This is a genomic window from Thiomonas sp. X19 (assembly GCF_900089495.1).
Classification (GTDB): domain Bacteria; phylum Pseudomonadota; class Gammaproteobacteria; order Burkholderiales; family Burkholderiaceae_C; genus Thiomonas_A.
The window spans coordinates 3,681,108-3,733,560 of sequence record NZ_LT605203.1 but is presented as its reverse complement, the minus strand read 5'-3'; the positions used below and the strand labels follow the sequence as shown (position 1 = coordinate 3,733,560).

63 protein-coding genes, 2 tRNA genes, 7 pseudogenes and 1 other annotated feature (1 of these 73 running past the window's edge) are annotated in these 52,453 nt (G+C 62.4%); of the genes and pseudogenes, 48 read left to right on the top strand and 24 right to left on the bottom strand.

Annotation, left to right across the window (positions count from 1 at the left end; genetic code table 11):
- From THIX_RS18115 to THIX_RS18090, 6 genes are all read left to right on the top strand, one after another.
- Positions 1–697, top strand: partial view of a type IV secretion system DNA-binding domain-containing protein gene (locus tag THIX_RS18115; protein ID WP_158540947.1) — the 3' end only. The gene continues 992 nt to the left of window position 1, outside the view; the window shows 697 of its 1,689 coding nt (coding positions 993–1,689); its start codon lies off the left edge, out of view; it ends in the stop codon at positions 695–697.
- On the top strand, positions 694–1,296 hold the full coding sequence (locus tag THIX_RS18110; protein ID WP_112487301.1) for a hypothetical protein: 603 nt from the start codon (positions 694–696) through the stop codon (positions 1,294–1,296). The genes THIX_RS18115 and THIX_RS18110 overlap by 4 nt, the downstream gene beginning before the upstream one ends.
- Before the next feature lie 209 nt (positions 1,297–1,505).
- Complete coding sequence (locus tag THIX_RS18105) at positions 1,506–2,015, top strand: hypothetical protein (RefSeq protein WP_112487300.1); 510 nt, start codon at positions 1,506–1,508, stop codon at positions 2,013–2,015.
- Between the two features lie 66 nt (positions 2,016–2,081).
- The gene (locus THIX_RS18100; RefSeq protein ID WP_112487299.1) at positions 2,082–2,324 is read left to right on the top strand and encodes a hypothetical protein; all 243 of its coding nucleotides are present in this window, start codon (positions 2,082–2,084) and stop codon (positions 2,322–2,324) included.
- A gap of 3 nt (positions 2,325–2,327) precedes the next feature.
- Positions 2,328–5,732, top strand: coding sequence for a MobF family relaxase (mobF, locus tag THIX_RS18095; protein ID WP_112487298.1), 3,405 nt, complete (start codon positions 2,328–2,330; stop codon positions 5,730–5,732).
- A 58-nt stretch (positions 5,733–5,790) separates the two neighbouring features.
- A complete protein-coding gene (locus THIX_RS18090; RefSeq protein WP_112487297.1) occupies positions 5,791–6,036 on the top strand; it encodes a hypothetical protein in 246 nt (81 codons plus the stop codon).
- 59 nt (positions 6,037–6,095) lie between these two features.
- Here THIX_RS18090 and THIX_RS18085 read toward each other — a convergent pair whose 3' ends face one another.
- Entirely contained in the window at positions 6,096–6,377 is a 282-nt protein-coding gene (locus THIX_RS18085; protein WP_112487296.1) for a helix-turn-helix domain-containing protein, read from the bottom strand.
- Entirely contained in the window at positions 6,374–6,712 is a 339-nt protein-coding gene (locus THIX_RS18080) for a type II toxin-antitoxin system RelE/ParE family toxin (protein ID WP_112487295.1), read from the bottom strand. The genes THIX_RS18085 and THIX_RS18080 overlap by 4 nt, the downstream gene beginning before the upstream one ends.
- Positions 6,713–7,083: 371 nt before the next feature.
- On the opposite strand from THIX_RS18080, the gene THIX_RS18075 reads away from it, so the two are divergent.
- A complete protein-coding gene (locus THIX_RS18075; RefSeq protein ID WP_112487294.1) occupies positions 7,084–7,578 on the top strand; it encodes a hypothetical protein in 495 nt (164 codons plus the stop codon).
- A gap of 53 nt (positions 7,579–7,631) precedes the next feature.
- On the opposite strand, the gene THIX_RS23580 is transcribed toward THIX_RS18075, so the two are convergent.
- Positions 7,632–7,811, bottom strand: coding sequence for a hypothetical protein (locus tag THIX_RS23580; protein WP_112487293.1), 180 nt, complete (start codon positions 7,809–7,811; stop codon positions 7,632–7,634).
- Here THIX_RS23580 and THIX_RS23575 point away from each other — a divergent pair.
- Positions 7,810–8,067: a hypothetical protein gene (locus THIX_RS23575; RefSeq protein WP_112487292.1), complete on the top strand. Its 258-nt coding sequence runs from the start codon at positions 7,810–7,812 to the stop codon at positions 8,065–8,067. The genes THIX_RS23580 and THIX_RS23575 overlap by 2 nt on opposite strands.
- Before the next feature lie 172 nt (positions 8,068–8,239).
- Complete coding sequence (locus tag THIX_RS18060; RefSeq protein ID WP_112487291.1) at positions 8,240–8,503, top strand: hypothetical protein; 264 nt, start codon at positions 8,240–8,242, stop codon at positions 8,501–8,503.
- 260 nt (positions 8,504–8,763) lie between these two features.
- Here THIX_RS18060 and THIX_RS18055 read toward each other — a convergent pair whose 3' ends face one another.
- The 6 genes from THIX_RS18055 to THIX_RS18035 form a co-directional block, all read right to left on the bottom strand.
- Positions 8,764–9,015, bottom strand: coding sequence for a hypothetical protein (locus THIX_RS18055; RefSeq protein ID WP_112487290.1), 252 nt, complete (start codon positions 9,013–9,015; stop codon positions 8,764–8,766).
- Positions 9,016–9,074: 59 nt separating this feature from the next.
- The gene (locus tag THIX_RS18050; RefSeq protein WP_112487289.1) at positions 9,075–9,665 is read right to left on the bottom strand and encodes a hypothetical protein; all 591 of its coding nucleotides are present in this window, start codon (positions 9,663–9,665) and stop codon (positions 9,075–9,077) included.
- 38 nt (positions 9,666–9,703) lie between these two features.
- Positions 9,704–10,720, bottom strand: coding sequence for a S49 family peptidase (locus THIX_RS18045; RefSeq protein ID WP_112487288.1), 1,017 nt, complete (start codon positions 10,718–10,720; stop codon positions 9,704–9,706).
- Positions 10,713–10,895, bottom strand: coding sequence for a hypothetical protein (locus THIX_RS18040; protein ID WP_112487287.1), 183 nt, complete (start codon positions 10,893–10,895; stop codon positions 10,713–10,715). The genes THIX_RS18045 and THIX_RS18040 overlap by 8 nt, the downstream gene beginning before the upstream one ends.
- 77 nt (positions 10,896–10,972) lie before the next feature.
- The gene (locus THIX_RS23185; RefSeq protein ID WP_146748615.1) at positions 10,973–11,221 is read right to left on the bottom strand and encodes a hypothetical protein; all 249 of its coding nucleotides are present in this window, start codon (positions 11,219–11,221) and stop codon (positions 10,973–10,975) included.
- Positions 11,218–11,706: a hypothetical protein gene (locus THIX_RS18035; RefSeq protein WP_112487286.1), complete on the bottom strand. Its 489-nt coding sequence runs from the start codon at positions 11,704–11,706 to the stop codon at positions 11,218–11,220. The genes THIX_RS23185 and THIX_RS18035 overlap by 4 nt, the downstream gene beginning before the upstream one ends.
- 100 nt (positions 11,707–11,806) lie before the next feature.
- Here THIX_RS18035 and THIX_RS23180 point away from each other — a divergent pair, with 100 nt between their 5' ends.
- From THIX_RS23180 to THIX_RS23565, 12 genes are all read left to right on the top strand, one after another.
- Positions 11,807–12,088 carry a hypothetical protein gene (locus THIX_RS23180; RefSeq protein ID WP_158540946.1) on the top strand — a complete coding sequence of 94 codons (282 nt, stop codon included), beginning with the start codon at positions 11,807–11,809 and terminating at the stop codon, positions 12,086–12,088.
- A 787-nt stretch (positions 12,089–12,875) separates the two neighbouring features.
- Positions 12,876–13,064, top strand: a complete 189-nt coding sequence (locus tag THIX_RS18030; protein WP_112487285.1) for a hypothetical protein — start codon at positions 12,876–12,878, stop codon at positions 13,062–13,064.
- Positions 13,065–13,135: 71 nt separating this feature from the next.
- On the top strand, positions 13,136–13,333 hold the full coding sequence (locus THIX_RS18025) for a hypothetical protein (protein WP_112487284.1): 198 nt from the start codon (positions 13,136–13,138) through the stop codon (positions 13,331–13,333).
- 61 nt (positions 13,334–13,394) lie between these two features.
- A complete protein-coding gene (locus THIX_RS18020; protein ID WP_112487283.1) occupies positions 13,395–13,841 on the top strand; it encodes a DUF6573 family protein in 447 nt (148 codons plus the stop codon).
- A gap of 69 nt (positions 13,842–13,910) precedes the next feature.
- Positions 13,911–14,078, top strand: a complete 168-nt coding sequence (locus tag THIX_RS23570; RefSeq protein ID WP_158540945.1) for a hypothetical protein — start codon at positions 13,911–13,913, stop codon at positions 14,076–14,078.
- A gap of 78 nt (positions 14,079–14,156) precedes the next feature.
- Complete coding sequence (gene parA, locus THIX_RS18015) at positions 14,157–14,792, top strand: ParA family partition ATPase (RefSeq protein ID WP_112487282.1); 636 nt, start codon at positions 14,157–14,159, stop codon at positions 14,790–14,792.
- Between the two features lie 30 nt (positions 14,793–14,822).
- Complete coding sequence (locus THIX_RS18010) at positions 14,823–15,062, top strand: hypothetical protein (protein ID WP_112487281.1); 240 nt, start codon at positions 14,823–14,825, stop codon at positions 15,060–15,062.
- Positions 15,063–15,092: 30 nt separating this feature from the next.
- Complete coding sequence (locus tag THIX_RS23175) at positions 15,093–15,500, top strand: hypothetical protein (protein ID WP_146748613.1); 408 nt, start codon at positions 15,093–15,095, stop codon at positions 15,498–15,500.
- A 61-nt stretch (positions 15,501–15,561) separates the two neighbouring features.
- A complete protein-coding gene (locus THIX_RS18000) occupies positions 15,562–15,783 on the top strand; it encodes a DUF433 domain-containing protein (RefSeq protein WP_112487279.1) in 222 nt (73 codons plus the stop codon).
- Positions 15,780–16,112, top strand: coding sequence for a DUF5615 family PIN-like protein (locus THIX_RS17995; RefSeq protein ID WP_112487278.1), 333 nt, complete (start codon positions 15,780–15,782; stop codon positions 16,110–16,112). Before THIX_RS18000 ends, THIX_RS17995 begins: the two co-directional genes overlap by 4 nt.
- Positions 16,113–16,530: 418 nt before the next feature.
- Positions 16,531–16,848, top strand: coding sequence for a hypothetical protein (locus THIX_RS17990; protein WP_146748612.1), 318 nt, complete (start codon positions 16,531–16,533; stop codon positions 16,846–16,848).
- Positions 16,849–16,850: 2 nt separating this feature from the next.
- The gene (locus tag THIX_RS23565) at positions 16,851–17,003 is read left to right on the top strand and encodes a hypothetical protein (RefSeq protein WP_158540944.1); all 153 of its coding nucleotides are present in this window, start codon (positions 16,851–16,853) and stop codon (positions 17,001–17,003) included.
- A 194-nt stretch (positions 17,004–17,197) separates the two neighbouring features.
- Here THIX_RS23565 and THIX_RS17985 read toward each other — a convergent pair.
- The 3 genes and pseudogenes from THIX_RS17985 to THIX_RS17975 all read right to left on the bottom strand — a co-directional run.
- Positions 17,198–17,342, bottom strand: a pseudogene (locus THIX_RS17985) (toxin-antitoxin system HicB family antitoxin); the annotation flags it as partial.
- Positions 17,343–17,401: 59 nt separating this feature from the next.
- Positions 17,402–18,310, bottom strand: coding sequence for a site-specific integrase (locus tag THIX_RS17980; protein ID WP_158540943.1), 909 nt, complete (start codon positions 18,308–18,310; stop codon positions 17,402–17,404).
- 65 nt (positions 18,311–18,375) lie between these two features.
- A complete protein-coding gene (locus THIX_RS17975) occupies positions 18,376–18,828 on the bottom strand; it encodes a hypothetical protein (RefSeq protein WP_199195331.1) in 453 nt (150 codons plus the stop codon).
- Between the two features lie 509 nt (positions 18,829–19,337).
- On the opposite strand from THIX_RS17975, the pseudogene THIX_RS17970 reads away from it, so the two are divergent.
- Positions 19,338–19,478 (top strand): annotated as a pseudogene (locus THIX_RS17970) (type I restriction-modification system subunit M N-terminal domain-containing protein); the annotation flags it as partial.
- A gap of 46 nt (positions 19,479–19,524) precedes the next feature.
- Here the strand turns inward: THIX_RS17970 and THIX_RS17965 are convergent.
- The 4 genes and pseudogenes from THIX_RS17965 to THIX_RS17950 all read right to left on the bottom strand — a co-directional run.
- Positions 19,525–20,750 (bottom strand): annotated as a pseudogene (locus THIX_RS17965) (IS3 family transposase).
- Positions 20,356–20,472 (bottom strand) — a sequence feature (AL1L pseudoknot). It overlaps the preceding pseudogene by 117 nt.
- Positions 20,751–20,844: 94 nt before the next feature.
- Positions 20,845–21,783: pseudogene (locus THIX_RS17960) on the bottom strand (hydrolase or metal-binding protein).
- 11 nt (positions 21,784–21,794) lie between these two features.
- The gene (locus THIX_RS17955) at positions 21,795–22,784 is read right to left on the bottom strand and encodes a YqaJ viral recombinase family protein (protein WP_112487274.1); all 990 of its coding nucleotides are present in this window, start codon (positions 22,782–22,784) and stop codon (positions 21,795–21,797) included.
- Positions 22,785–22,937: 153 nt separating this feature from the next.
- Positions 22,938–23,534, bottom strand: a pseudogene (locus THIX_RS17950) (DUF932 domain-containing protein); the annotation flags it as partial.
- 66 nt (positions 23,535–23,600) lie between these two features.
- Between THIX_RS17950 and THIX_RS17945 the strand changes: the two are divergent.
- Complete coding sequence (locus tag THIX_RS17945; RefSeq protein WP_112487273.1) at positions 23,601–24,611, top strand: IS5 family transposase; 1,011 nt, start codon at positions 23,601–23,603, stop codon at positions 24,609–24,611.
- 156 nt (positions 24,612–24,767) lie between these two features.
- Here THIX_RS17945 and THIX_RS17940 read toward each other — a convergent pair.
- The 6 genes and pseudogenes from THIX_RS17940 to THIX_RS17915 form a co-directional block, all read right to left on the bottom strand.
- Positions 24,768–25,034, bottom strand: a pseudogene (locus THIX_RS17940) (hypothetical protein); the annotation flags it as partial.
- A 28-nt stretch (positions 25,035–25,062) separates the two neighbouring features.
- Positions 25,063–26,068 (bottom strand): annotated as a pseudogene (locus THIX_RS17935) (IS3 family transposase).
- 570 nt (positions 26,069–26,638) lie between these two features.
- A complete protein-coding gene (locus THIX_RS17930; RefSeq protein WP_112487272.1) occupies positions 26,639–27,445 on the bottom strand; it encodes a transcriptional initiation protein Tat in 807 nt (268 codons plus the stop codon).
- Positions 27,446–27,535: 90 nt separating this feature from the next.
- Positions 27,536–28,540, bottom strand: a complete 1,005-nt coding sequence (locus THIX_RS17925) for an LLM class flavin-dependent oxidoreductase (protein WP_233224619.1) — start codon at positions 28,538–28,540, stop codon at positions 27,536–27,538.
- A 14-nt stretch (positions 28,541–28,554) separates the two neighbouring features.
- Positions 28,555–29,061, bottom strand: a complete 507-nt coding sequence (locus THIX_RS17920) for a disulfide bond formation protein B (RefSeq protein ID WP_112487271.1) — start codon at positions 29,059–29,061, stop codon at positions 28,555–28,557.
- On the bottom strand, positions 29,058–30,077 hold the full coding sequence (locus THIX_RS17915) for a 2-oxoadipate dioxygenase/decarboxylase family protein (protein WP_112487270.1): 1,020 nt from the start codon (positions 30,075–30,077) through the stop codon (positions 29,058–29,060). Before THIX_RS17915 ends, THIX_RS17920 begins: the two co-directional genes overlap by 4 nt.
- A gap of 153 nt (positions 30,078–30,230) precedes the next feature.
- Between THIX_RS17915 and THIX_RS17910 the strand changes: the two genes are divergently transcribed.
- A tRNA-Pro gene (locus THIX_RS17910) sits at positions 30,231–30,307 on the top strand.
- A gap of 131 nt (positions 30,308–30,438) precedes the next feature.
- The gene (locus tag THIX_RS17905; protein WP_112484377.1) at positions 30,439–31,794 is read left to right on the top strand and encodes an IS1182-like element ISThsp16 family transposase; all 1,356 of its coding nucleotides are present in this window, start codon (positions 30,439–30,441) and stop codon (positions 31,792–31,794) included.
- A gap of 343 nt (positions 31,795–32,137) precedes the next feature.
- On the opposite strand, the gene THIX_RS17900 is transcribed toward THIX_RS17905, so the two are convergent.
- Entirely contained in the window at positions 32,138–32,452 is a 315-nt protein-coding gene (locus tag THIX_RS17900) for a HigA family addiction module antitoxin (protein WP_112487269.1), read from the bottom strand.
- 685 nt (positions 32,453–33,137) lie between these two features.
- On the opposite strand from THIX_RS17900, the gene THIX_RS24375 reads away from it, so the two are divergent.
- Positions 33,138–33,422, top strand: a complete 285-nt coding sequence (locus THIX_RS24375) for a cupin domain-containing protein (RefSeq protein WP_233224618.1) — start codon at positions 33,138–33,140, stop codon at positions 33,420–33,422.
- Between the two features lie 113 nt (positions 33,423–33,535).
- Here THIX_RS24375 and THIX_RS17890 read toward each other — a convergent pair whose 3' ends face one another.
- Entirely contained in the window at positions 33,536–34,180 is a 645-nt protein-coding gene (locus tag THIX_RS17890; RefSeq protein WP_112488454.1) for a LysE family translocator, read from the bottom strand.
- Between the two features lie 168 nt (positions 34,181–34,348).
- On the opposite strand from THIX_RS17890, the gene THIX_RS17885 reads away from it, so the two are divergent.
- The 22 genes from THIX_RS17885 (at position 34,349) to THIX_RS17785 (ending at position 52,240) form a co-directional block, all read left to right on the top strand.
- Positions 34,349–34,612: a DUF4404 family protein gene (locus THIX_RS17885; RefSeq protein ID WP_112487268.1), complete on the top strand. Its 264-nt coding sequence runs from the start codon at positions 34,349–34,351 to the stop codon at positions 34,610–34,612.
- 75 nt (positions 34,613–34,687) lie between these two features.
- Complete coding sequence (locus tag THIX_RS17880; RefSeq protein WP_112487267.1) at positions 34,688–35,803, top strand: MBL fold metallo-hydrolase; 1,116 nt, start codon at positions 34,688–34,690, stop codon at positions 35,801–35,803.
- A gap of 250 nt (positions 35,804–36,053) precedes the next feature.
- Positions 36,054–36,464 (top strand): heavy metal-responsive transcriptional regulator, encoded by a 411-nt coding sequence (locus THIX_RS17875; protein ID WP_112487266.1) that lies wholly within the window; start codon positions 36,054–36,056, stop codon positions 36,462–36,464.
- 103 nt (positions 36,465–36,567) lie between these two features.
- The gene (locus tag THIX_RS17870) at positions 36,568–39,183 is read left to right on the top strand and encodes a heavy metal translocating P-type ATPase (RefSeq protein WP_112488453.1); all 2,616 of its coding nucleotides are present in this window, start codon (positions 36,568–36,570) and stop codon (positions 39,181–39,183) included.
- A 42-nt stretch (positions 39,184–39,225) separates the two neighbouring features.
- Complete coding sequence (locus THIX_RS17865; protein WP_112487265.1) at positions 39,226–39,432, top strand: heavy-metal-associated domain-containing protein; 207 nt, start codon at positions 39,226–39,228, stop codon at positions 39,430–39,432.
- Between the two features lie 91 nt (positions 39,433–39,523).
- Positions 39,524–39,600, top strand: a tRNA-Arg gene (locus THIX_RS17860).
- A 551-nt stretch (positions 39,601–40,151) separates the two neighbouring features.
- Complete coding sequence (locus THIX_RS24980; protein ID WP_112487264.1) at positions 40,152–40,493, top strand: helix-turn-helix domain-containing protein; 342 nt, start codon at positions 40,152–40,154, stop codon at positions 40,491–40,493.
- Complete coding sequence (locus THIX_RS17850; protein WP_112487263.1) at positions 40,490–40,699, top strand: hypothetical protein; 210 nt, start codon at positions 40,490–40,492, stop codon at positions 40,697–40,699. Before THIX_RS24980 ends, THIX_RS17850 begins: the two co-directional genes overlap by 4 nt.
- A 35-nt stretch (positions 40,700–40,734) precedes the next feature.
- Positions 40,735–41,157 (top strand): hypothetical protein, encoded by a 423-nt coding sequence (locus tag THIX_RS17845; RefSeq protein ID WP_112487262.1) that lies wholly within the window; start codon positions 40,735–40,737, stop codon positions 41,155–41,157.
- A 2-nt stretch (positions 41,158–41,159) separates the two neighbouring features.
- Complete coding sequence (locus tag THIX_RS17840; RefSeq protein ID WP_112487261.1) at positions 41,160–42,662, top strand: phage/plasmid primase, P4 family; 1,503 nt, start codon at positions 41,160–41,162, stop codon at positions 42,660–42,662.
- 156 nt (positions 42,663–42,818) lie between these two features.
- On the top strand, positions 42,819–43,811 hold the full coding sequence (locus THIX_RS17835) for an ABC transporter substrate-binding protein (RefSeq protein ID WP_158540942.1): 993 nt from the start codon (positions 42,819–42,821) through the stop codon (positions 43,809–43,811).
- A gap of 103 nt (positions 43,812–43,914) precedes the next feature.
- A complete protein-coding gene (locus THIX_RS17830; RefSeq protein WP_146748611.1) occupies positions 43,915–44,367 on the top strand; it encodes a hypothetical protein in 453 nt (150 codons plus the stop codon).
- A gap of 16 nt (positions 44,368–44,383) precedes the next feature.
- Complete coding sequence (locus THIX_RS23560; RefSeq protein WP_158540941.1) at positions 44,384–44,530, top strand: hypothetical protein; 147 nt, start codon at positions 44,384–44,386, stop codon at positions 44,528–44,530.
- Positions 44,531–44,532: 2 nt separating this feature from the next.
- A complete protein-coding gene (locus THIX_RS17825) occupies positions 44,533–44,757 on the top strand; it encodes a hypothetical protein (RefSeq protein ID WP_112487258.1) in 225 nt (74 codons plus the stop codon).
- Between the two features lie 2 nt (positions 44,758–44,759).
- On the top strand, positions 44,760–45,116 hold the full coding sequence (locus tag THIX_RS17820) for a hypothetical protein (protein WP_112487257.1): 357 nt from the start codon (positions 44,760–44,762) through the stop codon (positions 45,114–45,116).
- A complete protein-coding gene (locus tag THIX_RS17815; protein ID WP_112487256.1) occupies positions 45,109–46,677 on the top strand; it encodes a type IV secretory system conjugative DNA transfer family protein in 1,569 nt (522 codons plus the stop codon). The genes THIX_RS17820 and THIX_RS17815 overlap by 8 nt, the downstream gene beginning before the upstream one ends.
- A 46-nt stretch (positions 46,678–46,723) precedes the next feature.
- Positions 46,724–47,467: a helix-turn-helix transcriptional regulator gene (mobC, locus tag THIX_RS17810; protein ID WP_112487255.1), complete on the top strand. Its 744-nt coding sequence runs from the start codon at positions 46,724–46,726 to the stop codon at positions 47,465–47,467.
- Positions 47,468–47,489: 22 nt separating this feature from the next.
- Positions 47,490–47,729, top strand: coding sequence for a hypothetical protein (locus THIX_RS17805; protein WP_112487254.1), 240 nt, complete (start codon positions 47,490–47,492; stop codon positions 47,727–47,729).
- Positions 47,730–48,808: 1,079 nt separating this feature from the next.
- Complete coding sequence (locus tag THIX_RS17800) at positions 48,809–49,654, top strand: hypothetical protein (RefSeq protein WP_112487253.1); 846 nt, start codon at positions 48,809–48,811, stop codon at positions 49,652–49,654.
- Positions 49,655–49,664: 10 nt separating this feature from the next.
- Positions 49,665–49,964 (top strand): hypothetical protein, encoded by a 300-nt coding sequence (locus tag THIX_RS17795; RefSeq protein ID WP_112487252.1) that lies wholly within the window; start codon positions 49,665–49,667, stop codon positions 49,962–49,964.
- Positions 49,965–50,155: 191 nt separating this feature from the next.
- Complete coding sequence (locus THIX_RS17790; protein ID WP_112487251.1) at positions 50,156–50,677, top strand: hypothetical protein; 522 nt, start codon at positions 50,156–50,158, stop codon at positions 50,675–50,677.
- A gap of 78 nt (positions 50,678–50,755) precedes the next feature.
- The gene (locus THIX_RS17785; protein WP_158540940.1) at positions 50,756–52,240 is read left to right on the top strand and encodes a hypothetical protein; all 1,485 of its coding nucleotides are present in this window, start codon (positions 50,756–50,758) and stop codon (positions 52,238–52,240) included.
- The last annotated feature ends 213 nt before the right edge of the window (positions 52,241–52,453 follow it).

Sequence of the window (52,453 nt, the reverse complement as noted above, 5' to 3'; positions counted from 1 at the left end):
CCAGACCGCCGCAGAAGCTCTCTTTGGATCGATCCTGGCGCTTGCAGCCAGCGTCGTTGCAAGCGCCGATCTGCCTGAAGTCTCGCCGGACGAATCCGGGACGTGGTTCGTCCTCGATGAGTTTCCCCAGTTGGGCAAGGACAGCTTTCCCCACATCCAGAAGATCGAAGAGCTTGGGCGAAGCCGCGGCGTCCGGGTCGTGAAAGCCCTGCAGGATGAATCGCAACTAACCGCACTGGTCGGTCGCGAAAAGGCCGCGCCCATCCTATCGATGCAGTCCACCAAGATTTACTGCCGGGTCTCTGACACGACAGCCGAGGCGGTGGCCAAGCGCATCGGCGAGCGCGAAATCCGTCGCTACCAATCCACCGCGGACGGTGGCGCATTGCCTGGAAAGTCGGCCATGCCCGACCGCCAGCAGGTGATCAATCCGTCCGATTTGCTGGGCTTGCAGGAAACGCGCGAAGGCATCGAAATCGTGGTGCACATCGAGGACACGATGGGCAAGGCCATTCAGCCGTTTGGCCCGAGGGCGCCTGCCATCGCCGAGGCGTTCGTTGAGTCCGCAGCGTGGCGCGATGGTCCGCAATTTTCGCTGCCAGAGCCAGCGCCGGAAATTTCGCATCCGCGCGAATCAGTGCAGGTGGATGAGGATGACGCCGCCGTCGACGAAGACCATGAAGGAGTGTTCCCGTGATCGCCTTTCTCCATGCATTTTTCAGGCTTGCTTTCGCCTTGCTGATCGGTGCGGCGGCCTACAAATATTTCGGCCTGGTGCTGCCGCCCGCCGCTGCCGCGGCGGTCGCCATCACCTTGGCCGTTCTCGAATTGCTCTCACCCTTGTTTCTGGGGGCGCGTCGTGGCAGCACCGGCGGGGCCGGTGCCAGCCTGCGCCTGCTGGGCCTGTTTCTGAAATCGGCTGCGCCGGCCTTGCTGTGGCCTGCCGCCGCATGGGCGGTTTTGCAGATTGCACCGGACCAGCGCGAGGCGGCAATCGCCGCAGGCGCGGGCTTTGCCGCGCTCTCCGCACTGTTCGCTGCTGGGCACGGCCAGGGCCGCGAGGGCGCCCGCCTGTTGGCTGTTCTGGTGGCTCTCATCGTTGTGGCCTACGGCATGCTCCAGGCGATCCCGGCAGGGCACCTTGCCGGAGCTGCGGCAGCGATGGCCGCAGCCCTTGGCCTCGTCGCCGTGCGCAGCGGAATTGTTCTGCCGAAAGCGCAAGCACGAGCCCTGGATTTTGCGATTTTCGCTTCAGCCGGGGCCATGACGATCAGCATGATTCTGAGCCTCGCATGAGCCACCAAACGGCAAAGGCAATTAATCACAGACCTGACGCACCTAGCGATGCAAGCGCCAACACCAAAACACCACGAAACCCGCGTCGTTGCTTGCTCGCCGTGGACTACCGCCTGTAGTCCATGTGTAGTCCAAATTTCTGCGAAATCGTCTGCAAACCCATACGCCGCAAGGCTTTCCACTGTAGTCCAGCATTTTGGAGCACCGCCATGAGCAAAACCATGCCATTCCGCATCCGTCTGTCACCCGTTGAAAAGCAGGAAATCGAGCGCATCGCCAAATCTCTTGGCATGACCATAAGCGCCTATGGGCGTATCGCCATGCTGGGCCGTGATGTCTCGCAAAACCCGCCGCCATCGACCGGCGGGTCGGGTAGCGAATCGATGGATCGCGCCGCCATGCAGACCGCTGAACTGGTTGATCGTGTGGGCATGCTGGAATCTCGTTTAGCCGAGCAGGAAGAGGCTTTTCTGAGCCTTATCGAGCACCTGCGGGAGCAGGTCCGTATCCCGAGTTTTTCCGAATTCCGTGCCCGCTACTTGGCTGATCTGCCGCTCGACCAAGACATACCAGGAAGCTCGGACGCAGAGCAACTTTTGCACGTTGCCCGTGCGTATTGGAAGACCTACGGCCAGTGGCCGCAGGCAACGCCGATGCGCCAGTTTGGACGCCTGCCAAAGGGCATGCCTCCCGAATCCTGGCCGACCAACCCTGTCTGAGATTTCGCACCCGTGTGAATACACATGCGAGGGCCGTCCTCGCGAATCGTCCAGAAAGGATCAGCCATGACCGAAGCCACCGCAATTCAGAAACTACAGGCCAAGCGCTCCAGCCTCGCCGAGCAAATCCGCAAGATCGACGCCCGCATCGCCGCTTTGCAACGCGCCGACAAGGACGCGCAGGATCGCGCCTTGCTGGCATTGATTCGCTCGCAAAACCTCACGCCCGAGCGCCTGCGTGCCATCCTGGAAGCGCCACAGAAGTCGGCAACACAGACCACCGGTTTCACCGCCGACGGCCAGGAGTAAGCCATGCTCAGCTTCCACAGCATCGACGCCGGGGCGGACGCCGCCGGAGCCGCGCAGTATTACGAAGACCTCGCCCGTGAGGACTATTACACCGCAGGCGGTGAGCCGCCTGGCAAGTGGGTTGGCAAGTTCGCCCAAGCTCTGAATCTGGACGGCCAGCAAGTCCAAAAGGGGCAATTGATCGAAGCGTTTTCCGGCTTCGACCCCGCCACTGGCAAACCCATTGCGCACAATGCAGGGCCTGCGCACAAGCCGGGCTATGACCTCACGTTCTCTGCGCCGAAGTCGGTCTCCATCATCTGGGCAACAGCCGACCAAGCAACACGCCAGGCCATTAGCTCCGCGCAGCAAAAAGCCGTCGAGGCCGCCATCGCGCACGCCGAAAAAATCGGCGCGTTTGTGCAACGTGCAGGCCATGGGGGCATTGAGAAAATCCCCCATGGCGAGCTGCTTGTGGCAACGTTCGAGCACAGCACATCGCGCAATGGCGATGCGCAGCTCCACACCCATGCGATCACCCCCAACCTTGCCGCGAACGGCAAAACCGTGGATTTTGATTCGCGCCACAAAATGGAGCTGGGCGCTTATTACCGCGCCCACCTTGCCTCAACCCTGCGAGAGATGGGATACAGCATCGAGCGCGACCGGGCATCCTTCAGGATTACGGGCGTGCCTGATGCTTTGACCCGCGAGCAATCCGGCCGCTCGCAGGAAATCGCCGAGTACCTGTCCAAGATGGGAATCGACCCAAACAGCAAGGCGGGCGCCGCCTTCAAAATGGACACGCGGCAGGCTAAGGGCGAGGTTGACCGCGCCGAGATTTTCAGCCGCGCCCGTGAAGCCGCCGGGCGCCACGACTTCGATCCGGCTGCGATCCGCAGCGGCCAGGAGGAATTGAAACTCTGGAATGATCAGGAATTCACCGTTGAAGCCTTCGGTCAGGCATCGACCCTGACCGCGACCCAGCTCCGCGCCGCCGGATTTGTCTACAGCCAAGACAAGGACGCCAACCCCGAAACGCACATCCAGCGGATGGTCGAATCCGGCGAACTGGTCGAGTTGATCGACACCAAAACCGGCGACCCTCGCTGGACCTCCCGCGAGATGCTGGAAATTGAGCGCGGGCTGGGCGACGCCGCGAAGAGACTCTCGGCGGTGCGCCTGGAGCAGGATGACGAGCGTCTTGCCGAACTCAGCCAACGCCACAAACTGAGCACAGAACAAGCGGATGCTTTCCGCCACCTGACCGCCAGAAGCTATGCCGCCGTCCAGGGCGTCGCTGGCGCGGGCAAGTCCCGCATGGTCGGCGCAGCTCGTGAACTGTGGGAATCCCAAGGCAAGCGCGTGATCGCCACGGCGATCGCGGCCAAGGCCGCGCGTGGCTTGGCTGATGGCGCGGGGATCAAGGAATCCTCGACCCTCGATGGGCTGCTGCTGAAGCTGGAAAACGAGGCGGAGAAGCTGGACAAGAACACCATCATCGTCTTGGACGAGGCTGGCATGGTCGGCTCGCGAAAAATGGCCCGCCTACTGTTGGCCGTGGAGCAATCTGGAGCGCAACTCAAGCTGATCGGCGATCCACGACAACTGCAGCCGATCGACGCCGGAGGCGCATTCCGCACCATGATCAGCGAGGCCGGGGCGGCGCAGATCAACACCGTCCAGCGGCAGCAGTCCGCCGCGGACCGCAGGATCGTGTCCGACCTCGCGGAGGGCCGCACCGCGCAAGCCCTCGATTCCATGCGCGAGGCGAACATGATCCACGCGCACGAGGACGCGGAAGCTGCGAGGCGTGAAGTAGCGGCGCAAACCATCGCAGACCTGGCCACCGGCAAATCGGCGATCGTCATGACTGGCACGCGGCGCGAAGCCTTCCAGGTCAATCAGCTTGCCCGCGGCATGGCCCGCACCACAGGTCAAATCACTGGCCCCGATGTTTCCTTCAAGAATGCTGCAGGCGACTGGCGCCACATGGCTCAGGGTGAGCGCGCGATGTTCACCCAGAACGATAAGCGCCTGCACATCGATAACGGCATGACGGGGACGATCCAGAAGATCGAGGACGGCAAGATGACCGTCGCGCTCGATGAAAAGGGCATGGGCGACGGGCGCGTGGTGGAGATCAACTTGGCTGACTATGCGCACATCGAGCATGGCTACGCCTACACGACCCACAAATCCCAAGGCGTGACCGTGGACCGCGCTCGTGCGCTCGTCGATGAAAAAATGCTCGACATGGCCATGGGCTATGTCCAGGCCAGTCGGCACCGGGAAAAATTCGATCTGCACGGCACGCGCGAGCAGATCGAAGACCTGGACAAACTCATGGCCCGCGAGCGCCTGAAAGATACTTCCGCGGATCACACCCTGAAGAACGAACCGCCGAAGCCCGGTCTTTTGGCCAAGGCCGCCGCCGGCGCAAGGCTCGCCGCGCAGAACGTGGCGCAGGCTATGACCGCAGAGCCTGCGGCCACACGCCTGCAGCCCGTGTCACGCACGGTGCAGCACGATGCCGACCTCGCCCGCCAGGCACTCACCAGCCACCGCATGGGCGCACGTCTGCCGACCCGCGAGAAGATCGATGAGGCGCTGCGCCAAGGCCGTGCCAGCTTCGATCGCGACAGCAAGGGCCGCACCTACCTCAAGATGGGAAGCTGGACCCTTGCCTATGACCTCAACAAGTCAACCAAGGTCCGCAATCGCTTCACCACCCTGACAGGCGAGCACGTCGCCGTGGTGCCCCGCAAGGGCCTCGCCGGCAAGTTCGGCGCGACCGTCGTGCTGCAAGGCAGGCCCACGATCAGCGGCAAGCTCAAGGGCATGCTGGATGGGAAGCAACATCTGGAATGGCGCAAGGCTGGCGTCGTGCGTACCGCAGTCACGCGCCTGCGGCAAGCGGCAGGCTGGGGCATGGGTGTGGTACTGCAACAGAAGGCTCTTGCCGATCTGCGCGCGCAGGCCAGGGGAGAGCGGGCGGGGCGGCAACCGGCTCGCTCGCCTCGCCAGGCCGTTACCGAGTTGCAGCAGAGCAAGCCCGTTCAGCAACCGTCGCGCGACCTCAGCCTGCAGGAAATCCATGCCGTCATGCGCGCAGGCCAGAAACTCGCCGGGCGCAGCCCCGGCTTGCATGGCAGCGTGGCAGACGGCCACGCCAGGCACATCCAGGCACTGCTGGATGAAGCTGCGACCTTGCGCGAGCGCGGGATGAGCGGCCACGAGGAATTGACCAAGCAAGCAGGGAACGAGGCCCGCGAGCTGCTGGAAATCCCCGGCGTGCGCGACCAGTACCGTCGCGAACTACTCGCCCAGATGGGGGCACCTGAACGTCTGGAAATCGAGGTGAATCTTCCGCAGCCCAAGCCAGCCGCTCCCAGTCGCAAGCGTGGCGGGATGGAGATGGGCGGCTGAATTTCGCGCCTGTCTGAATACAGGATGCGGAGTTGCCCCCGCATCCATCCAGGAAACTGTGGATGTCGCCCCCGGGGACGGCGCGGTGCTCCAGGTTTTGGTGAGTGCAACGCTCGCCAACGACACGACAGAGATGAGGGCCGAGCGTGCCCAACACCTGAAGTTCTGGGTGACTGAATATCACATGACAGCGTTTTGGCTCCTCGAATGTGACCATATCGACGAGTTTGATCACATCGAGTTTCTTGCCAACGCCGCACAAAAGGCAATTTTCAGCCTCGGTGGACTGGCCGCTGCGTGGTGAGCCTCACCGTTACCACAGCAAGCTGCCCACCGGCGAGCCTTGACCAGGGCAGGGCCGGGTCATGCTGCTTCGAGGACCCGCATTTCGATATGAAGCCCGGCAGCCGTAGCCATGTTCACCAGCGCATCGAGGCCGAATAGGTTGATCTTGCCGCGCATCAGGTCAGAGATGCGCGGCTGAGTCACACCCAATAGCGTTGCTGCTTGCGCCTGGCTCATTTCGGTGCGGGCAAGGTGGTTCTTCAGTGCCATCATCAAGGCGGAACGCAACTTCATGTTTTCCGCTTCTTCCGGGGTGTCCTCAATGGCATCCCAGACGCTGGCAAATCGTTGCTTGCTCATGGCTCTAGCTCCTTCAATAAGTTGCGGTAACGCTTCGCGGCCAAGTCAAAATCGGGTTTGCCGGTCTTCTCTGTTTTCTTCTGGAAGCAGTGAAGCACATAGACGGCATCGACGAACTTGGCTACATAGATGACCCGGAACGCTCCGGCCGCATCCCGAATCCGAATTTCTTTCACGCCTTGACCCACGGTGTTCATAGGCTTCCAGTCGTCCGGTTCCTGGCCGTTCTGCACCAGATCGAGCTGATGACCGGCCTCGCGCTTGGCCGCGAGCGGGAAGGCTCGAAGGTCATCCAGAGAGCTGCCCAGGAATTCGACTGGCTTGGGATCATCCATGCGCGAACTATACAGAATTTTGTATGTCCTGGCAACCAGCTTCCCGGCCTTCGTGCCGGGTTTTTTTGCCCCGCGTGAGCCGATTGCAAGTCTCCCCGAGCGGGCAAGCGCGGCCTGTGCAGGTTGCCCCGACTTTCCCGGTGCCCAAGCTCTGGCACGCGCCGCGCCAGGGCAAGCCTGGCACGCCCCCTGCCGCTCAAAACCGGCCCCGAGAAAGCTCGTTTTGTGAGGGCAACCACAGAAATCTGTAAATCCGCCCGTTGACAAGTGACGCGCAAGCCAAGGGGTTGCTCACTTACCCACCGGTCACCCTCCGCGCCGATTTCGCACCCGAGTGAATACATGCAAGACCAACTCTTCGGAGCACTTGCATGCACCCCCTCAAGACCCTCACCACCGGCTTGCTGGTGGCCGTCAGCCTCGCCACCGCCCACGCCGCCGACACCCCGCCGTCGCCCTGGTCGCTCGACATCAATGTCACGAGCGTCCACACCGAAGCCTGGGCCCGCCGCCAGCTCAATCAGGACAACCCGGGCTTGGGCATCGAGGTCAAGTTCAGCCCTGACTGGAATGCAGCGGGCGGGTTTTACAAGAACAGCTACCGCCGCGAAACCGCCTACCTGCTGGGCATCTGGACACCCCTGCATTGGCATTGGGGCTTGCCCTGTGGTCTGACGGCCAGCGCGGGCCTTGCGGCCGGGCTGGTCTCGGGCTATCGCCGCACCGAGGTGCCGACCGCACCGCTCGCCGCAGGCGCAGTGCTGCGCCTGCGCACGGCGCAGGGGTTCGGGATCAATCTGCTGGCGGTCCCGAACACCCAATCGGGGTCCGGCTTTATCGGCCTGCAACTCGTCGCCCCGCTCTGAATTTCGCACCCGCGTGAATAGCAACAGCGGGGACGTGTTGTCCCCGCACAACCTCAAGAAAGAACATCCATGTCCATGAAAAAACACCTCCACACCATCCTTGCCGCAGCGTGCAGCTCGCCGTGGGCGAGCGCGTGCAGGTACTTGCCGCTTTGACCGGGCGGCCCGGCCGTGCCGGGCCTGCCTGTCTTGGATGAATTACGGAAATACAGAAATGCGGAAATCTGCAACATGATCATGAAGAACGACGATGGTTTTTCCTTGCTGGCCTTGATGCACGCGGCTGAGGCAATTGATAGCGGGCATTGGCTGATGAAGTGCCCAGCGCACCAGGGAGCCTCTTCTGCGTCGCTGGAGGTGAGGCTTTGCGAGGGGAGATACGACCTGCGGTGCGTCTGCGGCTGCAAGCCCGATCTGGTGATTGCCGCTGCGCTCGCTTTGGTGCAGGCCAAGGTGGATGGGCGTGAGGAAGTGCGATGCGCGGCATGAAGAAACCCCTGCGCCAGGTGCTGCGGGAGTTCCCCGCAGCACGCGCCCGGCTGTTGCCGGGCGGGCATTGGCTCATCGAGACGCCACGAGGGGCTGTGATCGTCTCCGCGACGGCATCGGATTGGCGGGCGTTGCGCAACATTCGCGCAGAGCTACGGCGGAGATTCGGGCGATGAATCCCCGCGCTGCGTTCCGCTTGGTTTTGGCGGGTCGAATCCTTCGGCTGCGCGGGCATGTCATCGAGTGCAAGCGTGGCGAGTCCTATCCCTTGGCCGTGCTGCGGGTGCTGCTTACCCTGCCTGATGACATGCGCGAGGTGTTGCGCAGTGAGGTGGATTTTCTGGAGTCGCTGGGGCCATATGGGGCACCCAGCGAGACGATCCGCGAGCGCTGGGCCGAGCGAATGCCCGACCCGTTGCAGACCGGGGACGGGTAGAGTCGACTTCAAGCTGCCTGTTGGACCAGCGGCAAGCGCAGATCGATTCATGTCCAACGCATGGCTGAAGGCGCAGGGGCTGCTGAGCACCAAGGACTGTGGTGCAAGGCCCAGAGGCGGCCCCGCTGGGGCTTGAAAATCGGTCGTCAGCGCGAGCCGATTTGTTGAACCGTCCACTGCGGAACTGGGTGGTGTGGGGGCTGGGAGCTAGAAACTCCTGTCTACCCGATTAGGTTGCGCTTTTTAAGGTCGAAGGGGGCTCATTCGGCACCTAACGCGACCTTAGCCTGCTCTACTAGCGAGTCGGGCCCGGAAAGTTGCACTGAGAGATTGTGCAAATCCGGGCCAACAATTTCAATAATCAGCCTTTCGCCATCTAGTTCGTGTGGCACGCCGCTCAATTGCTCGCGAATGTGCTCTTTGACGGATTCAAGAGCAGCCTTCTCAAGCTCGTCTTTAAGGCTATTTGCTGTCAAAGGCCGGCCATTTATGGTCATAGTAATTTCGATCATCTCTCGGCTCCGTGAGTAATTTGGTATGCAACCTAACGTTCAAATTAGCCGCAGGGCGCTCACTGTTGCCCGTTCGGCGGAATGACCTTTGCTTCAACTTCGCTAAGTGGCGGCAGTTGAATTGCCTCGAACATGACACTGGGGAACCTTGTGATTAGCTTCCAGTTCTCTGTGATGATCTTCGAGTCTGCGTGCGCCTGAACGTATGCATGATGCGAGTGCGCAGCTGAGTAGGCCGCTGAAAATGCCTCACGAACTTTGGGCTCAAGGTAAAGACAGTTTTTTTCCCACCAGTCTTGACACTTCATAACTACCTTACCAATCGTGTCAGTGTGCGTGCCGCCTAATAGTTCCCGCCAAAGAGTAAAGGCTTCCTGATGCGCCTGAAGACGGCGATCAAGCGCAGCCATACGAAGCTGGTGTTTTGCCTTGCTTTCTTCTATCAGCACAGCGTACTGAGTTCTGACGCCTTCAATCTCGTGAGTAATGGCTGCGATGTCTTCCCGCGTGGCGAGATTTTCGGCCTTCTTTGATAGGTAGCTCGACAAGTACGACTTCAGGAACAGCCAGCCGATTCCGAGAGAGACGATACCGCCGAGACCGAACGCTCCGGCATAACGTTGTAACTCACGCAATTCTTCAATGGTCATGGCTGATGTAGGCGGCTAACGTCGGCTGGAACGTCTTGTTAGCCCTGTTCCAGTTCTTCATTCACAGGTTCCATAGGAACTGGTGCATCCATGCTTTGCTGTTCGGGAGGAGGAGCGGGCTGTCCGGCAACTTGAGGGCGCTGCGGCATCTGGCCTACAACTATTTGCTGCTGCGCTTGCAAAATGAACGTTGCCCCGTTGTGGTTCTGAATGATCTTGAAGGAGGGCGTGCTGGATAAGGTATGGAAATATATGTGGTGAATAGAAAGAACGATGTCTTGTAATTTTTGATCAGACTCAAGCGTTTTAATGGTGAGGCCAATCTCACTGCATTTCTTCATCGAAAGATGACGATTATGCGCAAAATTTACTGAATGATCTCCGAGTTCACGAAGAACGGTTTCAATTGTTTCTTTAGATCCTTCTATGTCTTTAAGCATATTTCGGCCAAGCCAGTCCGCCACCAACGAATTAGACCAGTCTAGCGCCTTTTTGCATTCTCCAATAAATGCTGGCGGGTACTTTGCAAGGATGGGCTGCCAGACCGGAATTGTTCGCGGGTCGTCAACAATCTCTCGATAGGCGCGCTCAAACTCTTCTATGACTCCGTGAGCCGGGATGTTTCCGAATTGAGGGTCGACTGGGCCAAGAGAAGAATGCTTACCCATCCAAATTTCTTTGCAAGAGCAGGCAATCATTGTGCCCGCAGACATCGCCATCTGTGGAACGAAACAACGAATGTCGCCTTTGAATTTTTCCCAAAGGTAGTCAACAATGGATTCCGTGGCCGCAGTGTCACCGCCGGGTGTATGCAAGATTAGGTCTAAACCTTTTGCAACATCCAACCCGTTAATGGCGGTCATTAAGCCATTCTTGTCTGTATCATTTACAGCACACAACGCTCCAAGCTCAGGTTTTTGCAGCCACCCACTATAATAGCAAATGACGTTCCGCTTGGTGTAGTTGGAAAGCCTCTTGGTATATTTTCGCCTTAGCACATCATAGCTACTACCGAGCTGGCCGAGTTCGCGAACTAATTGAGACCAGTCAGACATTGTGAACTTCCTTAGAAATTACCTTCGCTTCTCCGTTGTGGACAACCACTGTTTCAACGGTATAAGTCGCTGGCCCCTTATGCTCGTCATTGGCTAGGTCAATGGCATGCATGACGCTCTTGATGGACTGATCGGCTAAGCGGAATAAGGCGAGCTTTTCCTCAATATCTTTCATAGTTCCCCCTGTGGGCTAACGTTTGAATTCACCGGCGCTGCGCGGCTTTATCGCGCAGCGTCCGGTGGAATGATGGGTTAGCCATTGATGATGCTAAGAACCACAATGTCATTTTCTCTTCTTGTAAAAAATACCCGAAGCCCTCGCTCCCGAAGCACGTAGATTTCTTGTTCGGCATCCCGGACGCGGTGAACGTTGACCGAAGACTCAGGGTTTTTGGGGTCGAGCTTTTCTAAGAGAGAAACGATATGGACAAGAGTAAGGGGTCCAAGAGCTTGGCGGCCACTGACTTCTTCTTGTGCGGGTTTGGCAAGGAGAATGCTCATTTGGTCTTGACCTCCAAATTCTTCAGTACTGTCTTGACATCGACCAGAGATGCCTTTTCTGGATCGGTCTTTACCAGTGCGGCCAATCCCTCCAGTTTCGTTTTTCTGATGTGGGCAATGCAATGCTGATCGTCAGCGAACACCAGGACGCTTTCATCGTAGTTGAGAAACGCAAGATGGACGCCAAGCCAACAGACTGCGCTACCCACGAGCCACCAGAACGAAGAAACCTTTAGTGTAAGTGACCAATCAAGGACGCCACCCGGGGTGACTTGCGTAGCAAATATGCTAGACATGACACCAATAATGATGGTCAGTAGTAGCGTGGCTGTGAGGCGTAGCCTGGGGGAACTAGCAATATCTTTCACTTTGATTGAGTGTCCCAAGGTTGAAATGGCTAACGTAATGTAGACCGTCGGATAAGCCTGGCATCCCAGGATATCCGACGGGATAAAAACAAAGATCGGCTGGGCGTGCGTTGGCACCGTGAGCCTGCAACCCGCATGGCGACGCGCTTTCCAAGGCCATTGTTGTGCCGTTCGGTGTTCATGATGGCGCGCAAACGCTGTCGCCTATCCTGGATCGATGCGTGAACAGACTTGCATCTCAAACAAACAAGGTGCTTTGCGGCAAACTGTCTCATCGCTCGGATTCGGGGTCTTGCTGGGCGGAATTGCCGCTGAGCTTACTGGTATTTCTGCACGCCGAGAAGGCATTGATGGCGTATTCGGCACTGCCTCAATGGCGGCCGATGATCGCGCGTCCGGCGTGTGCTGGCGGCCCAACTGGCCGGCAACCGGCGAAGAGATCAGCTACAGGCTGGGCATCGCCAAACTGGTGGCGATCCTGGGGACGGGCGCGATCTGAGTCTCACCAACAATATCGTTGCCGCGATCGTCGGGCGCACTTCCGGCTTTCACCCACACAATTTTGCGAAGTCCCGGGCTTTGCAGGCCATGATCGGGAACGGCGGTAGCCGTGGGGCTTGGGCAGGCTGGAGCCGCTGGCAGGCGGCGGGTTTGGTGATGCGGTTGCCGGGGGCCGGTTGTCCACAGATTCTGTGGGTAAGGCTGGGGATGTTGTGCCGCAGTTTCGTTGTGTGGCAAGGGTTTGCGGGGTCGTGGATCGGGGTGGTGATTTTGTGGGCGATGGCCGGGCTGTCGGGCTGCGCCCCGAGCCCCTGCGGGTCTCGGCCTACCGGCCTCCATCCCTATCGCAAAGGCTACTGCAGCACTCGTGCGCAAGCGCACCAGTGCCTACCCCAAGGCCAGGCGCAAGCGCCAGGCCCACAGTCCAAGGCATGCCTGCCGTGCAGGCACGTAGGACCGGCATGCGCCCGGCGGACCGGGCGGGGAATACGGCGGGGCTGCGAGCCCCACCGTTAGCTCGCTTCACTGCTGGATTGCTCGGGCCGGGTGGACGTGCTCGACCTCCTGGGCTGATAAGCCAGCTATGGAGCCGCCGGACTTTTTCCCCGGCCAAGCGCTGGCAAGTGTCGCGCCAGTGCCGAGCATAAAAGGGGCCCCCTCGCTGCGCTCGACCCCATTTATCCCTCTGCCCTGTCACGCCCCGTGCCGCTTAAAGACGCCGGGGAAAAAGGTCTTTTGGTGAGGCGGCTCCATACCCGGCAGGACATCAACCCAGGAGGTCAACCATGAGCACATCCACCCTATACAACCCCGAGCAATCCACCAGTTCCACTCGCATCAACGTTGAGGCTCTCCACCCCAGCAGGGGGCAAAAGGCGGGGGCGGATGAGTTGATCGTTCGATTGGTGGCTGAGGAATTCAAGGTGTCGCAGGACTGCGTGCTGAAGTTCATTGCGCATGGCTATCGGCCTTGACTTTCCCGGCCCGGCTCGATGGCCGGGCCTGCATCGACAACCCAACCAGAAGTTACTTCCAGGAGCGTTAGATGAAGACCCAAGCAAACACCACCCCGTCCGCCGACAGCGCACAGAACAAAGCCCCCGCCCAGACCGTCCAGATGACCCGCGAGGAATGGAAGGCAATCCCGCGTGATTACAAGATTTACAGCCGCAAGACCGGGCGCTTTGTGATGCGCCACAGCCCGAAGGGCGTCGGCCTGTTCCCCGTCACCCTCATCGATTGAACCTACCCGCCCGGCTCGTTGGCCGGGCCAATCCCAGAAGTCACTTCCAGGAGCAACCACCATGCAAATCACCACGACCGACACCATGCGTGAATTCTTCGGGGAACCGATCAGCACGTACACCCGCGCCCAGGCCATTGAAGACGGGCAACTGATTGACTTGTCCACCACCGCCCGCGAGGCGGGCATTGTCTGGCCCGTGGCGCTCACCAGCGCTGCATGGGGCGATTGCGTGGAATGGACGGATGCCACCGAGGCCCGCAAGGGTTACACCGGGCAGAGCGAGAGCGGCAGGCTGTGGGATGTGGTGTGGATGCTGAGCCTTGCAATTCGCTCGGCGCTGCGCCGGGGGCTGGATGCCAGCCAGCAGCCCCTCTATTACTCGCTGCACCGCACGCCCACGGCTGGCCGTGGCGTCATGCCTCGCCTCGTGCAACTGAAGTTTGTCATCGGGCCGGGCGATGACGGGCGGCCTGTCATCACTGTGATGCTGCCGGGCGAGGACTGATCCGAAGAAATTTCGCCCCTGTGTGAATGCATACAGGGGCACCCTTCACTGCACCAAAGGACTATCACCATGCAAATCAACAACCAGCAACAACCCGACAACCTGCCGGTTTATTTGACCATCGTTGGCGCAGCCATCGTCTGGATTCTCGCCGTGAATTTCTTCCCGTTCTGGACCCTCACCCTGACCGCTGCCATCGCCGCCGCCGTCCGCACGGTCCTGTGGCTGCGCCGTTAACCGATCGAGGCCGTCCCGAGCCCAGCGGCCGGGGCTTTCTTTTGCCTGTATTTCTGTAAATCTGCAATTGGGGAAAACATGAAAATCGCAATCCTGAATCAAAAAGGCGGGGTCGGAAAAACTACCCTGAGTGTCAATCTTGCCGCTAGTCTCTCTCGCGCGTGTTCGCGCGTGCTGCTGATCGATGCTGACCCGCAAGGCTCGGCCTTGGACTGGGCCGCCGCTCGCCAGGCCGAACCCCTGTTTTCCGCGGTCGGCCTGCCCAAGCCGACCCTGCACCGCGATATTGAGCAGATCGGGCAGGGGTATGACCACATCATCATCGATGGCCCGCCACGCGTCACCGAGCTGGCCAGATCGGCCATCATGGCCGCCGACCTGGTGATCATTCCCGTTCAGCCGTCGCCTCTCGACGTGTGGGCGGCCGATGAGGTGGTGAAGCAGATCGACGAAGCCCGCATCTACAAGCCTGCCCTGAATTCTGTATTTGCGATAAATCGCAAAATCGTAAATACTGCGCTCGGCCGCGATGTTCGCGAAGCGCTAGCCAGCTATAGCGTGTCTGCGCTCGATGCATCGGTCTGTCAGCGCATCGTATTTGCCGAATCAGCCGCGCAGGGCTTGGCCGTTTTCGAGACCGAGCCGGACGGCCCCGCCGCCCGCGAGATCGAGGCGCTGCGCGAAGAAATCATGCAGAAATACGGCAACCCGTAAATCTGCATTTCTGTATTTCAGGAGAACGCTATGAGCAAAAAAATTTCCATCGCCCCCCGCCCCAGTGCCCGCCAGGCTGATGAATGGGTGAGCGCTCCGGTCAAGGGTAAACCCGCAAAAGCCCATGCGGATGGCGAGGACATGAAGCGGTTGACAATTGACATTCCCGCTGCGCTGCACCGTAGGGTTAAATCGGAATGCGCTGCGCAGGGGGAAAAAATGGCTGATGTTGTCCGGGACTTGCTGATACAGAAATACGGAAAATCGTAATTCTGTAACTCTGTAGTTCAGAGGGTTGACATGAACCACAAAAAATGTCCGCGCCCAATTTCTGCGGCTCATCACGAAGCCGCGCATGCGGTTATCGCGAGGCGCCTTGGCGCGTCGATTGACCGCATTTTTCTTGACGGCGATGGGGGTCAATGCGACTTCATCACGCCACTGGGCTGGTCAGTTCGAGACGATGCACTGGTTTTACTGGCCGGGCCTATCGCCAGTATGCGAATACTGAAACGATCAGGGTTCGCAGTCATCGGGTGCTCGCAGGACTACACCATCGCGCGCGGACTTTTTGATGAGCGTTCAGAGTTTGGCGAGGCCATGGACGCTGCTCGCGAGCTTGTGCGCAAGCACTGGGAAGAAATCAAAGAGCTGGCGCGTGGGCTGTTGGAATCAGATGATTTAATGATCACCGTGGCCGAAATGTGAAATCCGCCCACCACATCTCCGAGTCCTGACAGAGCCGGCGACGCCGCCTAGAATCGGATGCATGAACTTTGACCGCATCACGATCGAGCCTGGCAAGCGCAGTGGGCAGCCCTGCATTCGGGGTCTGCGCATCACTGTGTACGACGTGCTAGCGCAATTCGCGTCCGGCGCGACCGAACAGGACGTTCTCCAGGATTTCCCCGAGCTGCAGCACGAGGACATCCTGGCTTGTTTCGCCTATGCCGCTGAGCGGGAACATCACAGCGCCAGGGTCGCGGCTTGAAACTGCTGCTCGATGAAAACCTCTCGCGGCGGCTCGTTCCGCTGCTGCAGCCGCACTATCCTGAAACCACCCATGTCTGTTTTGCCGGCCTTGAGCGGGCAACGGACGCCGAAATCCGAGTCTTCGCGGCCCATCAAGGGTATGTGATCGTCACGCGCGACAGCGACTTCAACGACCTGGCCGTGTTGCGTGGCGCTCCACCCCAGGTCATCCGGCTGCGTATCGCCAATTGTCGCAATGACCACGTCGCACGCCTGCTGATCGACCAGCAGGACGAGCTGCGAAGGCGTCTGGAAGACCCGGCAATCGCCCTGGTGGAACTGACCTGAGGCCCCGTGCAGACCACTTCGCCGAGCTGCGGTAGCAGCGGGGCATGCACCCCACGCAGCCGCCGGTAGGCGGCGTGTCAAGCGTGGCCTGCGTACACTTTTTTATACGATACAAAAAAGTGTACGCAGAACGGCGTGTAAATCTTCACTCGCCGCGCACACATCTCCCTCAGTAGAAGATGACAACAAGGGCGCTCTGCGTCCAGCGCGTACCCTGCTCAACTCCCAGAAGGGCGCGCTGGACACATCACCTTGCGAGCGGCCCGTGAGGGCTGCTTGAGCAGGCCGGGGACTTCAGACACCCCCGTCCTGCGCCCCCGCCCATGGCAACCAGAGTTGTCAGCGTTGCCGTTTCATTCCAAAATGTCTTCAGCACAATCCCGAGGTCTAAAAAATGTTCCCTCACCCTGGCGCCCCCTTGGATTTTCTTGTCGCCCACGTGCTCGGAGCGACGGCCGTTCTAGCAGCCATCTCCGCTGGTTTTTTCCTGTCCCTTTGGCTGGCCGCTGAAATCGATGCGAGCCTCACGGGCCGCATTGGCCTGCGAATTGCGCTACGCGAGCTGTGGGGAGCCTTCTGGGAAGCCGGCAAGGAAACCACTGTGCTCATGTACGGCATCCCATGGCTGTCCATCACCCGCTGGCAGTCCCTGTCCAGGTCCGAAACACAGCTTCGTGAGTGGATGGACCGCAAGGGTTGGGTCAAACGCCATGAGGCGGAAGGGGAAGGGGCTTGACCATGTTTCTTTTGCAGAACATCTACTCAGCCCTCGGAACGGTGCTGTCGCTCACCCTGATCCTGCTATCAAGCTGGGTCGTCATTGACACAACAAGGGGATGGCAGCGGATCAAATCGGTGGCGGCAGTCCACGAGAAGTCGGGGGACGCATGAGCCTACTGGCAGGATTGCTCTGGGGAGGGGCCATCATCGCCGCGCTCGGTTTCACATCGATTGCGTTGACAGTACTCTGGAAGGAGCGCGGTTGAGGCCGCGCAAGTGGCACTCCGCCGGCTAACCACTGCGGCGCTTCATGGCCAGTGGCTGCAGAATGTCCTCGCCAGCATTGCGCATGTCCTCGAGGCTTTGCGCAACGACACGCCGAATTCCCTTGAGGGCGGCATCGGGGGTGGCGGCCAGCCAGGACAGCGAGGGAAACTCGGCGCAAAGCCCCACATGCTCGCCGTCTTCGGGCGACCAGGTGACACGATAGGTGTAATGATCAGCGTTCATTGCAAATGCCTTTCAGTTTCTAGATGACCACCATCACCAGGCAGTGGCGTTCTCGTCAATCATCCCAGCTTCTTCGCCAGCTTCTCGGCCTCGATATGGGTGTACCGCTTGAGCATGGACAGGGACTTGTGGCCGCTGATTGCAGCGAGTTCCAGCACATTGAAGTCCCCACGCTCGGCGAGCCTGGACATGGCCTCATGCCGCAGATCGTGAAAACGCAGACCAGCAATGCCTACACGCTTGCAGGTCCTCGAAAACATCGCCGTGGCAGATCGCGAGGCAATTCCGAAGACTGGGCCGCGTAGCGCAGAGGGCAGGGCCTGGATTGCAGCGACGGCAGCGCTCGACAACGGCACATCACGCGCAGCGCCGTTCTTGCTGTCCAGCAATCTTGCGACACGACGCTTGAGATCGACATGCTGGCGCTCGATGACGCAGAGTTCGCCAAGGCGCATGCCAGTTTCCAGCGCCACGATGACCAGGGCGCGCATCCCGGGCGAGCAGGCGTCCAGCAGGGTCTGTTCCTCACCGCCCTGCAATCTCCGCTCACGGCCACGGCCGGGGCTTGGCTTTTTGACTGCGCGCACCGGATTTTCGACCGTGAAAGACAAATCGCTTCGCGCCCATTCAAAAACGGCGGAAAGTGTGTTCAGGTCATTGCGCACTGTATTGGCGCTTGCGCCGTCTTTGGTCCGTAGGTTGCGAAACTCGGCTACGTCTGCACTGCGCACGCGCGAGACCGCAAGGCCCGCGAGCTTGGCACGCAACAGTACGCGCAACCGGAACACCTCGCGATCTGCACCCTTCTTCGTAGGTGTGACTTCGGCCTGATAGCGGCCGATCAATTCCTTGACCGTCATGCCGTCAGCTTGGCGAGTATCGCGCCACTCGCCAGTGTCCATCTCGCGTTCGATCTTACGGGCCCAACGCTCGGCATCTGCCTTCAGCTCGAAGGTCTTCGTCAGCATGGGATAGCCCTTGCGACGTATCTTGGCCTGCCATTGGAGTGGCCCACGTTGCACGAAAGTCGCCATCAGGAGATTCCTACGGCCTTGAGGATTGTTTGCATGGCGACATGGCCCTGTGCCAGTCCGATGTCGACAAGCTTCAGGGTGAGGTGTTTGGTGACTTCAGCCGGCAATGCTCGCACCGCACTCGCCAGTCTCGATTTCTCGGTCTGAGGAAGGTCGCTTTCCCTGATCTTCGTTTCGACCAAGGATTTGATCGTGTCGTCATGCAGTCGTATCGTTACGACGCCGAGAATCGCAGACAGCCCGCCATCGTCCTGCAGGAAGTCCATGCCTTGAGCAGTGATTTGCGGAAGTGAGAATGCCAAATGTCCGTCCACACCAATCAGAAGCCCCGACTTGGCAAGTCCATGTTCGTCGAGGTACTGAAGGTTTGCGGCCAGCTTTTGTTCATCGCACTCCGGAACGTTTTTCAAGTAGTGGTGAAAATCCCACGCTCTGGGGTAGTGCTCCGCCATGCTGATAAGGAGTTCCCGCTGTAGCTCTCGGTCAAGCATGCAATCGCCCTCTGCCGTTGAGTTTCCATCAAAGTACGCAGTGTACCCGTGGTGTCCCAAAAATTCCAGTTAGCGTGATAAGTTGTTGAAAAACAAAGAGTAGTTTGCGGTCTTGAAAACCGGCAACGGGCAACCGTTCGTGAGTTCGAATCTCACCGCTTCCGCCAGTTAGAAGATCTAAGTTATTGTTTTTAATAACTTATTTTTCATATAGCTAAATAAGATCTTACGTCAGATCTTACGGCTAGGTTTTGAGCAATCCAGCTGGGCACAGCCAGCAAGATCGACCTACCAATCACTGTTGGCCTTGCGTGGTCGCAGCACCGTCGCGAGCTGACTCAGGTCATTGAACCTGCAGTGCAGGTGAGTCCAGGCCGTGCCCACGGTCCATCTCGTTTCAGCTCATTCCCACCCCCCAGCCTCGCCCCCTATCATCCCCAGCACCCTCCTGAACTCCTGGAACGTGCGGCATGGCGATCAAAAAATCCGAGCTTTACAGCTCCCTGTGGAAGAGCTGTGACGAGCTGCGCGGGGGCATGGACGCCTCCCAGTACAAGGACTACGTGCTGGTCCTGCTGTTCGTCAAATATGTCTCCGACAAATATGCAGGGCTGGCCCTGAACCGCCCCGGGTTTCGTGGAGGCTGGTTGGTTTAAGTCATGCCGGAATGGCGTGGTGACTGGCTTGTTGCCGCCAGTAGTTTGCCTCAGCTTCTGCCGGAGGGATACCCCCAATTGGTTTGAGCAGTCGGGTGTGGTTGAACCAGTGCACCCATTGCAGGGTGGCAAGTTCTACGGCTTGCCTGGTTTTCCAGGGTCCGCGGCGGTGAATCAATTCGGCCTTGTACAGCCCGTTGATGGTCTCGGCCAGGGCGTTGTCATAGGAGTCTCCTTTGCTGCCCACTGAGGGCTGGATGCCTGCCTGCGCCAAGCGTTCGGTGTACTTGACGCTGACGTATTGCACTCCTCTGTCCGAATGGTGGACCAAGGCATTGGCAGCGGGCCGACGCGCGTACAAAGCCTGCTCCAGCGCGTCCATCACGAAATCGGTCTGCATGGATGTGCTCACCCGCCAGCCAACGATGCGTCGGGCAAACACGTCGATGACGAAGGCCACGTACAGCCAGCCTTGCCAGGTGCTCACATAGGTGAAGTCCGACACCCAGAGCTGGTTGGGCCGCTCGGCTTTGAACACCCGGTTGACGTGGTCCTGTGGACATGGCGCGCAAGTGTCGGGTACCGTGGTTCGCACCTTCTTGCCCCGCCGGGCACCCTGCAGCCCCAGGCGTTTCATCAGCCGCTCGACCGTGCAGCGCGCCACCCGATTGCCCTCGCGGTTCATCTGCAACCAAACCTTGTCAGCTCCATACACCTAACAGTTGGCGTGCCACACACGCTGGATGTCGGCAGCCAGCGCATCGTCGCGCTGAGCACGGGCGCTGCGCAACTCGGGGTTGCGCTGGCGGGCGGCATGGCGCCAGTCACACGACGGGGCCATCTGCAGCACTTTGCAGATGGGCTCGACCCCGTGCATGGGGCGGTGCTGGTCGATGAATCGCTTCAGCCCTTCAAACGGCGGTCGAGCTCCGCCTGGGCGAAAAAAGCACTCGCCGCTTTGAGGATGTCATTGGCCCGGCGCAATTCCTTGTTCTCGCGCTCGAGTTGTTTGAGGCGTTCACGCTCGCTGCTCGTCAGGCCGTCGCGCTGGCCTGTATCGACTTCCTCGCGCTTGACCCATTCGAGCAGCGTCTGTGGCACGCAGCCAATCTTGGGGGCCATGGATTCGACTGCGGCCCACAGCGAGGGGTACTCGCCTCGGTGCTCCTGGACCATGCGTACCGCGCGCTCGCGCACTTCGGGGGAAAACTTGTTCGTCTTGTTCATGGCTCCATCTTCTCAAAGGTTGGAGCCTCCTCAAAACCCGGGGCGGTTCAGACCATGGCGATGACAACCGCGATGACAACTTGCTTGAGGGTTGTCATGACGTCACCACCCTCTCAGCCTTCGCCTTCAACTTCTCAGCCAGACTCGACCCCCGATCGTTTTCCTGTGTGACGGGTGTGACAGGTGTGACGCCCCCCGGTGTGGTTGAGCTATTACCAGCCGTGTTCGTCGCCTGGAAAAACTCCTCGACCACGGCATCGCCTTCTTCCTCCGAGTCCTCAAACGCTCCAAGGGCAAGCCCGTCAGCCGCAGCCTCGTCCAGTGCAGCCTGGTCCCAGCCTCCCGCTTTGCGTTGCTCGGCTTCTTGCCTGGCCGTTTGCAGCGCAGCGTCCAACGTCAACCCTTCTCGCACCACAAGGTCCACAAAATACACCGCCGTCCTGTGGCTTTGCGTCGTGCTCTTGGCTCTGAGTTTCAAGCCCAGCGGCAGACACGGCAACGCTTCCCCCACCAAGGCCTGGTAATACTTCAGCCTGGCCGCCAGCGTGCGAATCGAGTTGTACCCCGTGGTGCGAAAGATGAAGCTGCCCAGGTCATCGTCCTGCCCATCGATCCGCACATTGAGCCTGCCATAAGGCTTGCAGCCGAACGCCTCCCCATAGCTACAGTTCTCCGGCGTCGGACAAGGCAGAGAGACCAAGCCTTCCGCTGTTCACCTGCGACACGTCTGCCCATCACCCGAACACACCGGCCGTCCACTCGTTCTGTTGAACGCCGTGTACTCGGCCCGGAAGCTCAAGTCCGGATCGGCAAACAGCACCGTCACCGGAATGGAGCGCAGCTTCTTGTCGGGAGCGGCTTTGCGCAGCGCTTCATCCAAGGGGTGATTGACCCAGCCGTCCTTGTTCTGCACCAGGCTCGTGACCGTGAACTCGTCATCCTTCTCCGGCAGCCGTTTGCCGTTCTTCTCCACCACCTTGCCAATCGACACCCGCCCGAGCACAGGCGGGGTCAATGCCAGTCCTTCAATCATGACCTTCTCCTTCAAAGTAAGACAAACCGCCTGCTGCCAGGACGGGACTTGGGGTATTGCGACAACAACTCCGGCTGCACCTTGAGCAAGGCAGCGGTGTCCAGCGTCAAGCTGTCCTTGCTCTTTTTCCAAGTGACAGCACCCGCCTCGAACTCAGCCTTGGTTGCCTCGCCCATGGATTGCTGCAAGGTTTGTTTGCACTGGCTTTCCTGCGCTTCCAGTTGTTCCAGCTTGACCCTGACAGCCAGCCAGTCCGAGAACACACCATTGAGCTGGGCGTCACCGGTGAAGTCAGCCGTGGCCCCACTGTCCTGAGGAAACAAAGCTTGCAGGGCTTGGCCTGCCGAATCCGAGCCGTCTGCCGGTGGCGGCGTGTCCGTTTCGACATAGGCCCAGAACTGGGCTTCGAGTTGCAGCAGGTGGGCCATCAAAGCCTCGTCCCGAGGAATCCTGTGAACCTGCAATTCCTGTCCACCCAGCAACACCGCCACATCGGCAGCAGCCTTGCCAGTGACCGCCAGCTGGTGCTGCACCTGCAGTTGCACGTATTCCGGCACACCGTCTCTCCACAACCTTGCACCGTGGATGCCTGCGGTCTTGCATTCCAGAATGGCGACTTCCGTGCTTCCCAGCACTTCCCGGTCGATGTTGGCCAGCATCCAAGGAATGGTCGGGTGTTGCAGCACGGCGTTGATGCGCCTGACCTTGTTGCCGGTGCGTTTGACATAGTGGGCGGCAACGATGGGCTCCAAGAGCGTGCCCCAATACATCGGCGAGGTTTCGTCGTTCGGATCCACCTTGGGCAGGTTGCTGTCACGGCCCGTCTTGACCAGCCAGAGTTCGAGCTGGGATTGGTAGGGGTTGAGACCCACGGCGGCTGCAGCATCACTGCTGCCGATGCCGGTCTTTCTCACATCCAACCAATCCTCCCGGCTGAGAGCTTTGGTCGAGACCAGGCGCAAGGCCGGTCTGGGGGTTGCAGGGTGTTGAAAGTGTTGCATGCTTTTCTCCAAAGAAAACAGCCCGGCTCGATGGAGGTCAGAGCCGGAGGTCTGAGCCGGGCTGGGACTGCACGGGGAGGCAAGCTTTCAGGAGACGAATTTCAAAGCGTCGTTCCAAGCTTGCTGTTTCAGTTGGGCACCAGGGCCGAACTAGGCGGAGTCCATCCGGTAGTCGGCATTACGAGCCCGGCGTTCATGGTCGGCATACTGGGTCACGGCATTCACCAGGCCCCAGGCGGTTCCTTGTGCCGAGGCCAGATCCGCGCCCATGCCACCCCCTTGGAACAAGCCCAGCACCGCCTTGAAGGTTTTGTCCGGAGCTTGAGGTCCAGCGCCTTGCACGGTCGAGGCCAGCACCTTGTGCAGGAAGTGCGCCGCTTGGGTGTCGCTGACTGGGCAATCGGCCAGCGCTTTCATCCGGGCCATGAAGCCATCCCAGCTCGACACGGCAATACCGAGTTGCCGCTTGACCAGGTCGGCATCGAAGGTGGAGCGGTGGCTGACCTTCACCGCGCCGTCACTGTCATTCAGCGCAATGCGCAAGGTGTTGTTGCACACCACGCGGATCGAGGTGAACTGCGCCGTGGTCGCCAGGGTGCCATCGCAAGCCGTGGCGAGCAGCAGATAGCCATTGACGCGGTCGTTGCCCTTGAGCACAACGGACTGCCCGGTCTTGGCCAAGGCCCAGAACTTCTTGCCACCTTTCAAGACGCCTGCGGTTTCGAGTTGGAAGCCGGACACCTCCGTCAAGGAACCGCTGATTTATCCGGCCCACATCTTGCATCATTGAGCCATTCCCCAGAGCCTTGCCCCGCCATGCACCAACTCAGTTTTTCCAGCAGTGAACACGCCATGAAGAAGCGCATCACCCGTCGCGAGAAGTTTCTCGGCGAGATGGAGCGTGTCGTGCCTTGGGCGAAGCTGGTGGCCGTGATCGAGCCTGTGTACCCCAAGAGCGGCCGTGTCGGGCGTCCCCCCGTCGGGGTGGAGCGCATGCTGCGCATGTATTTTCTGCAGCAGTGGTACAGCCTGTCCGATGAAGGACTTGAGGATGCCATCACCGACAGCCAGGCCCTGCGTCAGTTCGTGCGCATCGACCTCTCCTGCGAAGCCGTGCCTGATGCCACCACCCTGCTCAAGTTCCGCCGCCTGCTGGAGGCCCATGATCTGACCCAGGCGCTGTTCGCCCAGATCAACGCCCACTTGGCGCAGCAGGGGCTGCTCATGCGCGAAGGCACCCTGATCGATGCCACGCTGATCGCCGCGCCCAGTTCCACCAAGAACAGCACCGGCACGCGCGACCCTGAGATGCACTCCACCAAGAAAGGCAACCAATGGCACTTCGGCATGAAGGCGCACATCGGCGCCGATGCCGACAGCGGCCTGGTGCACAGTCTGCACACCACGCCGGCGCATGCCAGCGATGTCGCCCACACCGCCGACGTGCTGCATGGGGAGGAAACCCAGGTGTTTGCCGATGCAGGCTACACCGGCGCGCAGCAGCGTGAGGAGGTTGTGCAGGCGCAAGAGCAGGGAACCATTCGCCCAGACGTGGACTGGCAGATTGCGCAGCGCCGCAGCACGGTGAACAAGCTGCCGGAGGGCCAACACAAGATGTTGATCCAGGCGCTGGAGCGGGCCAAGGCGCGCGTGCGGGCGCGGGTGGAACATGCGTTTCATGTGCTCAAGAATCTGTTTGGTCACAAGAAGGCCCGGTACAAAGGCTTGGCCAAGAACACCGCCCAGTTGTACAGCCTGTTCGGGCTGGTGAATCTGGCGCTGGCCAAACGCAAACTGTTGAACCCGCAAGGCACACCTGCGTCCTGAGGACGCAAAACGAAGGGGGAAACCCCGCAAACCCGTGAAAATCCACTCCGAATTCGCCGAAATCAACCCCTATTCCGCAAAATCTTCCGCATCATGAAAACCGAACGGCGGAAGATCAATGTGGCGCGGAAAACAGGGAGTTGTTCAGCGGTTCCTCAAGTCCCGGTAGAACTCCAGGATCTCCTTGGGTTGCACCACCTGGTAGCGCGAACTGACCACGGCCAGGGGAGCATGGCTGTCCGAGCGGTGCAGCACGTGTTGCTCGGGAAAGGTATGCAGCACGTCGCTGCCGTTGAAGTAGCGCACGGGGGAGGCTTCGATGTGCCAGTCCATGCCGGCCGCACGTTGCCAGACTTCCAGCGGTTGGTGGGGAATGAGTTGCTGCCCCAGGCCATGCCAGGGGGTGTGGCCGGTGTAGGCCATGGTGACCTGCCACGGTTCATCGGACCAGTCATTCCTGGACGACGGCCCCCTGTTTCACAGTTGAACACCCTTGCTGCACGAACTCGTTCGGGGTCCGGTAGCCGAGACTGCTGTGCGGCCGGACCTCGTTGTAATGCCGCCGCCATTGCTCGATGACGACCTTCGCCTCGGTGCGATTCCTGAACCATTCCAGGCTCAGGCATTCGTCCCGGAATCGGGGCCATTGTCGGAGCGAACGTACCGCGGTGCGCCGTGCACGCTGACGAGCTGGGACAACACCTCGACCACGCGGCCGGATTTGATGGAGCCGGCCACGTCGATCGTCAGGCTCACCTTGGTGAACTCGTCGATCACGGTGAAGCACTTGAGCTTCTGCGCCGTTGGCGCACGCGTCGTGCACGAAATCGTAAGCCCAGACCTGGCCTGGCCTGGCCCCTTCGGGGTGCACGGCCGCGGCCTGCTGCCGGCGACGCGCTTCCTGGGCCGCTTGCGCGGCACCTGCAGATTGCCCTTGGTCCACAGCCGCCACGCCCGACCATGGCCCATCTCGAAGCCCTGGCGCTCCATAAACACGTGCACACGACGAGACCCGAAGCGTGGGTACTGCGCCGACAGCACGCTCATCGCGCCCAGCGCCGGAACATCCTTCTCGAGCATCTTCGACGTGTAGTTCAAAGCAGACCTCGCCACCGACAGCAGCGCGCAAGCCCTTCGCTGCGACAGGCCACGCCCAATGGCGAACCGGACCTGCTCGCGACGCGCCTGCGCGCTCACCATTTTTTTGCGGCGATCTCCTTCATCACGTCGATCTCAAGGTCGCGGTCGGCCACCATCCTCTTCAGCCGCGCGTTCTCCTGTTCGAGCTCACGCAGCTTTTTCACGTCGGCCGTGTCCATCGACCCGAAATACCGCCGCCAGTTGTAGATCGTCTGCTCGCTGACTCCGTGCCGCTTGGCCACCTCGCCCACGGGCTCACGGTCGGCCTCCCGCAGGATCGACACCATCTTCTCTTCGCTGAACCGGCTCTTCCTCACCACTCCCTCCTTGTCGGCGGGAGCCATCATCTCAAGTTTTAAATGGTCCGAAAATCCCGGGGCAGGTCACGGGCATGACGAGCAATCTGCCGAGGGACTAAACAAACTTTGCCAGTTGACTGATGCGGCAAGGCGGTCGCCGCGATCCCTCGTGCAAGCAGGATCGAAGCGCGACGCGGTCAGTTGTGCAGTGGTGTGAAGCAGGCCTCGACGCAGCGCCGAGGCGCGGCGGTCAAGCCGCCGAATGAATTGGAGTGCAAGATGCAAACCAGTCGGCAGACCAGGGTGATCCAGAATCGATCAGGATGAACAGCGCTGAGCCGAGTGATGGTGGTGTGCAACGGATCGCACGGCGCTGCTTTCCGCTTCTGCGGAAGGGTTTGATCAAGTACGCCGTGTAGCGCAAAGGGGCAATGTAGTCAGTTCTGTGATAGCGTACGAACATTCACCGGGAACGTGAATCGGTGTCGTTCCTCCGCCACATTCTGGCGGAGGATTCGTAAAAAATCCTGAAGCTGGCCGGAGTGGGGCCAGGTTTTGCCGAGGTGGTCCCAGGTTTGGGCCAGCGGCTTAACTGTGCGCGTAAGTGAACCCGGCCTGTTCCAACTCGACAAGTTCACCGACCACATCGGGTGTGAGGATGACGCCGGGGATCAGGTGGTTGGTGAGGTCGGCCGCCAGTTCGCCCTGGGTCAGTTTGCCGGGGTTCGGGCCTCTCTGGTGCAGGTGTCCGGCAAGGCCCCAGATGCCGTCATGGCAGGCGAGAAAAACGACGCCGCGCTTTTGTAATTCCGTGACGCTGACGGCCTTGGCCGAGTAGGCGCCTCGGGGGTTTTGGTAGTCGGCCGGGTTGGCGTAGGCGGCGGGTGGCATGTCGATGAAGGTGTTGCGTTTGAACTTGCCTTTGGTGAGTTTGGGGAAGTCGTAGCGTTTCCAGGCATATTCGTCGAACAGGGCCAGTGCTGCGGGGCCGTGGGTGACCGAGACGACCAGAAAGTTGGGATGCTTGAACGACCAGATTTGCGAGTTCAGCGTCAGGCGCATCAGGTTCAACCAAGGCCCGGCCAGATCGGTGTTGTGCCACACCATTTTCGGGCTGCCGGGATAGCGCAGCACGTCGCGTATGGCTTGGGCGTCCCAGTCGTCGGGGTCGGTGAGCATCATCGGGACGGTCTTGAAGTCGCGCCGGTAGGGAGCTTGCGCCAACTTGCGCATCAATGCCGCGAGCAAGTCCGATCCGGGTGGCAGCAGGTCGCCCAGGGGTTTGCCGAGGTCTGCAGCCTGAGCCGTGCCCAGGGTTAGGTCACCCAGGCCGGCGAGGGCCGCCCAGCCGGCCATCAACAGCATGTCGCGACGCGTCCAGTGGTTCATGTCCATGGTTGGTCTCCTTGCCGCCCGGCAGCAGGTTTGCCTCGGCTCGTTTGTGCAGCATAGTCACGGAGATGCGCCGAAGCAAAAGCGCTGGCTTCAAGCCCGCATTGCCGTTGCGGCGATGTCCAGCGAGCGCAGCCGCAGGTCGGCGTCGAACACATCGCACACCAGCATGAATTCGTCCGCTTGCGTGGCTTCGGCCAGGGCGTTGAAGCCGGCGCGCACGGTGTCGGGGCCGCCAATCACGGCGGCGCCCAGGAAGTCGGCAATGGCGGCTTGTTCCTGGGGCTGCAGTTGCTGCATGAAATGTTGGACGGGAGGCTGCAGTCGCCCCCGACGCCCGGTGATGATGCCGAGCACACGCTGATGGGTGCTGCTGGCCAGGTCGTGGGCTTCGTCGTCGGTGGGGGCCGCGATTAGGGGCACGCCGATGGCGACATAGGGCTGCGCCAGTGCGGCGGAAGGCCGGAATGTGCTGCGGTAAAGCTTGAGCGCCGGCAGCAGCATGCGAGGCGCGAAGTGCGAGGCGAAGGCATAAGGCAGCCCGCGCTCGGCCGCCAGTTGTGCAGAGAACAGGCTGGAGCCGAGCAACCAGATGGGAACATTGGTGCCGGCGCCGGGCATGGCGATGAGCCGCTGGCCGGGCTCGGCCGGGGCCAGCAGGCGCTGCAACTCGGCCACGTCGCGCGGGAAGTCGTCCTCGCTTTCCGCGCGGTCGCGGCGCAGTGCGCGCATGGTCAGCGGGTCGGTGCCGGGGGCGCGGCCCAGTCCGAGGTCGATGCGCTCCGGGTACAACTCGGCCAGGGTGCCGAAGGCTTCGGCAACGACGAGCGGCGCGTGGTTGGGCAGCATCACCCCGCCAGAGCCGATGCGCATGCGCTGCGTGCCCGCAGCGATGTGCCCCACGAGCACGGCAGTGGCGGAACTGGCGATGCCGGGCATGTTGTGGTGCTCGGCCAGCCAGTAGCGCTTGAAGCCGAGCGCTTCAGCATGCTGTGCGGTACGCAGGGCAATGGCCAGCGCACCGGCCACGGTGCCGCCCTCGCGCACGGCGACGAGGTCGAGCATGGACAGGGCGATGGCATTCAATGGCTTGTGCATGGCGAACCGCCCGCTCAATGTCGCTTCGCGCTGCGCATGGACAGCAACAGCAGAATCGTCAGCAGGATGAAACCCAGCGCCGACCACATGGGCAGCGATACGCCGAGGATCGATGGCACATCGGCGCAAAGACCATCCGCGCGGAACATCCACGGTGCCCAATGCGTGATGCTCCAGTTGTTGATGGTGGCGGCGAGCGGGTCCAGCCCGCAGGTCTGGCCCGGATGCCAGACCAGCCACACATGCCGCCCGGCGACGCCCAGGCCGGCGAGGCCACTCAAGGCGCCGAGCAGCAAGGCCAGCCGGCTCGGGGCCGCCTTTCCTGCGGCTGCCAAACCTGCGGCGATGAGGGCAAAGGCAAGCATGCCGAGGTAGGCCATGCGCTGCATGATGCACAGCGGGCACGGCGGGTTTGACTGGTGCTGCACCCAGAGCGCACCGGCGAGAATGCCGAAGGCGCACAGGGCAACGAAGAGTGGAAGGGCGGGCGAGAGAACGCGAGTTGGTTTGTAGGATTTCATGTTGATGCTGCAGTCATTTTGAAAATGCCGGTGGCGTTGCCGGAATCGAAGCGCATGTCCATATCGGCTGGTAAAGAGCCGCCGGGCTGCGCACCACGGCTGATGAATTCGAAGAACGAGCCGGGTAGTTCGTGCAGCTGCGGGCCGTCGTCGCCCTGTAACGCACGCTGCACGCTGGCGGCGCGCAACGCCGTTTGGCGGACCGCACCGCTGGAGGAGACTTCCACCTGGTCCTTGATCGCAAAGCCCTCGGCGCGCAACTGCGCGGCCAGTTCGAGCACATCGTCAACCCGGTCGGTGGCGTGGTTGAAGGTCTGGCCTTCCGTGCTGATCCAGGCCATCTCGGCCGACTCCTGCAGCAGCAGTTGGTATTGCGCCAAGCTGGGCAAGGGGTGCTGGCGGGCGAAGCAACGCAGCAGGGCGGGAAGCAGCTTGAGCGCGGTGTTGAACGGCAAATGGCCTTCCCGACGCAGGTCTTGCAAGGCGTCGTGATCGGCCGCGCCCAAGGGGTCGCGCGAATGGCCGAGAACCGTGTTCAGCGTTTGCTGAAACGTGGCGGAAAAGCCTTCCGGATGCAGCTCGCTCACGAAGAACTGGGCGATGCCTTGCGGGTCTTCGGTGTGGATGTAAGCGCGCCCGGTCATCTTCAGCCGCGGCAGGGGATAGATGCCCGCCAGCGTGTAACCCAGGGGCAGCAAGATGCGGGTGATGGCGGCCTCGCCACTCGGCAAGGCCGCGCAAGACGCCGCGAGCACCGTGCGTACCGCGCCATGGTCGAAAGTGATCGAGCGCCCCTGCTCACGTGCACGCTCGACATAGCGCATCGCCTCCGGCACCGATTGCGCCAGGCGCGCAAACAATGCTTGCGTCATGGCCAGCGCCAACTCGCCACGCGTCACTTCGTCTTGGTTTGGACGCGTGAACGGCTTGCTGGGCAAAGCGAGCTGATCGACCAGCTTGAGCGCATCGACGCTGAGCAGTTCATTGAGCAGAATTCGACTGTTTGACTTGGGCATGGCTGCAAATTGAGGCAACAGGCCGAGATGCTTTGGCGCCGTGCATAAGAGACCTTGGCATCTTAGTTCCCGCTCGATAACCCCCGTGTTGCAAAGCATGACGCCTGTCTGCCGCCGCAGTCCCGCCAGCCCGGTACCCTAGAATAATGGGTTCGGGGCGTAGCGCAGCCTGGTAGCGCATCTGCTTTGGGAGCAGAGGGTCGGAGGTTCGAATCCTCTCGCCCCGACCAATTAAATCAAGGACTTAAGTAGGAGGGTAGGGCCGTCATGTGCAGCCCTAGGAGACTGTCGGACTTTGCGGTCTTCCGGATGAAGACGCTATCCGAGACAATTGCTGCTGCACAACCGAGAGCCCGAGCCGATGAGCCGCTTCGTCCCTGTTGACCGAGACACCGCATATCTGTTGCCACCGTCGGTGGACGAATGGCTGCCCACTGATCACTTGGCGCGCTTCGTGGTCGAAGTCATCGAGCAGCTTGATCTGGGCGATCTGGCCCGACAGTACGCAGGCCGGGGCTCGGCGGCGCACCATCCGGCGGTGCTGCTGGGCCTGCTGATCTACGGCTACGCCAACGGCGTGCACTCCAGCCGCAAGATCGAGCGGGCGACCTACGACTCGGTGGCGTTCCGCTTTGTTGCGGCCAATACCCACCCCGATCACGACACGCTGGCGACGTTCCGCCGCCGCTTCTTGAAGGAGGTGGAGGCACTGTTCGTGCAGGTGCTGGTTCTGGCGCGCGAGATGAAGCTGCTCAAGCTCGGACACATCGCGCTGGATGGCACCAAGATCGACGCCAACGCCAGCAAGCACAAGGCCTTGTCGTGGGCTCATGCCAACAAGATCGAGGCGCAGCTGCGCCAGGAAGTACAAACGCTGCTGGCGCTGGCAGAGAACAGCGACCGCGCGACGGTACCCGACGGCATGGATGTGCCGGCGGAGATCGCCCTGCGTGCAGATCGCTTGAGCGCAATCGCGCAGGCCAAGGCCAAGATCGAGCAGCGCGCCAGCGAACGCCATCAGGTCGAGCAGCAGGAGTACGAGGCCAAGACCGCCAAGCGCCAAGCCCAGCGCGAGGCGGGCAAGAAGCCGCGCGGCAAGGACCCTGAGCCGCCAGAGGCCGGCCCCCGGAGCAGCGATCAGGTCAACCTCACGGATGAAGAGTCGCGCATCATGCCCGTGTCGGGTGGGGGCTTCGAGCAAAGCTACAACGCACAAGCCGGCGTGGACATCGCGACGATGATGGTGATCACCCAGCATGTGAGCCAGGCATCCAACGACAAGCGCGAAGTTGTGCCTACGCTGCAGCAGATCCAAGCGTTACCCGCGGTGCTGGGCGAGGTGCACACGCTCATCACGGACAACGGCTTCTTCAGCCAAGCCAACGTGATCGCGTGCAACGACGCGGGTATCGAGCCGCTGCTGGCGCTCAAGCGGGAGTCGCATCACACGCCGGTGATGGGGCGCTTTGCACCCGATGTGCCCGAGCCCCAGACGACGGATCCGCTCGTGCAGATGGCACACCGCCTGGGCACGCAAGCAGGCCGAGCCCTGTACGGCCTGCGCAAGCAGACAGTGGAGCCGGTGTTCGGCATCATCAAGCAAGTGATGGGTTGGCGCCAGATGAGCATGCGCGGGCTGGCCAAGGCACAAGGCGAATGGAGCTTGGTGACCATGGCTTGGAACATCAAGCGCATGCACGTCCTGCGAGCCGCGTGAGGGCAATAGTGCGCCCCGACCACGCCAAAACCGAGTCCCCAGGCCGCCCCATGTGCCCTCACAGTGTCTCGCCAACCATCGAGAGCGTTCGATCAGCGCGCCGCTGTCAAAAAAAACGCGTCGCACTGATCAATCGGATTCGCTCGGGTTCAAGTCCGACAGCCTCCTAGACGTTTTGGGCATTTGTTGCCACAAATAGCTTGCTTCGCAATACCAACGAAAAACGAGGTTTTCGCCATCTGCACCAGCTTCGGCGCCTGGATTGTTGTTCAGTTGAACTTTGAAGACGGCGGCGTGCGGGCGGATAGGTGCTTGCCGATGACGTCATTCGCCGGCGGCCATCTCAGGCGGCCGGCAGATTGCCGACGGGTGCGTGCCTGACCTTGGGCGCGCCGGCCTTGCGGGCCTGCCAGAGGTCATAGGCGCTTTGCTGTGCCAGCCACGCATCGGCATGGCCGCCATGCTCGACACCAAGCCAGCCTTCCAGGCGCAAGGCCATCTCAGGCGAGATCGCCGTGCGGGCGTTGAGCACTCGCGACAGGGCAGGGCGCGTCACGCCGAGCTGGGCCGCGGCGTCAGTCACGGTGAGCCCCAGCGCCGGCAGGATGTCCTCGCGCAGCGTCATGCCGGGGTGCGGCGGGTTGTGCATGCGGTTCATGGTCGGTTTCCTCTCAGTGGTAATCCTGGTCATCCACCAGCACGGCGTCGTCGCCTTCGAACGTGAAGGTCATGCGCCAATTGCCATTCGGCCTGAACACCGGCCTTGCTGCCCGTCTCGAAAAACGCTTTCAGCCCCTGTGCCGGAAGGTCTTGATCATGGTGAGATTGCATAGCGTAGCGTTACGGGCGCAATGCATGCGGGAAAGAACAGGGTTGCTGACCAGCCCGCGCCTTGCCTATGCGGACTGGCCCGTCGCGAGCATGTGGCGCTGTCGCCGCATCTCGCGTAGCTCTTCCATCCCGACAATCTGAGCGCCCGTCATCGCGCCCATGCGCCCGGCTTCGTGGCCCGAAGGTCTTGGGCTGTTTGCGCCGACGTCGATTTGACCCGTGCATCGACATGACCTGACCAGGGACCCTGGCTAGCATTCCCCCTGTCAATGCCACTGTGGCTTGTCACATCCTCGTCAGTGCAAATTCGGCAGCGTGGCGACAATGGTGCGGGCGCACACAGTGTTGAATGCGTCGCGCTTCAAGGAAGCGATGCCAACTCGAAGCCAGCGATAGAAGTCAGCATCCGGTCAGGCCCCTGTAACGCCATCCGGAGATCCTGAAATGCCCATGCTCGACGTCGGCACTGAAAGCCATCATCCCATCGTTGCCGGCTGCCGCGTCATCACCTCATGAATGCCAAGACGTTTGAAGCCTTCCAAGCCCAAGGCCTATGCCTGCGGATTCGATGCAGCTCTCGTTCGCCACTGGCGCCCGACACGGCCCTGGATACGCACATCCACCCGTTCGATGCGGGCGCGGTGGTGATACAAGGCGAGATGTGGCTGACCTGCGAGGGCAGGACACGTCGCCTCACGCCCGGGGACACCTTCACGCTGCTGCGTGGAGTGCCCCACGCGGCAGCGCTGCGGCCCGCTCGGGGCCGCCTATTGGGTCGCGCGCCGCATCCGCGTTGATGCCGACTGGTTGCCATTCCAAGCATCGGACCGATCACGGTCAGCGCCCTGGTGGCCACTTTTGGCAAGACCAAGGCCTTCGCCAGCACCTGGCCTTTTTCCCGCGTGGCGGCTCAGCGATGGAAGGCAGCCATGGCCGCGCCGAAGCCGACGAAAATGCCGCCGGTTGCACGCTGGAAAGCGCGTGCGACTTTTGCGCCACGCAACAATTTGCCGAGACGCGAGCCGAAGCCGGCGTAGATGAAATACCAGCTCACCTCGATGGCGGCGAAGGTGCTGACCAGGACCACGAATTGCAGCAGCCAATGGGCCGTTGGGCTCATGAACTGGGGCAGCAGGGCGGCTGCGAACAGGATGGCTTTGGGGTTGCTGCTGGCCACCAGAAAGCCATTGCGAAACAGGGCGCCGGGCGTGTGCAGGCCTCGTGGCTGTTCAGCGGCATCGGCCAGTGGCGCCGCCAAGGTCTCGGCATGGGCGGCGGCTCGCCAGGTTTTGATGCCGAGGCCAACGAGGTAGGCGGCTCCCAGCAGGCGCAGCGCGTCGAACAGTGTGGGCCAGGCTTGCAGGAACACGCCGAGGCCAGCGGCCGAAATGGAAATCATGATGAGCAGCGCCGTCATGCAGCCGGCCATGGTGGCGGTGGAGCGGCGCAGCCCGTGGCGCGCACCGTGGCTCATCACCAACAGCATGTTGGGGCCGGGAATCGCGGAAATCACGCCGACGGCGAGGACGTAGAGCAGCCAGGTATGGGGGTTCATGGAAGGTTCCGGGTGGGCGCCCAGTATGCCATTCGTCATGCAACCGCGTTCGCCCCCCATCGCGCCCTGGCGCTGGCCATGAACGTTTGCTTGGCGTTTCATGCAGCTGTGCGGGGGGTGTTCCCGAGGCCTAAGATTGATGCCATCACACCGCCCTGAGGATGATTCGTGGATCAGCAAACTGTCAAACAGAGCCTCGACCGGCTGCGCGCCGCCCTGGAATCCGGCGTACCGCTGGACGACCAGCTCAAGTCCGAACTTGCCAGCCTGGACGCCGACATTCGCCGCGCGCTCGATGACGAGGTGGGGCGAAGCGAAACCGGTCTGACGCAGCGGGTGCGCGAGCTGTCGCTGCGCTTTGCCGAGCGCCATCCGGCCGCAGCCGTGGTGCTGCGCGAACTGGGCACTTTGCTCGAAGGCATCGGCGCCTGAAGTCTTCGGGCGCTGATGCCCGATCGCTGCATGCGCCGACCTCTGTGTCGGCGCGCGAACGTCTTGTTTCATCCCATGCATCAAACCGATTTCGAGCCGGTGTACTTCGCCGGTGAAACGCCGCCCATGCCGGGACAAGCCCAGCGTGTGGCCGAAGGGCTGTACTGGCTGCGCATGCCCATGCCCTTGGCGCTCGACCACATCAACCTCTGGCTGCTGGACGACGGGCCCGGCTGGACCATCGTCGACTGCGGTCTGACCACGGACGCCACGCGTGCGGCCTGGGAACAGGTGTTCGCCGACGTTCTGGGCGGCAAGCCAGTGACGCGAGTGATTTGTACCCATATGCACCCCGACCACATTGGCCTGGCCGACTGGCTGTGCCAGCGTTGGGACGTGCCGTTGTGCATGACCCAGGGCGAATACCTCAGTGCCCGGCTGCTCACGGCCGGGCTGCCGCCCACCGACACCGCCTCCATGCTGGCGCATTACCGCCGTCACGGCGCTGACCCTGTTCATTTGCAGGAGCTGGCCGGGCGCGGCAATTTCTATGCGCGCATGGTGCCCACGGTGCCGTTGCAGTACCAGCGCCTGGTGCATGGGCAGGTTCTGCGTATTGGTGCCGACGATTGGCAGGTGGTGGAGGGCGGTGGCCATTCGCCCGAGCATGCGGCGTTGTGGTGCGAGGCGCGTGGCGTGTTGATCGCCGGCGATTTATTGCTGCCGCGCATCTCCACCAATGTGTCGGTGTTCCCCATCGAGCCCGAGGCCGACGTGCTCGGCCGCTATCTGCGTTCGCTCGCGCGCTTTGCCTTGCTGCCGGCCGGCATGCGCGTGCTGCCGTCGCATGGCCTGCCGTTCACCGGGGCACATGCGCGCATTCGGCAACTGCGCGAGCACCACGCCGAGCGTCTGCAACGCGTGCTGCGCGCGTGCGAAGGCCAGGCTTGCACGGCCGCCGAACTGGTGCCGGTATTGTTCCGGCGCGCGCTCGACGTGCATCAACTCGGCTTCGCCCTGGGAGAGGGCATCGCCCATGCCCATCGACTCTGGGCTTGCCAGGTCCTGCAGCGAGTGATCGACGCGCAGGGGGTGATTCGCTTCCACTTTGCGCGAGGCAGCCGTGTCGCGGTCGATGGGGTCGAAGGGACCGACATCACCCAGATCGCGGCAAGCGCCGCAGGCCTCTAGGTCTGCAGGCCTGGGTCCCTGCCGACCCGTCCTGGTTCACTCATGGTTTGCGTGCTGGCGCAGCGCCTTCGTTGGCCGCGTCGCGCCGCACTCGTTCCAAGCATGCTTGACCTTGTGCGCAACAAGGCGAAATCCAGCCCAATCTATCAACATTACAGCCGACTATAATGCTTGATATGGATCACGTCTGCCGACAGCTGCCACTTGCCGCGCCCAGTCTTGCATGACTCAATCGGGAGGACACCTCATCATGAACACCATGACCATCGGCAAGCTCGCCCACGACAACGGGCTGGCCACTGAAACCCTGCGGCATTACGAGCGCCTGGGGTTGATTGCGCCGAGCCGGCGCAGCGCTTCCAACTACCGGCTGTACGACCAGACCGCGGCGCAACGCCTGCGCTTCATTCGCCGCGCTCAGGCGCTGGGGTTTTCGCTGCCGGAAATCCGCGAGTTGCTCGGCCTGCACGCTGATGCCGACTCCGACATGGGCATGGTCAAAGCCATCGTGCAGCAGCGCGTGGCGCAGATCGATGCCCGGCTCGACGATTTGCGCCAGCTCAAAGCGGGTCTGGTGGCGCTGGCCGAAACTTGCCCCGGACATGGCGCCGCCGCCGAATGCCCCATCCTCGCGGCCCTGACCCGCGAACCCCAGGCTTGAGAGGGCTCCCCCAGACCTGCCGCTTTGCGTCAGGCCCCCCGAGGGGATGAGAGAACTTGGGGCGGCCCGGCGTCTTCTCACGAGGGTGACACAGGAAACCATCATGAACACAAACGGTACGACACAGAGCAACACACCGACCTCGCCCATTTCTTCTGCCGATGCGGCCGAGGTCTGCGAGCTGCGACTCGACATCGACGGCATGAGCTGCGCCTCCTGCAGCAGCCGGGTGGAACGCGCGCTCAGCGCCATGCCCGGGGTGCAGGCCACGGTCAACCTGGCCACCGAGCAGGCGCAGTTGCGTTTCGACCCCCGCCAGGTGCGGCCGCAGCAATTGGTGGAGATGGTGCGCGACACCGGTTATGCCCCGCGCACCGCCGAGGCCACGTTGCTGGTGCAAGGCATGACCTGTGCTTCCTGCGTCGGCCGGGTGGAGCGTGCGCTGCTGGCCTTGCCCGGCGTGCTGGCTGCCAGCGTCAACCTGGCCACCGAGCGTGCCAGCGTGCAATACATCCCGGCCAGCGTGCAGCCGGCCGCGCTGATTCGCGCTGTGGCAGATGCCGGCTACACCGCCAGCCTGGCGGATGCCGACGGCGCCGCGGCCGCCGCCGACCAGGTCGAGCACAAGCAGCGCCAATTGCAGGCCATGCGCCGCGACGTCTGGCTGGCGCTGGCGCTGGCTTTGCCGGTGCTGGTGCTGTCCATGGGCGGCATGGTTTGGCATGGCTTCATGGCCGTGCTCGACGCCACGGCGCCCGCCGCCATTCCCCGCTTCTGGGACTGGGTGCAGGCCGTGCTCACCACGGCCGTGTTGTTCGGCCCCGGGCGACGCTTTTTCCGGCCCGGCTGGGCGGCTTACCGGCATTTGTCACCTGACATGAACTCGCTCGTCGCCACCGGCGCGGGCGCGGCCTGGTTGTTCGGCATCGTGGTGCTGGCAGCCCCCGGCCTGCTGCCGCCGGATGCGCGCCATGTGTACTTCGACTCGGCTGCGGTGGTCATCGCCGCGGTGCTGTTCGGCAAGTATCTGGAGGAGGTGGCGAAGGGCCGCACCTCGGCTGCGATTCGCGCCCTGGCGCGGCTGCAGGCCAAGGACGCCAGGGTGCGGCGAGACGGCGCCGAACTGACCGTTCCCATCGCCGACGTGCAGCAGGGTGATCTGGTCATCGTGCGTCCCGGCGAGCGCCTGCCGGTGGACGGCGAGGTGGTCGAAGGCGGTTCGCATGTGGACGAATCCATGCTCAGCGGTGAGCCCATTCCCACCGCCAAACATCCGGGCGATGGCGTGCGCGCCGGCACCGTCAATCAGCAGGGCATGCTGGTGGTGCGGGCCACCTCGGTGGGGCAGGGCACGGTGCTGGCGCAAATCATCCGGCTGGTGGAGCAGGCCCAGGGAGGCAAATTGCCCATCCAGGGCCTGGCGGACCGTGTGGTGCGGGTGTTCACCCCGGCGGTGCTGCTCATCGCGCTGCTCAGTTTCGTCGTCTGGCTCGTCATCGGGCCAGCGCCCGCCATCAGCCACGCCTTGCTTGCGGCCGTGGCCGTGCTGGTCGTCGCCTGCCCCTGCGCCATGGGCCTGGCCACGCCGGCCGCCATCATGGTGGGCACCGGCCGCGCCGCTGAGCTCGGCGTGCTGTTCCGCAAGGGCGAGGCGCTGGAGACGCTGTCGAACGTGGACACCGTGCTGCTCGACAAGACCGGCACCGTCACCCTCGGTCGACCCGCCCTCGGTGCCATCTGGGCTGCTCCGGGCACGCGCGAAGCCGATGTGCTGCGCTGGGCCGCGGCGGTTGAAGCCATTTCGGAACACCCGCTGGCGCATGCCGTGCTGCAAGCCGCCACCGAGCGCGACGCCCAAGTGCCAACGGCCACACAGTTCTCCGCTGTTGCCGGTTATGGCGCCCATGCCGAGGTTGAAGGCGCGAAGGTCGCTGTGGGCGCCTTGCGCTTCGTCACCCAACAAGGCATCGACCCCGGCCCCGCCGCAGCGGAAGTGGAGCGGCTGCAGGCCGAGGGCCAGACGGCGGTGTTCGTCATGCGCGCCGGCCAGGTGGTCGGCGTGCTGGGCATCACCGACCCCATCAAGCCTGACGCCGCCGCGCTGGTGGCAGCGCTGCAGGCACACAAGCTGCGGGTGGAACTCGTCACCGGCGACGCTGCGCGCACCGCACAGGCCGTGGCGCGGCAACTGGGCATTGCCAGTGCCAGCGTGCATGCCGATGTGCTGCCCGCGGGCAAGGCCGATGTCGTGAAGGCCTTGCAGGCACAGGGCCGGCGCGTGCTGTTCGTCGGAGACGGCATCAACGACGCGCCCGCCCTGGCGCAGGCCGACGTGGGCATGGCGCTTGCCAGCGGCACCGACATCGCCATCGAGGCCGCCGATGTCACGCTCACCCGTGGCGAACTCTCCGGCGTGCTCACCGCTCTGAACGCCGCACGCCGCACCCTGGGCACCATACGCGGCAACCTGTTCTGGGCCTTCGCCTACAACGTGGTGCTCATCCCCGTTGCCGCCGGCCTCGGCGCACCCTGGGGCCTGCACCTCAACCCCATGCTGGCGGGCGTGGCCATGGGGCTGTCGTCCATCTTTGTGCTTGGCAACAGCTTGCGGCTCAAGCGGCTGCACGCCTGGCAGTCGGCAGCGCCAAGCCGCGGCATGAAGGCCGACACGGCATTGGCCGCCCCATCATCCATCCCCGCAAGCAGGCCGGCCCATTGAGTCCGGCCCAACCCTGACGCCAACCTCACCAGGAGATCATCCATGCAAACCACCACGCTTCACGTCACAGGCATGACCTGCCAGCATTGCGTCGCCGCCGTCACCAAATCCCTCAAGTCCGTGGCGGGTGTGCAAAGTGCCGATGTCAATCTCGAGCAAGCCAGTGCCACGGTGACCGGCAGCGCACCCACCCAAGCCTTGGTCGAGGCCGTGGTGCGCGCCGGTTACACCGCCACCACCGAGGCCTGATCCCCCGCTGCGGGGCCCAGCGGGCAACTTGGGTGCCCACTTACGCCCCACTACACTTCAGCGGGCTGCAAACAGCAGCGTCATGCCCCTGCTGCCCGTAGCTCAGCTGGATAGAGCAACGGCCTTCTAAGCCGTAGGTCACTGGTTCGAATCCAGTCGGGCAGGCCAATAAATACCTAATAAATCAACGATTTACAGAACAAACCCACACTGACACTGTGGGTTTTTTTGTGGGTTCTGGAGCGTGAATTGTCCCCAGATTGTCCCAAAACGTACCGCTGCATACCGGCATGACTGTCCCCGCATTGTCCCCAGCGCCAAAAATTGATTGAGGCGGATGATGTGCGGTGTGTTCCGCCGAGGACGGAACACGGAGGGGCCGTTGCGTGGACTTAGACCGACAAATTAGTCAAGAATTAAAAAAGCACTTGCATCCTGAGGTATGCGAGAGTAAGCTACGAATCAGCGCTGGTTTCGCAAGCCAGAAAAAAAGGATGCTGAGTTCGGGACTCAGAATTGACGAAAGTCTGCCATTGAGGGCTCCATGAGGCGGGTAGTGGTGCTGTCCAAAACCACAAACCCTCCCAGATCGCAGCGGGATTTACTAAGGCACTGAGATGCGCAGTGCGCGACGGGACTGCTGAGTTCGATCTGCTACTGCAAAGTAGGAGTGATGCGTGTAGGCACGCCGGACGCTTCCTTTTCAGGAGCGATCGGCCATGTCGCCACGCATCGAAACCCAACACTCGCGCGAAGCTCGCGAGCAAAAACCAGTTCAGCCACTTCTCATCTCAATAGATGAGTGCGCCACTGCCTTAGGTATCGCGCAACAGACAGTCAGAAACTGGCTATGCACTGGCACAGTCCAGCTGCCAACAGTCAAAATCGGTGGGCGGCGCATGGTGCGCACTGCCGACCTACTCTCGTTTGTTGACGCGCTCGGCACCCAAGGCACCCAACAGCAAGACCCGGCTCCCGCCGCCGCCACCCCAGCTGCCGCGCCCCGGCGGGGTCGGGGCCGGCCGCGCAAGGGCGCTGCCCTGCAAGGGGGTGCCAAATGAGCGCCCCCCGCAACCCCAACCGCTTCGCTACCCCTGCAGAAGTCGAAGCGCTGCGCCGCCACCATGCGCGGGCCGCGCTCGAAGCCCTCTCCGCAGAGGCCAAATCCGCAGCCCTTGCGGCCGCTGAGGTCGGCGACCAGCTCGGAGAAATCGTCGCGCTGGCCTGGTTGCTGGAAGCCGGCGCCGACCTGCGGGGGCTGGTATGAGCTCTCAGACACTTGCCCAAAGGCTCAAAAGTGCCATGCGCAACGCCCGCCGCCTTGGCGGCAGTCAAGGCCCGAAATCGTGCGCATCGCTGTCGCTGGGCGCTGGCAACCGGGTGCTAGAGGCCGCCATCGCCCAGGCCCTGACACCCCAGCCAGGCGAAGCCAACCAAGAGCTTGAAGCCCGCCGCGACCTGCTGGCGCAGGCTCGCGTGCTGTACAGCACCACCTGGCTTGCCAACGCGGCCCGCTGCACCGTGCGCCGCGCCCAGCAGATTCTGGCACAGCGGCTGGTCTGGCTGGCGCGCTGCGGCGACATGTGGGGCTTCGACGACCTGCCCGAGCTGCGCGAGCGTGCGTTGCGCCTGGCGCAGCAGCAGGCCAAGGCGGCGCCCAGCGTTGTTGCGCGCCAGCAGCCCTTGCAACTGCAGCTGTGCCTGTTCGACGGTGACGGGGTTTGACGATGACGACAACCAAAAGTCAGACAAAAACTAGGGTTGCTGCGCACCGCGGCACCTCAACTGCGCTAAATCAGCCAGACAAAGATAAGGAACTGACGGACGTTTCGAACGCCGGGCGTTTCGCCGAGCGCCATGCCGGGCAACTGATCTACGTTCCCGCGCGGGGGCAGTGGATGGAGTTTATCGACCATCGCTGGCACACTGATTCGCTCGGCAGGGTGACCCAAAACGCAATTCAGGTCACGCGGGACATGCTGCTTGAAGCCTCGAAGTTGGTAATTGAGGCTGCGCTGGAGCAGGACAAGGCCTATTCGTTGGTGCTGGCAGCCGAGGCACAGGCATTGCTTGGACACGCGCAGAAAAGCCAGGCCAAACCTCGCCTCGACGCCATGGTCAGTCTCGCTGCAACCGACCCACGACTTGCGGTGGAGCAAGGCCGCCTCGATGCCGACGACATGCTTCTGGGCGTCCGCAATGGTGTGATCGAGCTGGGCGAAACCACCGAGTTTCGAGCCGGCATGCCAAGAGACATGGTCACCCGGCAGGCAGGGTGCGACTGGCAAGGTGGCGACGAAGAAGTCGCGTGCCCGACATGGGAAGCGTTCATCTCTCAAATCCAGCCCGACCCGGACGTGAGGCACTGGCTGCAAAAGTTCGCTGGCTACTGCCTAACGGGCGCGACGAGTGAGCAGATTTTTGTGGTCATGCACGGGACGGGCGCAAACGGCAAATCTGTGCTGGTTGAAGTGCTCAAGCGAATGCTAGGCACCTACTCTCAGACTGTGCAGTTCGCGACTTTTTGCGAGCGTGATCAGAATGCAATCAGAAACGATTTGGCGGCGCTCGACAAGGCCAGGCTTGTGGTTGCCAGCGAGGGGGCAGAGGGAGCGCGCTTGGACGAGGGAATCATCAAGCAAGCGACGGGTGAAGATGAGATCACCGCGCGATTCCTGCACCGTGAATTTTTCACATACAGGCCGCGTTTCAAGGTTGTGCTCGTGACAAACCATCGCCCCGTGATCACAGGGTCAGACCACGGCATCTGGAGGAGGGTGGTGTTGGTGCCGTTCCCTGTGACCATCCCCAAGGACAGGCAGGACAAGCGCCTGCTGGACAAGTTGGCCGCTGAGCTGCCGGGCATCCTTGCCTGGGCAGTTAAAGGCTTCCACCTTTGGCTGGAGCAAGGGCTCGGCGAGCTGCCCCGAGCACTGGTGCTTGCCAATGCGGAATACAGAAAAAACAGCGACGTGCTGGGGATGTGGCTAGAAGACCATTGCTTGCTGCACGCAGCTTCAGACCTGGCAGACGACAGGCAAAGCGAGTGGTTCACCAGCACTTCCGACCTCTACAAGTCCTACGGCCTGTGGGCAGAGAGCATGGGGCACCGCGCCATGTCGAGCAAGAGCCTGGCAGACCGCCTCAGGGAGCGGAATCTGACTCCCGGAAAGGCGAAGGGAAACCGCGGATGGTTTGGCATCAGGTTGAGAACCAACTCCGACACCTGATGCCGTGGACGGATGGACGGATTGGACGCTTACTGGAAGGTTTTCTCTCCATATGCGCGTACCGACCGAAAAACCACCAAACATCCGTCCAATCCGTCCATCCGTCCAAACCAAGGGACAGAAAAAGACGGGCAGACGGGAAGGAATTTGCAAATTATGAAAACCACCACCATCACCCACGACCGCGCCGAACTTACCGCCCTGCGCCAACTGCCACCCCAGGCCGTGGCCGAAATTCTTGGCCTGACCCATGACCAAGCCGCGCAGCGCCAGCATGGCGGCGCTGGCTACAGCTATTGGCGCACCTCATCAGATGAACTGATCACCGTCTGCAGGGGGCGCACCGGCTGGATCTGGCACCCAACCAAGCGCGGCGCTGGCGGTGGTGGAGACTGGCTCGCGCTGCACCAGCATATCAACCAAGGCGCGAATCTCGGCCATGCTCGCCGTGCCTTGCGCCAAGCTCTGGCAGGCGGTCATGCGGCCCCTGCGCGGGCTTCCATGCCGCTGCCAGCACCCCAGGCGGCCGCCGCAACCGTGGAGCCTCCCAAGCCGCTGGCGCTGTGCGAAGCGCCAGCGTGGGCAATCGACTATCTGCATGGCCAGCGCGGCATTCCCCTATCCACCATCAAGCACGCGCTGGCCATGCGCGCCGTGGCTGGGCATGTGCCAGGCCATCCGCCCTACCCCAGGGCTGTGCATCTGGCTTTCCCTCATGTTCAACCAGACCAAGCGGTGACGTGGGCGGAGCTGCGCGGACCTCGTGAAACCGATGTCGCGCGCAGCAAAAAGGGCAGCAGGGGAAAAAAGGGCCTTTGGATTTTGCCGCCGGTAACTGAAAGCCGCGTGCTGGTTGTGACAGAAAGCGCCATCAAAGGCCTGGCGCTGCACGCCCGGCTCGCCCAGGCCTCAAAACCTGCCTGGGTCGTGAGCACCGGCGGCGACCCGGGCCAACACCAGCAGCAGATGCTGGCCTGGCTGGTGGACGAGCTCGGCATCGAGACCGCCGCCCTGGCGCAGGACAACGACACCCCAGGCCATCACCAGGCTGACCGCCTGGTCGCCGCCCTGCGCGCGCCGGGTGCCAAGGTCGTCCGCATGGCACCGCCTGCGCCGTGCAAGGGCTGGGACGACTGGGTTTTGTCCTGACACTTCTTCCCCGTCTGCCCGTCTTTTCTTTCATTTCGCCTGCCCCTGAATGTAGGTAGGCGCCCAACTTCCATGCGTCACACCCCCAACCAGGAGCACCACCATGCAAACCCCTAATAAAACCTTCCAAATCGCCCAGGCTATTTATTCCCGATTTTTGCAGAGTGCGCACGGCGACCGCCAGGCGGTCGCTGGCCTGCTTGCGGACTTGGGTCGCGATTTTGACATGCTTGTTGGCATTATCTCGACGTTCAATCGTGATTTTGCGACATCGCCCGCCGCTGTGCAGCGCGTCATCATCGCCCACGCCGCGCAAATCGCCAAAACCGAGGCCAGCAAGCCATCACCGCGCACTCCGCGCCATTTTCAAATCACCCACGCTGCATCGGGTGATTATGAAATCGAGCTCTGGTCGGATGCCGATCGTTCATTTGTTCGTGAAAAGCTGACGGCCAAGGAGCGCGCCTTATTCCATGTCATGCTCGGTGAAATCCAAGACCGCCGCCGCGTTGCGCCCGCGCAAAATCCCGAACCGACCAACCCTACGCAACATTAAACCCGGAGAATCGAACATGGAAAAGAACCTGCGCTTTTGGCTGCCCATGCTGCTGATCATGCAGATTGTGCAAGCCGTATTCATGACCTATCTGCTGTCGCCCACGCCAACGCTCGCGCAATTGCGCCACGCGCAGGCGGTGATTTTCGCGCACCAGGAGTAATCATGCTGTACATCGAGCTTGAAATCACGCGCGAGGGCCTGGCCCTTGCGACCGTGGAGCATTACCCAAGGCCGGGCGCGTGTGGGTATCGCGCCGCGCACGTCCTGCCGCCGCACCTGGCCGAGGCATCCAAACAAATCGGCGACTTCCTGCTGCAGGACTACTCACGCCGTCAGCATCTGCCCGAGCTTGGCTATCAGCCTCCAACTTCAATTCAGGAGTCATAAAAATGCTCGACAAAATGGACAAGATCAGGGTGGCGCATTTTCGCATTCGCGCCACCTTGTTTTGCATGATTTTCGGCGCATTACTCGCGAGCGCGGGTTATCTCGCGCACGAGCAATTGCTCGCCGCAGCGGTTTCATTCACGCTCGGCTCTGCATTGAATGCATTGGGCGTGGGTCACTGGTTTATCCAGCATACCCATGGCGCGCTTGCCGTGGCTGCGCTGTATTACACCAGCATGCAGCCTGGCGGATTTGGTTGGGCGAAGACGCTGGAGGCGGCGGCGGCTGGCGGATTTCTTGGTCTGCTGATTCCAGCCTCGCTTTTCAGCATCAAGAAACAAGGAGTTGAAAATGCTTAAATTTTTCCGCGCGCTCAAAGTCTTCGGGCTTATTGCCGGCGCGAGTTTCGCGATAGACATTCTGCTTTCTCTTTTCAATCATGGGCGGCTGGGCATCGCGGTCATGATGGCCGGCGCGGCCCTGGCCGCCATTTTTTGGTGGAGGGTCATGACCTCGGCGCCAGGAGATGTGCGGTCAGGCATCCGGGACGTGGAAGAAGATGCGGCCTATTTGAAAGGCCTGGCCCTGGGCTTCGACCCCGAGCAATACATCAACTTGAAAAAGGGGGTCTTCATTGGCCTGGATGGCAAACGCAAGCCCATCTATTTGCCACGCCAGACGCTCGACAAAAACCATTTGGAAATCTTGGGAGAAAGTGGCGTCGGCAAGTCGAGCCTGGCCGGCGTGCTGTTGAGCCAATTGGCTGCATCTGGCGAAGCGGTCGTGGTGTTCGACCCAAAACCCGACGAAATGCTACCCGGCGTGCTGGCGCGAATGGGCGAAAAGCATGGCTTCCCGGTCTTGGTCATTGACCTGCGGCACACGGCGAGCTTCCCCCAGATCAACCCGTTTCATTCATGCCGGCCCGACCAGGTGGAAGAGCTGCTGCAGGTGGCCCTGGAGCTCGGCAAAACGGGCGATGCCGGGGTCGATTTTTACCGGGGAGGGGATCGAGAAGCAACGTCTTGGATTGCCGAAGCCGTGGCCGCCGACCCGGCCCGGAGCATGCAAGACATCATCACGGCGGCTGGCGCCGATGAATTAGTGACTGAAAAAGAAAATCTCTGGCGCGAGCTCAGGCAGCTCGGGCGGGTGAAGGCGTTCGCGACCCGCGAGCAGGGCATCGACCTGGCGGCGCTGCTGGAAGAAGATGGCGGGGTCGTTTTGTATGTCATGGGCAGCACGACCAAACTTGAGGTCGCCGCCGCTCAAAAGCTGCTTTTGCAGCGCTTGTTGCAGGTGCTGGAAGACCGGCGCGACAAGTCAAAGCCGGTTTGCTTGTTTCTTGACGAACTGAAATATCTGCTGTCGCCCGCTGCCCTACGCGCCGCAGGCACCATCCGTGACCGCAATTCGCACCTGATGTTTGCGCACCAGAGCCTCGGCGATCTCGACGATTGCCCTGGCTTGAGCCCCAAGGCTGTGCGGGGCGCGATCTGGGGCAACTCGGGCATCAAGTTCGCCTACAAGATGCTCGATTCAGCGACGGCCTTGGAGCTTTCGCGGCTGGCCGGCGCACAGCGCGCCGACGTGCAGACCATGAGCAGCAGCCAGAACGACAACGGCGGGAGCACCAACACATCGTGGACGCATGCCAGCCGCGAATTCATGCCGCCACATGTGTTCAGCCACCTGCCAAAGCCCGTGGGCGACCAGGCATCAGTGGGCGTGGTGTTCGGGCTGGGGACGGCCTTCTTTCTCTCGACCCGCTGGCTCCAGGCCGGCCAGACGCCGGAGCCGTTGCGCGTCGAGAAGCCCGCCGCGCCGACGGTTTCGCTTGATGCTGAATCACATCAAGAGGAACCCGAAGCCCAGGCCGAACAGGTCGGCGCCGACAGCCTCGACGACCTTTTGAAGTGACCCAAACCCCGGCGCTGGCCGGGGGCAACGTATACAAGGTGTACACATGCCCATCATCACCGACCCCAAAATCCGCGCCGCGCGCGCAGAAGAAAAGCGCACCGCGATTCTCCGTTTTTTGCGCGATGAGTTGTACACATCGCCGCAGGTGATCGCCGAACTTTTGGGCGTGGAAGCGCGGGCTTCGCGCGCCACTGTCTCCACCTTGGAACGCGCCGGGCTGGTCAAGCGGCACCCGATTGCGCTGGGCGATGGCCTGGCGACGTTCTGGGTTGTGGGCATCACGTCGCGCGGCCAGTCCATGGCGTTCGACCCGGCGAGCGAAGACCCGATCGAGCGTCATTTCGAGCCCGCCCGATTCAGCCTCGTGACACTCAAACACACGCTGGCTGTGCAGCGTGCGCGTATACAAGCTGTACACAGCGGCAAGGTCAAGCAGTGGATTTCAGGCGACCGTCTGGCGGCAACGAAAGCCGGGGTCAAGAAGCCCGACGCCGTGCTCCTGACGGCCACCGGCCATCGTGTTGCCGTGGAGATCGAGCGCAGCGTCAAGAGCCCGAAAGCCTACCGCAACGTGCTGGCCGGCCACCTGACGGCCATGCATCAAGGCAAGTGGGGCCGCGTGATCTGGAGCTCGCCCGACGAGGTCACACGCGACCGCGTGCAGCGCCTGATCCTTGGCGTCAGGCGCGTGCAGATTGCGGGCATCGACACCAAGATCGACCCCGCCAAACATCACGCGAATCTCGCCTTCACTGTGTACAAAACGTTTACAGAATCGCTTTCTTAACCCGCCATCCGAAGGAGAAATCATGAGCATCCTGAAGCCCAAAGCCCCGACCAAAACCGCCGCCATGTCACTGCGTTTGCCCACGGAACTGCATCAACAGTTGCAGGCTCTGCAGGCCGATGCGGACCGCGCGGGGTTCGTGTTCGACGCCAGCGATGTGTGCGTGAAGGCCCTGGCCGCAGCGGTCAAATCAGCCCGCGCCGAGCTTGCCAATGCGGGGGCGGAACGTGCTGCGCACGACCGCCAGCAGGCCGCCTCGTAGCCTTCCTTCCCGTCTGCCCCAAGCCCGCTTCATGCGGGCTTTTTGCTGCCCGGCGCATACAGCCGTATATACGCCTGTTTACAGCCCTCGCGCCTCTTGTCTTGCGGTTTGCCGTGGAGCAAGAAGGGCGGCGCAAGCGAGCGGCGCGAGAAAGCGCATGAAGGCACGGCTTCAGAGCGGGGTAAATTGCCCCTCGCGCTGCGCGCGTGCCCTGGGGGGCACCGGGTCAATCTCGGCCTGGACGGCCTCGCCCCCGCTCTGAAACCGCCACTGCGGGCACGGCACGACCCCGCTCCAGGGAGCGAGTGCGCGCGAAGCGCGGCCCTTATTCCTCTGTCTGCCTAAATCATGGGCAGATCGGCGGGCCGCGCTTCGCGCGCACTCGCTCCCCAGGGGGAGCTCGGCTTCGGGCGGTGAACCTGCCCTCGGCCCCAGTCCGCCCTAGGGGGCGTCCCGTGGCTCGGCTCCACCTCACCCTGGCGGGTTCGGCGGCCCGACCTGCGCTGAGGGAACGTCCTTCGGACGACCCTCGCTTGTGCCGTGCGGGCTCTGCCCCCACGTGAACCGGCGCCCTTGGGGTCGCCTGGCTCGGTCACATCGGGACTCGGCCGCGCTGTCGCTTGCCAAGCCCCGCTGTGTCCACTCGCCTTCACGCGGCCCCCCCGAAGCAAGCCGGTCTGGACGACCGGCACCAGGCAAGCCGGGCACTGCGGCCCGGCACCAAGCCAAGCCTCGACCACACGCCCGCATCGCGTCGCTGTGGCAAACCGTGCGCCACCCACACGCCACTGCCAGCGGCGCTTGCTCGCATCCCGTCACATGCAGGGCAGACGGGCCGCGCCCGAAGAGGGCCTGACGGCCCGATGCTTGCCAATAGGCAACGCCCTGCGGGCGGGATGCTCGCCAAAGGCAAGGGCCTGCGGCCCAGACCCAGGCCGTGGACAACGCGACGTGCAAGCCAAGGTTGCTCGGTTGCCCACCGCCTGATCTCGCACCAACCATCTCGCCGCGCATTTCGCATGCCGCTGAATGGATGTGCGGGCGGACCCCGCATTCACCTTCAACCACCAGGAGCAATCATGTCAGACATCAACAACCACATCAGCGCTGCACGCGCTCGGCTCGACGCCTTCGCCCAGCGCGTCGGCGTCGAGCCCTTCATCATTTACCTCGCGCTCGCCTTCCTCGTCGTCTTCGTCTTGGCCGCCATCATCGTGCCGAGCCAGAGCGCCCCACATCCCGCAGCGCCCGCGCCGCTGGCGGCGGCCTCGCCGCCGAAGCAGCCGGTCGCTTCATCCACCACGGCCCCCGCCAAGGTTGCAGCCGTCCCAGCTTCTTCGCCCGCATCCCTGATGCAAGCCGAGCTCCCCGCGCTGACCTTGAGCCCCAACCAGGTCATTGAGTCCGGGGCGTGGCAATTGCGTGTGGAGTCCGTCCAAGCCGTGCAGGGTCAAGACCCCGCGAGCCTGCCGGCTCAGCTGATCGGCACCATCATCCAGTCCTCGCCGAGCGCCAGTTTTTCCGGCGCCATCCCGAGCTCGATTGCCCCGTTCATCACCCCAGGCCAACCGGCGCGTCTTGCCTACAACTTTGACTTCGATGTTCCAACCTCCGGCTCCTACCTGCTCACCGCTGTGCTGGGTGGCAAAGCCTCCGGCGAGGTCCGCTTGACCCTCGACGACCGGGCCGACACGCAGGTCTCATTGGCGCGCAAATACAACGCCATCTGGACGCCGAACGCGCCGCCTGTGACCGCCTCATCGACCGTCAACCTCGCGGCTGGGCTGCACACCATCGAGGCCATCCTCGACACGAAAGCGACGACCGACGGCGGCGCAGCGCCCGTGCTTGACTTCTACATCAAGCCCCAGGCCGCGAGCTTGCCCACGGCCATGGTGCCCATGTGGCCGGCGGCCCGGCGGTAAGGAGACGGCCATGATGCGCCACCGTCTTCTCAAACTCGAAGTGCTCGCCGCCGCTGCTGGGTTCCTGATCACCGGCGAGCTCGCCGGCCCTGCCTGGGCCTTGGGCGGGGCGCTGGCGGGCCTGCTGGCCTGGCTTGCGCTCAAGCGCGCTGCACCGACGCTGATCCGAGGCAGTCTGGTCTTCGCGGCAGTGTTCGCCCTTGCGGCCTACAAGGTTCTTGGGCCAAGGTGGGCCTGGGCTGGCGCCGTGCTCGGCGCTCTGTTCTGGCTTGGCCTGGCCGACCTGCGCCAGCGACTGCACAAGTCGTAGCCCGATCAAGCACTTGCGCAAACCCTATTCCAAACCGTTTCGCAAAGGGTTCGCCTGACGGTTTGGGGGCGGTCCCTGCCCACCACCCAGCCCGCCGCGTGCGGGCTTTTTCACCGCTGCTGTCGCATTTCGCATGGCCCCGAATGGTCCTGAGAGCCTGGATTCCCAGGCTCCACCGAAAGGACCACGCCATGCAAACCAAACACGCCCTCACCATCATCGCCCTGGCGCTCGTCGCCGCGCTGGGCACCGCCCATGCCGACACGCTGCCGGCCACACCCGCCGCAGTCGCGTCCACCCCGTCGCGCTGGGCGCTGGACATCAGCACCACCAGCTATCACACCAGGCAGTGGGCGCGCGACAGCCTGAACCAGGACAACCCAGGGCTTGGCTTCGAGTACCACTGCACCTCGAACTCGGGGTTCGCGGCAGGCTTCTACAAAAACAGCTACAGCCGCACGTCGGTCTACGCCACAGCCACCTACACCCCGCTGCACATCGCCCTGCCTGCGGGCTTCAGCATGGCCGCTGGCGGGCTTGCAGGCGTCATCAGCGGCTACACCCGCAGTGAAGCCCCCGACCGGCCCTTGATGGCCGCCGCGCTGGTGGAAGTCCGCTCGCAGCGGGGGTATGGCATCAACCTTGTGGCCGTGCCGAACGCAGGGCGCAGCGCGGGCTTCATCGGCCTGCAGCTCGTGGTGCCGCTGGCCTGATCGACGCGCATTTCGCTTCCATCTGAATCCATGTGCCGGCCCAGGCCGGCGCACCTCAACACCCAAAAAGGAACCGTCATGCAAACCAAACAACGCAGCTTCACCCTCGCCCCGCTGACCCTCGCCCTCACCCTGGCCCTGGCCGCCGCGCTGGGCACTGCCGCCCATGCCGATACAGCCGGCGGCACTGTGAGCGGCGCAGGGAATGTCACAACCCAGGACACGAGCGGCAACCTGGCGTCTGGCGCAGGCGCCCTTGCCTCAATCCAGACCAACAACACCGCCATCGGCCAGCAGTCCCAGGCAAACCAAGGTGCCGCGACAGCCGTCGGTGCGGGCAGCCTGGCAAACCAGAGCAGCACCGCGTTTGGCGCTGCGGCCACCGGCCAGGGCATCGGGTCGGTGGCGGTCGGCGCCGGGGCGCAAGGGCTCCAGGGATCGTCAGTCGCGGTCGGCCAAAACGCGACGGCGAGTGTCGGCGGCGTCGCCATTGGTGCGGGCGCCAGCGTGCCCATCGCGCCAGGCGGCGCGGGCACTGCTGGTGTGGCGCTTGGCTATCAAGCCACGAGCACAGGAATTGACAGCGTTTCGCTCGGCGCTGGCAGCAATGATTCTGGCCTCACTGGTGTTGTCAGTGTCGGCACCACATCGCAGCAGCGCCGCATCATCAACCTGGCCCCAGGTCAGGCGGCCACCGATGCGGTCAACCTCGGCCAGCTCGACGCCGCAGCCCTGGCTGGCTACAACTACACCAACACCCAGACCGCCGGCGCGGTCACCACGGCCAACAGCTACACCAACCAGCAAATCACGACGCTGCAAAACCTCATCAACCAGGCCACGGCATCGGGCCTGTGCAAGTACAGCGGGCAGGGCGGCATCGTCTGCGGCGCGAACACCGCCGCGGCCGCCGGCGCCGTCGCGCAAGGCAATGACGCGTCGGCAGGCTATGCGGGCAGCCTTGCCATCGGCCAGGGCGCAACCATCACGGCCCCGACCAACCCCGCCGACACCAATACCACGGGCGCCATCGCCATCGGCCAGGGCGCGCAGGCCAATGCCGACCCCGCAACGGCCCTTGGCTTCCAGGCCGACGCCGCAGGGGCCAACTCGGTTGCACTCGGCTACCAAGCCCAGGCGCTGGGCACCAACTCCGTCGCGCTTGGTGCAGGCAGTGTCGCCAACCGCGCCAACTCGGTGAGCGTGGGCAGCGCTGGACAGCAACGCCAAATCACCAACGTGGCGCCCGGCACGCAAGCGACCGATGCGGTGAACCTGGGCCAGTTGCAGCAAGCCACGGCGGGCCTGCTGGGCCAAGCCGACACCTACGCCGCCCAAGGCATCGCCATGACCGCAGCGCTGGACATCAGCCCGATCTACGGCCCGGATGGCTACAGCCTGTCGGCTGGCCTTGGCAGCTACGGCGGGCAGAACGCCGTGGGCATCGCGTTCAGCCGCCGCACTGCTTACCACCAGTACCCCGTCTCCTGGACCGTGGGCATCGGCTTCAACGGCGGCAGCGGTGCGGCAGTGGGCAAGGTCGGGGCGAGCATCGGCTGGTGAGCCTAGACCATGCCCCGGCTGCGCCGGGGCATGCCTTCAGCGGGCTCGGGGCGGCGCGCATGAGGTCGGTGCGGCGAAGGTGCTGCGGGCCGCTGTGGTGCCTGCTGTGGGCCTTGCTGCTGCGGTCGGAGGTCTCCATCGCAACCAGGGTGATGCCTGCGGCCCGCGCTGCTGCGGCTGCGCCCCGAGCCCCTGCGGGTCTCAGCCCTGCGG

Excerpts from the sequence above, each read along its gene's own strand:
- THIX_RS18105 (WP_112487300.1), top strand. The coding sequence starts at position 1,506 with ATGAGCAAAACCATGCCATTCCGCATCCGTCTGTCACCCGTTGAAAAG.
- THIX_RS18100 (WP_112487299.1), top strand. The coding sequence starts at position 2,082 with ATGACCGAAGCCACCGCAATTCAGAAACTACAGGCCAAGCGCTCCAGC.
- mobF (WP_112487298.1), top strand. The coding sequence starts at position 2,328 with ATGCTCAGCTTCCACAGCATCGACGCCGGGGCGGACGCCGCCGGAGCC.
- THIX_RS18085 (WP_112487296.1), bottom strand. The coding sequence starts at position 6,377 with ATGAGCAAGCAACGATTTGCCAGCGTCTGGGATGCCATTGAGGACACC.
- THIX_RS18080 (WP_112487295.1), bottom strand. The coding sequence starts at position 6,712 with ATGGATGATCCCAAGCCAGTCGAATTCCTGGGCAGCTCTCTGGATGAC.
- THIX_RS18075 (WP_112487294.1), top strand. The coding sequence starts at position 7,084 with ATGCACCCCCTCAAGACCCTCACCACCGGCTTGCTGGTGGCCGTCAGC.
- THIX_RS23575 (WP_112487292.1), top strand. The coding sequence starts at position 7,810 with ATGATCATGAAGAACGACGATGGTTTTTCCTTGCTGGCCTTGATGCAC.
- THIX_RS23580 (WP_112487293.1), bottom strand. The coding sequence starts at position 7,811 with ATGTTGCAGATTTCCGCATTTCTGTATTTCCGTAATTCATCCAAGACA.
- THIX_RS18060 (WP_112487291.1), top strand. The coding sequence starts at position 8,240 with ATGAATCCCCGCGCTGCGTTCCGCTTGGTTTTGGCGGGTCGAATCCTT.
- THIX_RS18055 (WP_112487290.1), bottom strand. The coding sequence starts at position 9,015 with ATGATCGAAATTACTATGACCATAAATGGCCGGCCTTTGACAGCAAAT.
- THIX_RS18050 (WP_112487289.1), bottom strand. The coding sequence starts at position 9,665 with ATGACCATTGAAGAATTGCGTGAGTTACAACGTTATGCCGGAGCGTTC.
- THIX_RS18045 (WP_112487288.1), bottom strand. The coding sequence starts at position 10,720 with ATGTCTGACTGGTCTCAATTAGTTCGCGAACTCGGCCAGCTCGGTAGT.
- THIX_RS18040 (WP_112487287.1), bottom strand. The coding sequence starts at position 10,895 with ATGAAAGATATTGAGGAAAAGCTCGCCTTATTCCGCTTAGCCGATCAG.
- THIX_RS23185 (WP_146748615.1), bottom strand. The coding sequence starts at position 11,221 with ATGAGCATTCTCCTTGCCAAACCCGCACAAGAAGAAGTCAGTGGCCGC.
- THIX_RS23180 (WP_158540946.1), top strand. The coding sequence starts at position 11,807 with ATGCGTGAACAGACTTGCATCTCAAACAAACAAGGTGCTTTGCGGCAA.
- THIX_RS18030 (WP_112487285.1), top strand. The coding sequence starts at position 12,876 with ATGAGCACATCCACCCTATACAACCCCGAGCAATCCACCAGTTCCACT.
- THIX_RS18025 (WP_112487284.1), top strand. The coding sequence starts at position 13,136 with ATGAAGACCCAAGCAAACACCACCCCGTCCGCCGACAGCGCACAGAAC.
- THIX_RS18020 (WP_112487283.1), top strand. The coding sequence starts at position 13,395 with ATGCAAATCACCACGACCGACACCATGCGTGAATTCTTCGGGGAACCG.
- THIX_RS23570 (WP_158540945.1), top strand. The coding sequence starts at position 13,911 with ATGCAAATCAACAACCAGCAACAACCCGACAACCTGCCGGTTTATTTG.
- parA (WP_112487282.1), top strand. The coding sequence starts at position 14,157 with ATGAAAATCGCAATCCTGAATCAAAAAGGCGGGGTCGGAAAAACTACC.
- THIX_RS18010 (WP_112487281.1), top strand. The coding sequence starts at position 14,823 with ATGAGCAAAAAAATTTCCATCGCCCCCCGCCCCAGTGCCCGCCAGGCT.
- THIX_RS23175 (WP_146748613.1), top strand. The coding sequence starts at position 15,093 with ATGAACCACAAAAAATGTCCGCGCCCAATTTCTGCGGCTCATCACGAA.
- THIX_RS18000 (WP_112487279.1), top strand. The coding sequence starts at position 15,562 with ATGAACTTTGACCGCATCACGATCGAGCCTGGCAAGCGCAGTGGGCAG.
- THIX_RS23565 (WP_158540944.1), top strand. The coding sequence starts at position 16,851 with ATGTTTCTTTTGCAGAACATCTACTCAGCCCTCGGAACGGTGCTGTCG.
- THIX_RS17980 (WP_158540943.1), bottom strand. The coding sequence starts at position 18,310 with ATGCTGACGAAGACCTTCGAGCTGAAGGCAGATGCCGAGCGTTGGGCC.
- THIX_RS17975 (WP_199195331.1), bottom strand. The coding sequence starts at position 18,828 with ATGGCGGAGCACTACCCCAGAGCGTGGGATTTTCACCACTACTTGAAA.
- THIX_RS17955 (WP_112487274.1), bottom strand. The coding sequence starts at position 22,784 with ATGCAACACTTTCAACACCCTGCAACCCCCAGACCGGCCTTGCGCCTG.
- THIX_RS17945 (WP_112487273.1), top strand. The coding sequence starts at position 23,601 with ATGCACCAACTCAGTTTTTCCAGCAGTGAACACGCCATGAAGAAGCGC.
- THIX_RS17930 (WP_112487272.1), bottom strand. The coding sequence starts at position 27,445 with ATGGACATGAACCACTGGACGCGTCGCGACATGCTGTTGATGGCCGGC.
- THIX_RS17925 (WP_233224619.1), bottom strand. The coding sequence starts at position 28,540 with ATGCACAAGCCATTGAATGCCATCGCCCTGTCCATGCTCGACCTCGTC.
- THIX_RS17920 (WP_112487271.1), bottom strand. The coding sequence starts at position 29,061 with ATGAAATCCTACAAACCAACTCGCGTTCTCTCGCCCGCCCTTCCACTC.
- THIX_RS17915 (WP_112487270.1), bottom strand. The coding sequence starts at position 30,077 with ATGCCCAAGTCAAACAGTCGAATTCTGCTCAATGAACTGCTCAGCGTC.
- THIX_RS17905 (WP_112484377.1), top strand. The coding sequence starts at position 30,439 with ATGAGCCGCTTCGTCCCTGTTGACCGAGACACCGCATATCTGTTGCCA.
- THIX_RS17900 (WP_112487269.1), bottom strand. The coding sequence starts at position 32,452 with ATGAACCGCATGCACAACCCGCCGCACCCCGGCATGACGCTGCGCGAG.
- THIX_RS24375 (WP_233224618.1), top strand. The coding sequence starts at position 33,138 with ATGAATGCCAAGACGTTTGAAGCCTTCCAAGCCCAAGGCCTATGCCTG.
- THIX_RS17890 (WP_112488454.1), bottom strand. The coding sequence starts at position 34,180 with ATGAACCCCCATACCTGGCTGCTCTACGTCCTCGCCGTCGGCGTGATT.
- THIX_RS17880 (WP_112487267.1), top strand. The coding sequence starts at position 34,688 with ATGCATCAAACCGATTTCGAGCCGGTGTACTTCGCCGGTGAAACGCCG.
- THIX_RS17875 (WP_112487266.1), top strand. The coding sequence starts at position 36,054 with ATGAACACCATGACCATCGGCAAGCTCGCCCACGACAACGGGCTGGCC.
- THIX_RS17870 (WP_112488453.1), top strand. The coding sequence starts at position 36,568 with ATGAACACAAACGGTACGACACAGAGCAACACACCGACCTCGCCCATT.
- THIX_RS17865 (WP_112487265.1), top strand. The coding sequence starts at position 39,226 with ATGCAAACCACCACGCTTCACGTCACAGGCATGACCTGCCAGCATTGC.
- THIX_RS24980 (WP_112487264.1), top strand. The coding sequence starts at position 40,152 with ATGTCGCCACGCATCGAAACCCAACACTCGCGCGAAGCTCGCGAGCAA.
- THIX_RS17850 (WP_112487263.1), top strand. The coding sequence starts at position 40,490 with ATGAGCGCCCCCCGCAACCCCAACCGCTTCGCTACCCCTGCAGAAGTC.
- THIX_RS17845 (WP_112487262.1), top strand. The coding sequence starts at position 40,735 with ATGCGCAACGCCCGCCGCCTTGGCGGCAGTCAAGGCCCGAAATCGTGC.
- THIX_RS17840 (WP_112487261.1), top strand. The coding sequence starts at position 41,160 with ATGACGACAACCAAAAGTCAGACAAAAACTAGGGTTGCTGCGCACCGC.
- THIX_RS17835 (WP_158540942.1), top strand. The coding sequence starts at position 42,819 with ATGAAAACCACCACCATCACCCACGACCGCGCCGAACTTACCGCCCTG.
- THIX_RS17830 (WP_146748611.1), top strand. The coding sequence starts at position 43,915 with ATGCAAACCCCTAATAAAACCTTCCAAATCGCCCAGGCTATTTATTCC.
- THIX_RS23560 (WP_158540941.1), top strand. The coding sequence starts at position 44,384 with ATGGAAAAGAACCTGCGCTTTTGGCTGCCCATGCTGCTGATCATGCAG.
- THIX_RS17825 (WP_112487258.1), top strand. The coding sequence starts at position 44,533 with ATGCTGTACATCGAGCTTGAAATCACGCGCGAGGGCCTGGCCCTTGCG.
- THIX_RS17820 (WP_112487257.1), top strand. The coding sequence starts at position 44,760 with ATGCTCGACAAAATGGACAAGATCAGGGTGGCGCATTTTCGCATTCGC.
- THIX_RS17815 (WP_112487256.1), top strand. The coding sequence starts at position 45,109 with ATGCTTAAATTTTTCCGCGCGCTCAAAGTCTTCGGGCTTATTGCCGGC.
- mobC (WP_112487255.1), top strand. The coding sequence starts at position 46,724 with ATGCCCATCATCACCGACCCCAAAATCCGCGCCGCGCGCGCAGAAGAA.
- THIX_RS17805 (WP_112487254.1), top strand. The coding sequence starts at position 47,490 with ATGAGCATCCTGAAGCCCAAAGCCCCGACCAAAACCGCCGCCATGTCA.
- THIX_RS17800 (WP_112487253.1), top strand. The coding sequence starts at position 48,809 with ATGTCAGACATCAACAACCACATCAGCGCTGCACGCGCTCGGCTCGAC.
- THIX_RS17795 (WP_112487252.1), top strand. The coding sequence starts at position 49,665 with ATGATGCGCCACCGTCTTCTCAAACTCGAAGTGCTCGCCGCCGCTGCT.
- THIX_RS17790 (WP_112487251.1), top strand. The coding sequence starts at position 50,156 with ATGCAAACCAAACACGCCCTCACCATCATCGCCCTGGCGCTCGTCGCC.
- THIX_RS17785 (WP_158540940.1), top strand. The coding sequence starts at position 50,756 with ATGCAAACCAAACAACGCAGCTTCACCCTCGCCCCGCTGACCCTCGCC.